At 68.8% G+C, this 57,671-nt stretch carries 41 protein-coding genes (2 of these 41 only partly in view); 12 read left to right on the plus strand and 29 right to left on the minus strand.

What is annotated here, in order from left to right; genetic code table 11:
* On the minus strand, nucleotides 1-1,254 hold the 5' portion of the coding sequence (locus OU994_RS18780; RefSeq protein ID WP_281607134.1) for an EAL domain-containing protein. Its footprint begins 1,248 nt before the window's first position; 1,254 of the gene's 2,502 nt are visible here — the first part of the coding sequence; the start codon lies at nucleotides 1,252-1,254; the stop codon falls past the left edge of the window.
* 147 nt (nucleotides 1,255-1,401) lie between these two features.
* On the opposite strand from OU994_RS18780, the gene OU994_RS18785 reads away from it, so the two are divergent.
* Nucleotides 1,402-1,989, plus strand: coding sequence for a hemerythrin domain-containing protein (locus OU994_RS18785; protein WP_281607135.1), 588 nt, complete (start codon nucleotides 1,402-1,404; stop codon nucleotides 1,987-1,989).
* A gap of 47 nt (nucleotides 1,990-2,036) precedes the next feature.
* On the opposite strand, the gene OU994_RS18790 is transcribed toward OU994_RS18785, so the two are convergent.
* Entirely contained in the window at nucleotides 2,037-3,425 is a 1,389-nt protein-coding gene (locus OU994_RS18790; RefSeq protein ID WP_281607136.1) for an MFS transporter, read from the minus strand.
* 101 nt (nucleotides 3,426-3,526) lie between these two features.
* A complete protein-coding gene (locus OU994_RS18795) occupies nucleotides 3,527-4,378 on the minus strand; it encodes a class I SAM-dependent methyltransferase (protein ID WP_281607137.1) in 852 nt (283 codons plus the stop codon).
* 157 nt (nucleotides 4,379-4,535) lie between these two features.
* On the opposite strand from OU994_RS18795, the gene OU994_RS18800 reads away from it, so the two are divergent.
* Nucleotides 4,536-5,630 carry an AraC family transcriptional regulator gene (locus OU994_RS18800; RefSeq protein WP_281607138.1) on the plus strand — a complete coding sequence of 365 codons (1,095 nt, stop codon included), beginning with the start codon at nucleotides 4,536-4,538 and terminating at the stop codon, nucleotides 5,628-5,630.
* Nucleotides 5,631-5,715: 85 nt separating this feature from the next.
* Nucleotides 5,716-7,083 carry an amino acid permease gene (locus OU994_RS18805; protein ID WP_281607139.1) on the plus strand — a complete coding sequence of 456 codons (1,368 nt, stop codon included), beginning with the start codon at nucleotides 5,716-5,718 and terminating at the stop codon, nucleotides 7,081-7,083.
* A 40-nt stretch (nucleotides 7,084-7,123) separates the two neighbouring features.
* On the opposite strand, the gene OU994_RS18810 is transcribed toward OU994_RS18805, so the two are convergent.
* The 3 genes from OU994_RS18810 to OU994_RS18820 form a co-directional block, all read right to left on the minus strand.
* Nucleotides 7,124-8,062, minus strand: a complete 939-nt coding sequence (locus OU994_RS18810) for a diguanylate cyclase domain-containing protein (RefSeq protein ID WP_281607140.1) — start codon at nucleotides 8,060-8,062, stop codon at nucleotides 7,124-7,126.
* Entirely contained in the window at nucleotides 8,059-12,228 is a 4,170-nt protein-coding gene (locus OU994_RS18815) for a PAS domain S-box protein (protein WP_281607141.1), read from the minus strand. The genes OU994_RS18810 and OU994_RS18815 overlap by 4 nt, the downstream gene beginning before the upstream one ends.
* A 234-nt stretch (nucleotides 12,229-12,462) precedes the next feature.
* Nucleotides 12,463-12,771, minus strand: coding sequence for a hypothetical protein (locus OU994_RS18820; protein WP_281611667.1), 309 nt, complete (start codon nucleotides 12,769-12,771; stop codon nucleotides 12,463-12,465).
* Between the two features lie 428 nt (nucleotides 12,772-13,199).
* Here OU994_RS18820 and OU994_RS18825 point away from each other — a divergent pair, with 428 nt between their 5' ends.
* A complete protein-coding gene (locus OU994_RS18825) occupies nucleotides 13,200-13,463 on the plus strand; it encodes a hypothetical protein (RefSeq protein WP_281607142.1) in 264 nt (87 codons plus the stop codon).
* 171 nt (nucleotides 13,464-13,634) lie between these two features.
* Nucleotides 13,635-15,635 carry a PAS domain S-box protein gene (locus OU994_RS18830; RefSeq protein ID WP_281607143.1) on the plus strand — a complete coding sequence of 667 codons (2,001 nt, stop codon included), beginning with the start codon at nucleotides 13,635-13,637 and terminating at the stop codon, nucleotides 15,633-15,635.
* 37 nt (nucleotides 15,636-15,672) lie between these two features.
* Here the strand turns inward: OU994_RS18830 and OU994_RS18835 are convergent, their stop codons facing one another.
* A complete protein-coding gene (locus OU994_RS18835) occupies nucleotides 15,673-16,440 on the minus strand; it encodes a Crp/Fnr family transcriptional regulator (protein ID WP_281611668.1) in 768 nt (255 codons plus the stop codon).
* 286 nt (nucleotides 16,441-16,726) lie between these two features.
* Here OU994_RS18835 and OU994_RS18840 point away from each other — a divergent pair, with 286 nt between their 5' ends.
* Together OU994_RS18840 and OU994_RS18845 are read left to right on the plus strand one after the other, a co-directional pair.
* Nucleotides 16,727-16,927 (plus strand): hypothetical protein, encoded by a 201-nt coding sequence (locus OU994_RS18840; RefSeq protein ID WP_131145630.1) that lies wholly within the window; start codon nucleotides 16,727-16,729, stop codon nucleotides 16,925-16,927.
* Nucleotides 16,928-17,412: 485 nt separating this feature from the next.
* The gene (locus OU994_RS18845) at nucleotides 17,413-18,810 is read left to right on the plus strand and encodes an amino acid permease (protein WP_281607144.1); all 1,398 of its coding nucleotides are present in this window, start codon (nucleotides 17,413-17,415) and stop codon (nucleotides 18,808-18,810) included.
* A 230-nt stretch (nucleotides 18,811-19,040) separates the two neighbouring features.
* Here OU994_RS18845 and OU994_RS18850 read toward each other — a convergent pair whose 3' ends face one another.
* From OU994_RS18850 to OU994_RS18860, 3 genes are all read right to left on the minus strand, one after another.
* A complete protein-coding gene (locus OU994_RS18850) occupies nucleotides 19,041-21,824 on the minus strand; it encodes a TonB-dependent receptor (RefSeq protein ID WP_281607145.1) in 2,784 nt (927 codons plus the stop codon).
* A gap of 323 nt (nucleotides 21,825-22,147) precedes the next feature.
* A complete protein-coding gene (locus tag OU994_RS18855) occupies nucleotides 22,148-23,080 on the minus strand; it encodes a DUF3616 domain-containing protein (RefSeq protein ID WP_281607146.1) in 933 nt (310 codons plus the stop codon).
* A 168-nt stretch (nucleotides 23,081-23,248) separates the two neighbouring features.
* Nucleotides 23,249-23,578 (minus strand): hypothetical protein, encoded by a 330-nt coding sequence (locus OU994_RS18860; protein WP_229420827.1) that lies wholly within the window; start codon nucleotides 23,576-23,578, stop codon nucleotides 23,249-23,251.
* Between the two features lie 384 nt (nucleotides 23,579-23,962).
* Here OU994_RS18860 and OU994_RS18865 point away from each other — a divergent pair, with 384 nt between their 5' ends.
* Nucleotides 23,963-24,151 (plus strand): hypothetical protein, encoded by a 189-nt coding sequence (locus OU994_RS18865; RefSeq protein ID WP_130189244.1) that lies wholly within the window; start codon nucleotides 23,963-23,965, stop codon nucleotides 24,149-24,151.
* A 350-nt stretch (nucleotides 24,152-24,501) separates the two neighbouring features.
* Here the strand turns inward: OU994_RS18865 and OU994_RS18870 are convergent, their stop codons facing one another.
* The 9 genes from OU994_RS18870 to OU994_RS18910 all read right to left on the minus strand — a co-directional run bounded on the left by OU994_RS18870 (nucleotide 24,502) and on the right by OU994_RS18910 (nucleotide 36,980).
* Nucleotides 24,502-25,452, minus strand: a complete 951-nt coding sequence (locus OU994_RS18870; protein ID WP_281607147.1) for a glycoside hydrolase family 43 protein — start codon at nucleotides 25,450-25,452, stop codon at nucleotides 24,502-24,504.
* A gap of 29 nt (nucleotides 25,453-25,481) precedes the next feature.
* Entirely contained in the window at nucleotides 25,482-28,379 is a 2,898-nt protein-coding gene (locus OU994_RS18875) for a TonB-dependent receptor (protein ID WP_281607148.1), read from the minus strand.
* A gap of 187 nt (nucleotides 28,380-28,566) precedes the next feature.
* Complete coding sequence (locus OU994_RS18880; RefSeq protein WP_281607149.1) at nucleotides 28,567-29,397, minus strand: carbohydrate ABC transporter permease; 831 nt, start codon at nucleotides 29,395-29,397, stop codon at nucleotides 28,567-28,569.
* 10 nt (nucleotides 29,398-29,407) lie between these two features.
* The gene (locus tag OU994_RS18885; RefSeq protein ID WP_281607150.1) at nucleotides 29,408-30,274 is read right to left on the minus strand and encodes a carbohydrate ABC transporter permease; all 867 of its coding nucleotides are present in this window, start codon (nucleotides 30,272-30,274) and stop codon (nucleotides 29,408-29,410) included.
* 24 nt (nucleotides 30,275-30,298) lie between these two features.
* On the minus strand, nucleotides 30,299-31,591 hold the full coding sequence (locus OU994_RS18890) for an extracellular solute-binding protein (protein WP_281607151.1): 1,293 nt from the start codon (nucleotides 31,589-31,591) through the stop codon (nucleotides 30,299-30,301).
* 72 nt (nucleotides 31,592-31,663) lie between these two features.
* The gene (locus OU994_RS18895; protein WP_281607152.1) at nucleotides 31,664-33,649 is read right to left on the minus strand and encodes a glycoside hydrolase family 2 protein; all 1,986 of its coding nucleotides are present in this window, start codon (nucleotides 33,647-33,649) and stop codon (nucleotides 31,664-31,666) included.
* 42 nt (nucleotides 33,650-33,691) lie between these two features.
* On the minus strand, nucleotides 33,692-35,548 hold the full coding sequence (locus OU994_RS18900; protein ID WP_281607153.1) for a family 43 glycosylhydrolase: 1,857 nt from the start codon (nucleotides 35,546-35,548) through the stop codon (nucleotides 33,692-33,694).
* A 249-nt stretch (nucleotides 35,549-35,797) separates the two neighbouring features.
* Complete coding sequence (locus OU994_RS18905; RefSeq protein ID WP_281607154.1) at nucleotides 35,798-36,565, minus strand: PEP-CTERM sorting domain-containing protein; 768 nt, start codon at nucleotides 36,563-36,565, stop codon at nucleotides 35,798-35,800.
* Between the two features lie 190 nt (nucleotides 36,566-36,755).
* Complete coding sequence (locus OU994_RS18910) at nucleotides 36,756-36,980, minus strand: hypothetical protein (protein WP_281607155.1); 225 nt, start codon at nucleotides 36,978-36,980, stop codon at nucleotides 36,756-36,758.
* A 394-nt stretch (nucleotides 36,981-37,374) separates the two neighbouring features.
* On the opposite strand from OU994_RS18910, the gene OU994_RS18915 reads away from it, so the two are divergent.
* On the plus strand, nucleotides 37,375-37,788 hold the full coding sequence (locus tag OU994_RS18915; protein WP_281607156.1) for a BLUF domain-containing protein: 414 nt from the start codon (nucleotides 37,375-37,377) through the stop codon (nucleotides 37,786-37,788).
* Nucleotides 37,789-37,918: 130 nt separating this feature from the next.
* Here the strand turns inward: OU994_RS18915 and OU994_RS18920 are convergent, their stop codons facing one another.
* The 10 genes from OU994_RS18920 to OU994_RS18965 all read right to left on the minus strand — a co-directional run bounded on the left by OU994_RS18920 (nucleotide 37,919) and on the right by OU994_RS18965 (nucleotide 54,113).
* On the minus strand, nucleotides 37,919-40,117 hold the full coding sequence (locus tag OU994_RS18920; protein ID WP_281607157.1) for an NADP-dependent malic enzyme: 2,199 nt from the start codon (nucleotides 40,115-40,117) through the stop codon (nucleotides 37,919-37,921).
* 126 nt (nucleotides 40,118-40,243) lie between these two features.
* Nucleotides 40,244-43,645: a DUF6250 domain-containing protein gene (locus tag OU994_RS18925; protein WP_281607158.1), complete on the minus strand. Its 3,402-nt coding sequence runs from the start codon at nucleotides 43,643-43,645 to the stop codon at nucleotides 40,244-40,246.
* A gap of 287 nt (nucleotides 43,646-43,932) precedes the next feature.
* Entirely contained in the window at nucleotides 43,933-46,512 is a 2,580-nt protein-coding gene (locus tag OU994_RS18930; protein WP_281607159.1) for a TonB-dependent receptor, read from the minus strand.
* Nucleotides 46,513-46,799: 287 nt separating this feature from the next.
* On the minus strand, nucleotides 46,800-48,488 hold the full coding sequence (locus tag OU994_RS18935) for an ABC transporter substrate-binding protein (RefSeq protein ID WP_281607160.1): 1,689 nt from the start codon (nucleotides 48,486-48,488) through the stop codon (nucleotides 46,800-46,802).
* 64 nt (nucleotides 48,489-48,552) lie between these two features.
* Nucleotides 48,553-49,482, minus strand: coding sequence for a DUF4880 domain-containing protein (locus OU994_RS18940; RefSeq protein ID WP_281607161.1), 930 nt, complete (start codon nucleotides 49,480-49,482; stop codon nucleotides 48,553-48,555).
* 7 nt (nucleotides 49,483-49,489) lie between these two features.
* Entirely contained in the window at nucleotides 49,490-50,011 is a 522-nt protein-coding gene (locus OU994_RS18945) for a sigma-70 family RNA polymerase sigma factor (RefSeq protein ID WP_281607162.1), read from the minus strand.
* Between the two features lie 294 nt (nucleotides 50,012-50,305).
* The gene (locus tag OU994_RS18950) at nucleotides 50,306-50,554 is read right to left on the minus strand and encodes a DUF378 domain-containing protein (RefSeq protein WP_131145589.1); all 249 of its coding nucleotides are present in this window, start codon (nucleotides 50,552-50,554) and stop codon (nucleotides 50,306-50,308) included.
* Between the two features lie 184 nt (nucleotides 50,555-50,738).
* The gene (locus tag OU994_RS18955; protein ID WP_165497637.1) at nucleotides 50,739-50,879 is read right to left on the minus strand and encodes a hypothetical protein; all 141 of its coding nucleotides are present in this window, start codon (nucleotides 50,877-50,879) and stop codon (nucleotides 50,739-50,741) included.
* A 150-nt stretch (nucleotides 50,880-51,029) separates the two neighbouring features.
* A complete protein-coding gene (locus tag OU994_RS18960; RefSeq protein WP_281607163.1) occupies nucleotides 51,030-53,231 on the minus strand; it encodes an ATP-binding protein in 2,202 nt (733 codons plus the stop codon).
* A 57-nt stretch (nucleotides 53,232-53,288) separates the two neighbouring features.
* Nucleotides 53,289-54,113 carry an AraC family transcriptional regulator gene (locus OU994_RS18965; protein WP_281607164.1) on the minus strand — a complete coding sequence of 275 codons (825 nt, stop codon included), beginning with the start codon at nucleotides 54,111-54,113 and terminating at the stop codon, nucleotides 53,289-53,291.
* Nucleotides 54,114-54,168: 55 nt separating this feature from the next.
* On the opposite strand from OU994_RS18965, the gene OU994_RS18970 reads away from it, so the two are divergent.
* The 3 genes from OU994_RS18970 to OU994_RS18980 form a co-directional block, all read left to right on the plus strand.
* Complete coding sequence (locus OU994_RS18970; protein WP_281607165.1) at nucleotides 54,169-54,615, plus strand: DUF3224 domain-containing protein; 447 nt, start codon at nucleotides 54,169-54,171, stop codon at nucleotides 54,613-54,615.
* Between the two features lie 114 nt (nucleotides 54,616-54,729).
* Nucleotides 54,730-57,441, plus strand: a complete 2,712-nt coding sequence (locus OU994_RS18975) for a sulfite reductase flavoprotein subunit alpha (RefSeq protein ID WP_281607166.1) — start codon at nucleotides 54,730-54,732, stop codon at nucleotides 57,439-57,441.
* Between the two features lie 186 nt (nucleotides 57,442-57,627).
* Nucleotides 57,628-57,671, plus strand: partial view of a sensor histidine kinase gene (locus OU994_RS18980; RefSeq protein ID WP_281607167.1) — the beginning only. The gene runs 1,027 nt beyond the window's last position; the window shows 44 of its 1,071 coding nt (coding positions 1-44); its start codon is at nucleotides 57,628-57,630; the stop codon falls past the right edge of the window.

Consider the following 57,671-nt stretch of genomic DNA (forward strand, 5'->3'; position numbering starts at 1 on the left):
GAACAGGGTGCGGTTCGGCAGCCCGGTCAGCGCATCGTGGGTGGACTGGTGCTCCAGCTCGTGCTGGTAAGTCTTGGACGCCGTGATGTCGTTGATGACGCCGACCCAGTGGGTGGTGGCGCCATGCATGTCGAGCACCGGCGCCACGTGCAGCTGGTTCCAGAACAGCGTGCCGTCCTTGCGGTAATTGCGCAGTTCGACCGTCACCTCGCGCCCCGCGCGCAGCGCCTCGCGCAGCGCCAGCATGCCTTCCTGCTCGCGGTCGTCGCCCTGCAGGAAGCGGCAATCCCGGCCGATCACCTCGGCGATGTCGTAGCCGGAAATGCGCGCGAACGCGGGGTTGGCGTAATCGATCACGTCATCGCTGCCGGCGCGGCGCGTGATCAGGATCGCGTTCACGCTGGCATCGATGGCGCGGCTTTGCAGGCGCAGCTTGGCGCCCGCCTCGCGGCTGGCCGTGATGTCCTCGATGGTGCCGAGCAGGCCGGCGATCTCGCCATGCCGGCCATGCAGCGGCAGCTTGTTGACCAGCTGCCAGCGCTGGCGGCCGTCGGCGGCCGTCAGCGTCTGCTCGCGGCCGCGCACCGGCCGGCCCGTCTCGATCACGGCGCGGTCTTCCGCTTCCTGGGCCGCGCCATGCCGGTCGGGCAAGTCGTGGTCGCGCTTGCCCACCACGCTGGCCGGGTCGTCCAGGCCCGGCCCGCGCGCGCACAGCCGGTTGCAGCCCACGTAGCGCAGGTCGAGGTCTTTCCAGAACACCTGCAGGGGCATGGTCTCGATCAGGCGCCGGTACAGCTGTTCGGACTTGTACAGCGCCCGCTCGGTGGCCACCTGCTGCGTCACGTCGAGCGCGAACACGAGGCGCGCGCGGCGCCCCTCGTAGATCAGCGCATGCGACGAGATGCGCACCAGGATCGGCCGGCCGTCGCGCTTCAGGTGCGTCCACACCCCCGACGACTGGGGCAGCGAATGCGGCGCGGCGGCCAGGTCGGCCGCCAGCCGCGCCTGCTCCGAAGGCGGCCGGATGTCGCGGATCGTCATGTGCAGGAAGTCCGTTTCGCCATAGCCGTAGTGACGGCAGGCCGCGGCGTTGACGCGCAGGAAGCGCAGCGTCACCAGGTCGTAGATCCACATCGGCTGCGGATGGTCCTGGAACAGGTCGTCGAAGCGCGTCAGCGGGCGCCTGGCGCGCCAGCCCCGCCCCTGCATCGGAAGCGTGCTGCGCGTTGAGGCACGGTGCTGGAATCTCATCATCGGCTCCCATGGGGTATTGCTCGAACTATAACCTGTAGCGTTCGCTTTGTGCGCAGTCCGCCGACATTCGGCTGAGGGCTATTCCTACGCTAGCCGCCGGCATCCTCGCCTAAGATGAGGTGTTGCCGGAACTTCAAGGAGAAGAAGATGTTTTCACTGAACAAGCTTAGCCCGACGATTACCGACATGATCCGCTTCGACCACTCGCACACCCTGGTGACCTTCCACCAGTACACGACGACGCAGAAGCCGAAAGTGAAGAAGGCGCTGGCAGAGACGATCTGCACCGCCCTGGAAATCCACGCCACGCTGGAAGAAGAGATCTTCTACCCGGTGATGCGCCAACTGGAAGGAACCGATCCCACCATGCTGAAGGCCGAGCCGGAACACAACGAGATGCGCCGCCTGATCACGCAGTTGCGCGCGACCCGGCCGACCGATGCCAAGCATGATGAACTGGTGCACGAACTGATGCGCGACGTGATGCACCACGTGGCCGACGAGGAAACCGTGCTGCTGCCGGATGCCGAGCGCAAGCTGAGCCGCGAGCGCCTCAGCGAGCTGGGCGCCGAAATGACCCGCCGCCGCATGCAGCTGGTGGCGCCGCAGGCCGGCAAGCTGGCCAAGGACCATGCCATCGGCTTCTCGGGCAGCACCGCCGCCGTGGTGCTGGGCGTGGCCGGCGCGGCCTTCGCCGCCTTGAAACTATTGCCCCGCAAGCCGACGCACGCCTGACCGGCGTTCGCCCGATCTGACCCCAGCCGGCGCCTGATCTCCGGCGTTCAGCGCGCGCCCACCACCTGCGCCCCGGCATCGGCCGGCAGGCGCAGGCTGTCGATCACGCCGGCCAATGCCAGGCCGCCCATCGCCACCAGCGCCAGGCGGAACACGGCCGGATCGGCCGCCGCCCAGCCGGCCAGTCCGCCCACCTCCAGCAGCAGCGCCGCCCCGGCGATCCCCAGCCCCGTCGTCACCTGCGCCACCACGGAAAACAGGGTCGACGCCCCGCTCATCTGCGCCGCCGGCACATTGGCGAACGCCAGCGTGTTCAGCGCGGTGAACTGCATCGAACGGAACATCCCGCAGAAAAACAGCACGCCGCCGATCACGGCCAGCGGCGTCTCCGGCCGCAGCAGCGCGCAAGCGGGAAAGCTGGCTGCCAGCAGCACGCCATTCCACACCAGCACCCGCCGCAGGCCGAAGCGGCGCATTGCCCAGCCCGTCGCCGGTTTCATCGCGAGGTTGCCGGCGAACAGCGCCAGCAGCAGCATGCCGGCCACGGGGCCGGACAGGCCGAACGACACCTGGAACATCAGCGGCAACAGGAACGGCGCGCTGCCGATGGCGATGCGCGCCAGCGAACCGCCGCGGACCGTGGCGGCGAAGGTGGCGATGCGCAACGGCCGCAAGTCGATCAGCGGCGCGCTGGCGCGGCCGAAGTGCCGCGCGCACCACCACAGCAGCAGGCAACCGGCCACCAGCGCCAGCCCGGCCCCGGTCCAGCGCCCCTGCGCCGGCAGCTCCGCGCCCACCATCAGCAGCGTGCAGGCCAGCGCGCTGGCTGCAAAGCCGGGCAGGTCGAACGGGCGCGGCTCCGTGCCGGCTCCGGGGATCACCACGAAAGCCGCGGCGAACAGCAGCACCCCGAGCGGAACATTGACGAGGAAGATCCATTGCCAGCCCCAATGCGCCGTGATGAAGCCGCCCAGTGCCGGGCCGATCACGGGCGCCGCCAGCCCGGGCCAGGTGATGGTGGCGATGGCCCGCACCAGCCCCGCCTTGGGCGTGGCGCGCAGCACCACCAGCCGGCCGACCGGCACCATCAGCGCGCCGCCCATGCCTTGCAGGATGCGTGCCGCGGTGAACGCGGCCAGTGAACCGGACAGCGCGCACAGCACGGAAGCGGCCGTGAACACGGCGATGGCGGCACCGAACACGCGGCGCGGCCCGTAGCGGTCGGCCAGCCAGCCGCTGGCGGGAATGCACGCGGCCAGCGCCACCAGGTAAGCGGACAGGCCCACCGACAGGCGGCCGGGCTGCGTGCCGAAGGTGTGCGCCATCTGCGGCAGCGACGTGGTGATCGCTGTCGCATCCAGGTTCTCCATGAAGAAGGCGGCAGCGACGAGCCAGGGAACGGCGCGGGCGCGTCGCTCGGCGATGCGGTCGGACATGCGGCTGGTCTGGACTGTGGCGGGAAAACATCACTATAGCCGAAGCCCGCCAGCCCAGGGGTCGCCGGCTCCCGCCGCCGCCGCGCACTACGGAAGATGGACTACGGCTTGACGATGATGGCTTCCAGATAGCCAGCCGGAGCGACCAGCGAGGCGCCGCCGGAGATGTCGGCTTCGCGCGCCAGCGCCTCCAGGTCGCATTTGAGACCGGCCTGCCCGCCGGCGTCCAGCGCGGCGAACGCCTTCAGCACGGGGCCATAGTAATCGCGGAATACCTGCATCATGTGCGCCGCCGAGCGGTAGCGGAAATTGAAATCGCGCCGCGTGCAGCGGATCTCCACATCGCCGAAGATCTCGCGCAGGTGGCTTTCGGTACCCCACAGCGGCGGCCCGGCCACGCCGGCCGGCGGCGGCACGTAGCCCCCCACCACCTTGAACATCCTGCCGATGAAGCCGTCGGGCGTCCAGCTGGCCACGCCGATGCGCCCGCCAGGGCGGGTCACGCGCAGCATCTCGGCCGCCGTGCGCCGATGGTCGGGCGCGAACATGGAACCGAAGGTGGACAGCACGCAATCGAATTCGCCATCGTCGAACGGCAGCGCTTCCACGTCGGCCACGCGGAACTCGACCTCGAGGCCTTCGGCCCACGCGCGGCCGCGGCCCTTGTCGAGCAGCGCCGGCACGTAGTCGGTGGACGTGACGCGGGCGAAGCGGCGCGCCGCCGCCAGCGTGGCGTTGCCGTTGCCGGCGGCAACGTCGAGCACGCGCTCGTCGGCGCGCACGTCGGCGGCCTCGGCCAGCAGCTCGCCGACGATCTGCAGCGTGGTGCCGACGATCGCGAAGTCGCCGCTGGCCCAGGTGGCCTGCTGGCGTGCCTTGATGGCGGTGAAATCGGGGGTGGGCGGTGGCGTCACGGCGTTGGCGGCGGCGGACAGGTCGGCCAGGTCGGTCATTCTGTGCTCCTTCAGTTTGTCATGGTGGATGCCGCGCGGGCGGTCCCCGCGCGGCCTTGCCATTATTGCCAGCCTGCGCTGCTTGACGCTTGTCCGGCCGTCGTTCATGCTTGACCAAACGTCCGCAATCCGACCATCACCGCGGGGAGGTGCGCCCATGGCCACCGGCTCCACCAGCTCCACCAGCTTCACCGGCCTCACCGGCTTGAACCGCTCTGCCAGCCCTGCCGGCAACACGAGCGCCACCGGCGCTTCCGACACGCTGTCCGATGTGCTGCGCACCGTGCGCCTGCGCGGCGCCGTGTTCTACGCCGTGAACGTGGGGCCGGAATGGGCGGTCGAGGCGCCCGCCTCGGCCGAGGTTGCCGCCATGGTGGTCCCCGGCGCCGGCCGCGTGATCGAATACCACGTGCTGATCGAGGGTACCGCCTGGGCTTCGCTGCCCGGCCAGCCGCCGGTGCGGCTGGCGCCGGGCGATGTCGTCATGTTCCCGCAGGGCGATGCCCACGTGATGGCCAGCGCGCCCGGCGTGCCGCCACTGCCGTTCTCGATGGACTGGATGCGCGCCACCCACGACCTGCCGAAACCGCTGCCATTGGCGATCCACGGCAATGACCTGGCATGGGGCGACGCGGCGCGCCGCACCGATGGCCGCAGCGACATCGTGTGCGGCTTCCTCGGTTGCGACCACGGCCCGTTCAACCCGCTGCTGGAAGCGCTGCCGCGGCTGCTGCACGTGCCGGCCGACGGCGACGGCGCGTGGCTGCGCCAGGCGATGCTGCAGGCGGCCTGCGGCGTGTGCGGTCCGGGCGGCGGCCCCGGCGGCGGCGCGCTGGCCGAGCGCATCAGCGAAACCATGTTCATCGACGCGGTGCGCCGCCACGCCAGCCGCCTGCCCGACCACGCCACCGGCTGGCTGGCCGGCCTGCGCGACCGGCAGGTGGGCCGCGCGCTGGCGCTGATCCATGCCGATCCCGGCCACCCGTGGAACGTGGCCCAGCTGGCCGGCGCGGCGGCGCTGTCGCGCTCGGCCTTCTGCGAGCGCTTCGCACGCCTGCTGGGCGTATCCCCGGCGCGCTACCTGGCACGCTGGCGCATGGAACTGGCCGCCACGCTGCTGCGCCAGGGACAGGCGCCGGTGGCCAGCATCGCCTTCCAGGTCGGCTACGAGTCCGAGGCCGCGTTCACGCGCGCCTTCGCGCGCCTGGTCGGCATGCCGCCATCCCGCTGGCGCGCCACGCCGCTCCAGTGAGCCGGGCAATACCGGCCCACCGGCTTTTCCGTTGCGTTGCCTGATGCTATAGAATCGTGCTCTTTGAACACGACCGGCGGGGACCATGGCAGCACACATCGATAACGGCGGAGGGCTGAAACGGGGGCTGAAAAGCCGCCACATCCAGCTCATCGCGCTGGGCGGGGCGATCGGCACCGGGCTGTTCCTCGGCATCGCGCAAACCATCCGCATGGCCGGCCCGTCGGTGCTGCTTGGCTATGCGATCGCCGGCGTGGTCGCCTTCCTGATCATGCGCCAGCTGGGCGAGATGGTGGTCGACGAACCCGTCGCCGGCTCGTTCAGCTTCTTCGCCGACAAATACTGCGGTCCGCTGGCGGGCTTCCTGTCGGGCTGGAACTACTGGGTGCTGTACGTGCTGGTCAGCATGGCCGAACTGTCGGCCGTGGGCATCTACGTACAGTACTGGTGGCCGGAAATCCCCACCTGGATATCGGCACTGGCGTTCTTCGTCGTCATCAACGCCATCAGCCTCACCAACGTAAAGGCGTTCGGCGAGATGGAATTCTGGTTCGCCATCATCAAGGTGCTGGCGATCGTGGGCATGATCGGCTTCGGCCTGTGGCTGCTGGCGTCCGGCGGCGCGGGGCCGGAAGCGAGCGTTTCCAACCTGTGGCGGCACGGCGGCTTCTTCCCCAACGGCGTGACCGGGCTGGTGATGGCGATCGCCGTCATCATGTTTTCGTTCGGCGGGCTGGAACTGGTGGGCATCACCGCCGCGGAGGCGGACGACCCGTCGCGCACCATCCCGAAGGCCACCAATCAGGCCATCTACCGCATCCTGATCTTCTACATCGGTGCGCTGGGCGTGCTGCTGTCGCTGTACCCGTGGCAAAAGGTGGTCGAAGGCGGATCGCCGTTCGTGCTGATCTTCCAGGCACTCGACGCCAAGGCCGTGGCGCATGCGCTGAACCTGGTCGTGCTGACGGCCGCCCTGTCGGTCTACAACAGCTGCGTGTACTGCAACAGCCGCATGCTGTACGGCCTGGCGATGCAGGGCAATGCGCCCCGCTCGCTGCTGAAGGTAAACAAGCGTGGCGTGCCGCTGGCCGCGCTGGGCGTGTCGGCCATCGCCACGGCCGTGTGCGTCAGCGTCAACTACTTCATGCCGGGCAAGGCCTTCGAGTTGCTGATGGGCCTGGTCGTGTCGGCGCTCATCATCAACTGGGGCATGATCAGCTGGATCCACCTGCGTTTCCGCGCCGCCAAGCGCGCCCAGGGGCTGAAGACGGGCTTCCCCAGCCCGCTGGTGCCGCTGGCCAACTGGCTGTGCCTGGCGTTCCTGGGCGGCGTGCTGGTGGTGATGTACCTGACGCCGGGCTTGCGCATGTCCGTCTACATGATCCCCGTCTGGCTGCTGGCGCTGTGCGTGGGGTACTGGAGCAAGCAGAGGAAGCAGGCGCTGGCGGCATAGCCGGCGCCTGCGCGTGCGAGGCGGCCGGATGCTTCGCGGGTCACCGCGCCGGCACGTCGGCGACGGACTCGTCGGCCAGCACGCTGCGGTTGCGGCCGGCCCGCTTGGCGCGGTACAGCGCCATGTCGGCGGCGTGCAGCATGCCTTGCACGGTATCGTTCTCGGCGGGAATCCGCGCACACAGCCCGATGCTGGCGGTAACGTGGGGCGCGGCCGAAGCGGCCGCGTGCGGGATGCCGAGCGCACCGATGCGCCGGCACAGCCAGTCGCCATAACGGGCCAGCGCGGCCGGCGTGGTATTCGGCAGCAGCACCACGAATTCCTCGCCGCCGTAGCGGGCGGCCAGTTCGCCGGGGCGGCGCGCACCATCCTGCAGCGTATCCGCCACTTCCCGCAGGCACGCGTCGCCACGCTGGTGCCCGTAGCGGTCATTGAACAGCTTGAAGTCATCGACATCGACCAGCACGAGCCCCAATGGCAGCTGGTGGCGCCGGTGCCGGGCGAACTCGGTGGCCACCTGGCGGTCGAAATAGCGGCGGTTGTACAGGCCCGTCAAGCCATCCTGGTTGGCCAGGTCGCCCAGCACCGCCAGCGCCGCCTGCAACCGCAGGTGGGTGCGCACGCGGGCCTGCACCACGGCCGCGTTCAGCGGTTTCGGGATGAAATCGACGGCGCCCGCGTCCAGGCAGGCGATTTCCGCTTCCGGCGATGACTGCGCCGTCACGAAGATCACCGCGCTGCTGCGCAGGTCCGGGTCGCGGCGGAGCTGTTCATTGACGGCGAAGCCATCCATCCCCTGCATCTCCACGTCCAGCAGGATCAGTTGCGGCCGCTGCAGGCGCGCCAGCTCGAGCCCGGCGGCCCCGCTGGTGGCGAACAGCACGCGGCCCTGCTCGCGCACCATGGCCGACAGCAAGCGGATGGTGTCGACGTTGTCATCGATGATGAGGATCGTGTTCTCCGGAAGCGCCGCCGTCATTGGTCCTCCTTCATGGCCGCGGGCAGCAGGGCCAGCACGCGGTCGAAGTCCAGCGCGGCCATCGCCGCCGCGATGGCCGCCAGGCCGTCGCTGTCGAGCTGTTCGGCCAGCGCGCCGCGCAGGGTTTCATACACGGTGGACGCATCCAGGTCGCGCTCGCGCAACAGCGTGATCCAGCGCCGCACGTCCTCCGGCGCGGGGGCCGGCACCTCGGCCTGCCGGTGGCCGGCCAGCCAGTCGCGGGCGGACGCCGTGGTGCCGCCCAGTTCGCGCCCGGCGCCCTCGAACAGCCGGGCCGCATCATCCTGCCGCCCTTCGCGCAACGCCGCTTCCAGCTCGACGGTGATGGCGGCGAAGGTGCGCGCACCCAGGCTGCCGACGGAGCCGCGCAGCGCATGGAGGATGCGCGCGGCGGCGCCGCCGTCGCCGTCCTCCCAGCATTCGCGCGCCCGCGCCAGCTCGGCGGGCGCCTCGCGCGCCATGCGGGCCACCAGCGCGACCAGCGACTGCATCTGCGCCGGATTGCGGGCCGACAGCGCGGCCAGGCGCTCGACATCGAAGCGCTGCGCCGGCGGCGTTTCCGCCGGCGCGGCGGGCCGGGCCTGCCGCAAGTGTTCCTGGATTCGGATCATCATCTGCTCCACGTCGATCGGTTTCGGAATGAAGTCGTTCATGCCTGCCGCCAGGCATTGTTCACGCTCGGCCGCGGTGACCCCGGCACTCATGGCCAGGATCGGCAATTGCAGGCCGAGCCGGGTGCGCAGGATGCGCGTCGCGGTGTAGCCATCCATCACCGGCATCTGCACATCCATCAGCACGATATCGAAATCGCAGCGGCTCTCGCCGCGCCGGGCCGCGAACAGGTCGACCGCCTGCTGGCCGTCGCCCACCGCCGTCACCAGCGCACCGGCCGGCTCCAGGATACCCTTGGCGACCAGCTGGTTGAGCGCATTATCCTCCACCAGCAGCACGCGCACGCCTGCCAGTTCGGTGGCACGCCCGGGCGCCGCCGGGGCGTCCGCCGGCAACACACGCGGGGCAGCCGGCACCACGCCGGCCAGCGCGGAACGCAGGCTTTGCGCGGTGACCGGGCGCACCAGCGGCACCGTATCGGGCACCGGGTTGCCCTGGGCCCCGCCGGTCAGCTGCATGAACGCCACCGCCCGGCCCGGCCAGCGCGCGGCCAGTTCGCGGCGCAGCTGCGCCACCACCGCCGCGTCGCCATCGACCAGCACGGCATCGACGGGCAGGTCGGCCGCGGCCACCGCCTGCGCGGCCGACTCGGCCCAGCCAGCCGTCCAGCCCAGCGTTTCGATGGCGCGCGCCAGGCTGGCGCGGCTGGCGCGGCGCGGTTCCACCACCAGCAGGCGCAGCGGCGCCGTCCCGCCGGGCTGTGCAGCGTCTTCCAGGCCCGGGTGGGTAGCCGGCGGCGGCGCGCAGGCCAGCGGCAGCGTCACCGAAAACTCGCTGCCCTCGCCCGCCACGCTGGACAGCTGGATACGCCCGCCCATCAATTCGGTCAGCTGGCGGGCGATCGTCAGGCCGAGCCCGGTGCCGCCGAAGCGGCGCGAAATGCCGGCGTCGGCCTGTTCGAACGGCGTGAACAGGCGCGCCTGCTGCTCCGGGTCGATGCCGATGCCGGTATCGCGCACGGCGAAGCGCACGGTCGCCGTATTGCCGTGCTGGGCCAGCCGGCTGGCGGTAAACACCACCTGCCCCTGCGCGGTGAACTTGAGGGCATTGCCGACCAGGTTCAGCAGCACCTGCTGCAGGCGCATCGCATCGCCGATGAACATGGCCGGCAAGTCCGGCTCCACGTCCACCACCAGTTCCAGCGGCTTCCCGCTGGCCCGCATGGCGGTGGCCGCCGCCTCGACGATCTCGCCCAGCGCGAACGGCAGCGCGGCGATGTCGACGCGGCCCGCCTCGATCTTGGAGAAATCGAGCACATCGTCGACCACGCCCACCAGCGTCTTGCCGCACGACTGGATCATGCCCACGTATTCGCGCTGCTGCGGCGCCAGCCCGGAATGCTCGAGCAGGTGCGCCAGCCCCAGCACCGCGTTCAGCGGCGTGCGGATTTCATGGCTGACATTGGCCACGAACTCGCTCTTGGCCCGGCTGGCCGCCTGCGCCAGGCGCTCGTTGCGGGCCTGGGCCAGCTCGGCCATCTTGCGGTCGGTAATGTCCATCGCCATCACATGGAAGCCCTGCACCGAGCCGTCGGCGCCGATGCTGGGGATGTAGTCGGCCATGAAATAGGTGGGCCAGCCGGGCACCTCGAACGCTGTTTCAAAATGCACCGCCTGCCCGGACAGCACGGTGCGCACGTGGCCGCGCAGGCTGTCGTACACCTGCGGGCCGACCAGGTCGCCGAGGCGCTTGCCGATCATGCGCGCCGGGTCCACGCCCAGCAGCGATTCGAAGCGGCGGTTGGCGAAGCGGTACACTTCGTCGCGGTCGAGATAGGCGATCAGGGCCGGGCTGTTGTCGGCAATGGTGCGCAGGAACTGTTCGCTGTCAGCCAGTTCCCGCTCGATGCGCCGGCGCTCGGAGATATCGTCCAGGAAGGCGCCGAACGAACGGCTGCCGCCGACCTCGATCAGCCCGATCGTCATCGCCACGGGGAACTCGCTGCCGTCGCGGCGCAGCGCCATCAATTCGATGCGCTTGCCCAGCACGCGGCTGTCGCCGCCGGCCAGGAAGCGCGCCAGGCCGGCCGTGTGGGCCGCGCGCATGGCCGGCGGCACCACCAGGTCGTGCAGCAGCAAGCCGCGCACTTCCTCGCGCGACCAGCCGAACAGCTGTTCGGCACGGGGATTCCAGTCGGTGACGCGGCCTGCGCTGTCCATGCCGATGAAGGCGTCGTGCGCGGTTTCCAGGATGGCGCGGATGCGCGCCTCGTTCTGGCGCACCGCTTCCAGCGACTGCGCCACGTCGCGGGTACGCTGCGCCACGCGTTCCTCCAGCTCGGCGTTCACCTCGGTCAGCTGGCGCTCCTTCTCCTTGAGCCGGGTCAGGCTGGTATTGACGGCGCCGGTCAGCGCCGCCAGTTCCTGGAAACTGCCGCGCGGCACCGCGATCGCGTGGCTGCTGCCCTCCTCGATCGCCACGGCCAGCGCGGCGGCGTTCTGCAGCGGGCGCGTGATGCGGCGCGAGACACGCCAGCCGATCAGCGAGGAGGCCAGCGCCACGGCCAGGCCGACCAGCGCGACCCGTGCCTGCAGGCTGCGCACTTCGGCATAGGCGGCGCGGGTGTCCTGCCGGGTCAGCACGATCCAGCCCAGGCCCGGGTAGCCGCCGTGGCCGCGCGTGACGGCGCCGCCCACCAGGTAGTCGCGGCCGTCGGCCCAGCGCTCCACCGCATATTGTTGCCGGCCGGCCCGCGCCGCCGCGAGCACCGCCGGCCCCACCACGGTGCCCGTCACCGCGCGCGGCCCGGCCAGCACCGTGCCGTCGCTGCCGACGATCAGTGTTTCACCGTCGCTGCCGCCAGCCGCGTCGATCTGCAGGCGCATCGCCTCGGCCCACCGCCAGTTCAGGTGCGCGCCCAGCACGCCCCGCGCACGCCCGTCGGGGCCGGAGACGGGAAAAGCCACGTCGACGAAGCGCGGCGGTCCGCCCTCTTCGCGCGGCAACAGCTTGGCCAGCAGTTTCGCGTCATGCACGTCGTGCACGTGGCGGCCCGCCAGCGCGCCGGAGAACCAGGGGCGTTTCGCCACGCCGGCGCCTTCCAGCAAGCCGCCGGTGGCGGCCAGCACCTTGCCGTCCAGGTCCGTCAATCCGATCCACGCGTACAGCGGATAGCTCTGCTGCAGGCTCTCGGCCACGCGGCGCCGTTCGGCGGCAGGCAGTCGCTCGTCCGAGAATTCGCGGCGCGCCGCCAGCATCCGCACTTCGCGGTAGCGTTCGTACATCGTGCTGTCGAGCTGCTGCGCGGCATAGCGTGCCCGCTCGGCCAGCGCGCCGGCGATCGACTGTTTCAGCGCATTGCTGGCGAGGTGGCCCAGCAGGACCACCAGCACGGAAGTCGACAGCAGCACGGACAGCGCCAGCCACAGGGCCAGCCAGCTGCCCAGGCGGCGGCGCGGGAACAGCCGCGCCAGGAGGGAACAATGGGTAGAAGATGGCGTGGACGGACGCACGCTCCCCGGGTGACGAGACATCGGAACTTCCTGATCGAATGATGCGGTAAAAACTCAGGAACCGGGGGCGGGGGTTCGCGGAAGGATCGCTCCCTTATGTTTGCGAAGGGAGCGAGGCGCAACCGTCAGTGTACTCCAGGAAAGGCGCGGGGCGGCACGGCACGGTTCCGGATCGCCGCGATTACCGGGACAGTGTTGCCATAAAGCATCACCCAGCCGCAGCGGCGGCGGCGCGCCGCGCGGCGATGCACCGGCTCAGGCGGCGCGCAGGCTCATGTCCGGCACGTCGTTCTGGGAAAACGCCACGCGGAACTTGCTGCGGCGGTCGCCCATCAGGATGCGCAGGTCGCCGATCGGGATGTCCGAGACTTCGTGCATGCGGATCAGCAGGGAAGCGCCGATCGCCAGGCGGAAATGGCGGATCTTGCTGATCACGGGCGGCGCCACGTCCAGCATGCGCGACAGGGCCGCGTCGTTCTTCAGGTCGAGCCGGTCGATCAGGTGATCGAGCAGCCGGTTCGGGTCGTACGTCAGCAGCACGTCCTCGTGCGCATCGGCACGCATGCCATTGTGGTTGTCCAGGTTGTTGGTTGCGCTGGCAGCGCTGCGAAGGGTCGTCATGATGTTCTCCAGATTTTGCGGTTCACAGCCCGGGTCGGGCCTGTCGGCCGGCACGAACACGATAGCCCCTGGGTGGGTGCGTCGATATCGTGACCGGTGGTCGTGAGATGCGCCAGGAGCGGCGTCCCCGCGGAGATGCGGAAGGGAACTCGGTCCGCGCGGCTGAGGTTGGGGGCGGCGGACGGTTACCATATTGCACGATAAATTCTTTAAAGGCAATCAACAAACGACACTGTAGTTTTTTCGCAATGTTCCAGCGCAGCGCGGCAAGGACCCGGCGCCCCGAACGCGACGACAGAAAATACATGAGCCAGCTTGACTTGCGGTTTGCAACAGCGGATGCTATCCGGGTGACAGCAGCGGAGATCGGCATGACTCTGGAGAGACGGGAAAGCGGACAGGGCAACCGTGGCGGCAAGCCCCATGACCGGCGCAGCAACCCTGCGCTGGCGGCGGTGGTCGACCAGGCGATCCGCTACGACGCCGAACGCGGTGCCGCGCTGGCCTGGGCCTACCTGGCACAGCATGGCCTGCCGCCGGAAACCATCCTGCGCGTGCTGGCCGCCCCGGCCACCGGCCAGCGCCCCCGCCGCGACGCATCCGGCACGCTGGACGGCGCCACCTTCCACGCCTGACGGGCGGGCCCCGCGCCCGCCGGCCGCACTTCGCCCTCCGCGCTTTGCCCTCCCCGCTTTGCCCTCCCCGCTTTGCCCTCCGCACTTCGCCCTCCGCACTTCGCCCTCCGCGCTTCGCCGCCCCCACTTTGCCGTCCTCACCTGCTCACGGCGCAGCCGCTACAATGCAGCATGACCGCGTCGCTTCCCCCATCCACTACGCCATCCACGCCCCCGGCCGGCACCCCGGCCCCGAAAGCCGCCCCGTCTTCCGATGAAGGGGGCCGCCTGGCGTTGCTGCATGCCCTGCAATTGCTCGACTCGGCGCCCGAACCCGTGTTCGACCGGGTCACGCGGGTAGCCAGCCGGCTGCTGGACACGCCTGTCACGCTGTTCTCGCTGATCGATCGCGACCGCCAGTGGTTCAAGTCCCGGGTCGGCCTCGACGTGCCGGAAACGCCCCGCAATGTCTCGTTCTGCACCCATGCCATCGAACAGCACGAACCGCTGGTGGTCAACGATGCGCTGGAAGATCCCCGCTTTGCCGGCAACCCGCTGGTGCGGGGCGGGATGAAGATCCGCTTCTATGCCGGGGTGCCGATCCGTTCGCTGAAAGGCCATGCCATCGGCACGCTGTGCGCGATCGACACGCGGCCGCGCCAGCTGGCCCCCGGCGAGCTGGCCGCCTTGCAGGACCTGGCCGGCATCGTCGCCGACGAGGTGCACCGGCGCGAACAGCTGGTGCTGGCGCGCGGGCAGCTGGAGGCCGTGGACGCGGCCATGCGCAGCACCGAAGCCCGGCTGCGCTCGATCTTCGAGCTGGCCAGCTTCGGCATCGCCCTGATCGATGCGACCAGCGGCAACTGGCTGACCGTCAATGCCGCGGCCTGCGCGATCCTCGGCTACACCGAAGAGCAGTTTCGCCGGCTCACGTTCCGCCAGATCACCCATCCCGACGACGTGCCCGGCGACATGGCGCTGGTGCGCGATCTGCTGGCCGGCAAGATCACCCAGTACGAGCGGCAGAAGCGCTACCTCCGCCACGACGGCAGCGCCGTCTGGGTGCACACCAACGTCAGCCTGAAGACCGACGACACGGGCCGGCCCGAGTACTTCATCGTGGCGGTCATCGATATCGATGCGCGCAAGGCCGCCGAGCACGAGCTGGCGCTACTGCACGCCCAGCTGGAAGCCCGGGTCGACGACCGCACCCGCGCGCTGGTCGAGGCCAACCGCCACCTGACCGAAGCGATCGGCCGCCAGCAGCAGGCCGAGGCGGCGCTGCGCGCCCACGAGGCGGAACTGTCGAACATCCTGGAGTTCGCCAACGATGCGTATATCGGCCTGGATGACAGCGGCCGCGTGATCGCCTGGAATCGCCAGGCCGAGCGCACCTTCGGCTGGACCGCCGCGGAAGCGGGCGGCAGGTCGCTGGAACAGCTGATCATTCCCGCCGAGCTGCGCGACCGCCACACGCAGGGGCTGGCGCGCTACAGCGCCACCGGCACCGGGCCGGTGGTCGGCAAGCGGCTCGAGTTGCCGGCCCGGCGCAAGGATGGCAGCACGCTGACGGTGGAAATCCGTATTCACGCCACGGAGATCGACGGGCGGCGCACGTTTTCCGCGTTCCTGCACGACATTTCGGACCGCAAGCAGGCCGAGGCGCAACGCGAGCACGACCTGCGCCACGATCCGCTGACGGGCTTGCTGAACCGCCGCGCGCTGGAAGAATTGCTGCCACAGGCGAAGGCCCGTTCGCAGCGGCACGGCATCGGCTTCGCCGTGCTGTTCATCGACCTCGATGGCTTCAAGGCCGTCAACGACCGGTTCGGCCACGATGCCGGCGACGCGCTGCTGTGCGAGGTGGGGCGCCGCCTGCGTGGTTCGGTGCGCCAGAACGACAACGTGGTGCGGCTGGCCGGCGACGAGTTCGTCGTGGTGCTCGAGGGGCAGCCCTACACGCTGGCCGAGGCGCGCACGGTGGCGGCGAAGCTCATTGCCGCGCTGGCGGAGCCGGTCGGGGTGGCCATGGGGGAATCGATGGAAACGGTGCAGGTGGGCGCCAGTATCGGCATCGCCATGCATGGCGCCGGCGACGCGGCGGAACCCGCCGAGCTGCTGCGCGAAGCGGACCGCCAGATGTACCTGGCGAAGGAAGCGGGCCGGGGCGGCATCCGCCCCGTTGAAGGGTAAGCCGGCAAGCGCGCCGGCATGGTGATCAGTGGCTGGGTCAGTGGCTGCCGTGCATGGCCTGCGCCGCGGTGGCGCGGGCGGCGAAGTAGCAGGCGCCGGCGCAGCGTTCCAGGCCGGAGCGGTCCAGCACCACCACCATGCCGCGGCGGCACTGGATCAGGCCGTCGGCGGCCAGCTTGCCGGCGGCGGCGGTGATGCTCTCGCGGCGCACGCCCAGCAGGTTGGCGATCATTTCCTGGGTGACTTTCAGTTCGCTGGATTGCGAGCGGTCCAGGCGCTCCAGCAGCCAGCGGCACAGCTTTTGTTCGATACTGCTGTGGCGGCTGCTCACGACGTTCTGCGCCAGTTGCGCGAACAGGCCGCTGGTGTAGCGCATCAGCTGCTGGGCCAGCATGCCGCCCTCGGCGAAGTGGGCGCGCAGCGCATCGGTGCGCAGGCGGTAGCCGTAGCCGGCGGCCTGCACCACCGCCGTGTTGCTGGCGCGTTCGCCCTTGTACATCGCCACGCCGGCCACGCCTTCGCGGCCCACCACGGCGATCTCGGTGGTGATGCCATCCTCGTTCACATATTGCAGCGACACGATGGCCGTGGTCGGGAAGTAGCTGTACTCGATCTTCTCGCCGAAATCGTACAGATGTTTACCGGCCGGCATCGCCACCAGTTCCAGGTCCGGGATCAGGCGTTCCAGTTCATCCATCGGCAGCGCACGCAGCAGTTCGTTCTGCTGCACCCCCGTCACGCTGATGCCCTGCGGCGCCAGCTTGCCGCGCGGCGCTTTCGGCGCGGTGGCGGCCAGGTTGATCATCGAGCCCGGGAGGGAGGAGGTATCGGTGTGCGCGGTCTTAAACATTGTCGTTGTCCTTGTCGATGTCTTCGGAGTTGAACCCGAGATCTGTTTCGTTGTCATTTCCTCCACTTTATGGTTGAGCCATGTTTTTGAGAGTCGGACTACTGTAGGACGCCGTGTAGTATTCGGACATCAGCCGGTGTAATCTCAGTCCTACGTGAACTGGCGCACATTCAAACGGGGCTGAAACCCGGAAAATGCAGTTCATCCGCTCCACGCCACTTACCGACTGATGAAAGCGCCCATGAACAGCATCTTCAAAGTTTCCTACGCCCTGCAACGCCAACAACGCGCGGTCGAACGCACGCTCTACGCGCGCTCGGCCGAGGAAAGCATGCTGGCATCGAAGTGGGTGGACGCGTGGCACCGGCTGGTGCAGGCGCGGCTGGACAAGATGGCAGAAAGCAGCCGCTATATCGACAGCCGCGGCCGTTTCCTGCATTGAGGCTTTCCTGACACGGTCCCCGGCAGCGCGCCGGGGATGCGATTCTTTCCCGTTACTTTCGCGTTACTTTCCCGTTACTTTCCCGTTACTTTCCCGTTACTTTCCCGTTACTTTCCCGTTACTTTCCCGTTACTTTCCCGTTACTTTCCCGTTACTCTTCCGTTACTTCCCCGCACTTTTCCCGTCACTTTCCCGTCACTTTCCCCGCATTTCTTTCCGCTTTACCCCCGCCCTTCCCCTGCTTCGCCCTGCCCGGCCGCCCTGCTCGATCGGCCTTTCTCCACTGCTTTTCCCCACTCCCCGACCCGGCTTTTCCGCCGCTCTTGTTGACGTATACGTTAACTGATTTTCATCATTGTCCCCGTGTGCTAGTATGCGGCGGCGAGCCCGCCCGGGCTTGCCGTTGTGCAAACAGCGACAGACCGCTGCGGGCCTACCCGGCAACGCGCGGCGCCGGAGACAATCTCAACAAAATTGGAGAAGCAGTGAGCATTTTCAGAACCAAAAATCTTGACGATATGGTCGCGGCCAGTCGTAAGCCCGGCGGGTTGAAGAAAGTCCTGGGCCCGTTCGACCTCGTCCTGATGGGCATCGGCGCCATTGTCGGCACCGGCATCTTCGTGCTGACCGGTACCGGCGCCCTGACGGCCGGACCCGCGCTCACGCTTTCCTTCGTCATCGCCGCCCTCGCCTGCGGCTTCGCCGCGCTGTGCTACGCGGAATTCGCCTCCACCGTGCCGGTCGCCGGCTCGATCTATACCTACAGCTACGCGACGCTGGGCGAACTGGTCGCCTGGATGATCGGCTGGGACCTGATGCTGGAATACGGCCTGGCCGCATCGGCTGTCGCGGTCGGCTGGTCCGGCTACCTGCAGTCGCTGCTGGCCAGTTACGGCTTCGGCCTGCCCACGGCGCTGACCGCGGCGCCGGGCGCCGTGCCGGGCGCGGCCACGTACTTCAACCTGCCGGCCTTCGTCATCATGATCGTGCTGGCCGGCATGCTGTCGCTGGGCATCCGCGAATCGGCCCGCATGAACAACATCATGGTGGCCATCAAGATCGGCGTCGTGCTGCTGTTCATCGCCGTCGGCGTGGGCCACGTAAAACCCGTCAACTGGCAGCCGTTCATGCCGTTCGGGCACACCGGCGTGCTGTCCGCCGCCGCCCTGGTGTTCTTCGCCTTCATCGGCTTCGATGCCGTCACGTCGGCAGCCGAGGAAGTCAAGCGTCCGGAGCGCGACCTGCCGATCGGCATCATCGGCTCGCTGGCCGTTTGCACCATCCTGTATGTGGTGGTCTCGGCCATCATGACCGGCATCGTGCCGTTCATGGAATTCAAGGGCGTCGACCATCCGGTCTCGCTGGCACTGAAGTACGCTGGCGAAAACTGGGTGGCCCGCTTCGTCGACCTGGGCGCCATCCTCGGCATGACCACCGTCATCCTGGTGATGTCGTACGGCCAGACGCGCATCATCTTCGCCATGTCGCGCGACGGCCTGCTGCCCAAGCGCCTGTCGTCGATCCACCCGAAGCATGGCACGCCGTGGCTGGCCACGTGGATCGTCGGCATCGTGTTCGGCCTGCTGGCCGCGCTGGTGCCGCTGAACGTGCTGGCCGAACTGATCAACATCGGCACGCTGGCCGCGTTCTCGCTGGTCTCGGTCGCCGTGATCATCCTGCGCAAGCAGCGCCCCGACCTGCACCGCGCGTTCCGCTGCCCCGGCGTGCCGGTGATCCCGATGCTGGCCGTGGCGTTCTGCGTCACGCTGATGGCCTACCTGTCGTGGCACACCTGGCTTGCCTTCGGCATCTGGCTGGTGATCGGCCTGGCCATCTACTTCGGCTACTCGCGCCACCATTCGGTGCTGGGCAAGCAGCAGTGAACGGGGAATGAAGAGGCAGTGATGTGAAAAGGGGCGCCGCATGGCGCCCCTTCTTTATTGCGCGACCGGTTCCGGACGCAAGTGCCATTAAGTTAAATCCACCCCAAGGGCAAATTCAGGGATCAGACCCGGAGGGTCTGACCCCTGCCCTTCGCTGTTGGGGTGAATGCATGCGCTTTCGACGTGCGGATGACGCTTAACCCGCCGGCACTAGTCTCGGACACCAGACTTCAGAACGCCACGCGCACGCCCACGTTGACGCGCCGTCCCACGTCTTCCAGCATCAGGAACTGGCTTTCGTTGCTGGCGTATTCATGCGCCTGCTGGTTCGACAGGTTGATCGCATCGGCATAGATGGCGATCGTGTCGGTGATGTTGTAGCGCAGGCTGGCGTCGGTCTGGCCATACGCGGCGCGGTTGCGCGGCTGGGCGCTGCCGCCGCCGCAGTTGATCGAGAAGTGGTTGCGCCAGTTGTAGCTGACCCGCGCCTGGAAGCTGCCGTTCTCGTAGAACACCGAACCGTTGTACGACTGCTTCGACAGGCCGGGGTAGCCGCACACCAGCGCCGCGGCATCGCCGTCACGCTCGGCGGAAGCATCCACGTAGGTGTAGTTGGCCGACACGCCGAAGCCGCGCAGCCACGGGATCGCCTCGTCGAACGCGAACTGGCCGGCGATCTCGGCACCCTTGATCTTGCCCTTCTGCCCGTTGCGCACGCGGCTGTCGTGCACCACCTCGTCGTACTGCGGGATGCGCATGTCGACCAGGCGCGTTTCCAGGAAATCCGATACCTTCTTGTAGAACACCGCCGCGCTGACATAGTTCGTCTTCGACAGGTACCATTCATACGACAGGTCGAGGTTCTTCGACTGCATCGGGTTCAGGTAGGGATTGCCGCCGCCGGTCTGCACGTCGCCGAAGCGCCCGCCGTACCAGTTGTCGACACCCATCTGCGACAGTGTCGGCCGGGTTTCCGTCTTCGACGCGGCCAGGCGCAGCAGCATGTCCTTCGTTACGTCGAACTTCACGTTGGCCGACGGCAGGTAGCTGTTGTAGCTGTTGTCCACGCTCTTGGCCACCCGCGGACCCCAGTTCAGGATGTACGTCGTGTCGTTGGTGCTCTTCACGGCGGAAATCAGCTCGCGGGAGAAGCCGGTCGAGCGGGACTTCACGTGCACCACGCGCAGGCCGGCGTTGGCGGACCAGCGCTCGCCTTCCCACTTGGTGTCGAGGAAGATGCTGGAGACTTTTTCCCTGACGCCCCATTGCGACGCCGGCGCGTCATAGTTGATGCCCATCGGGCCGTTCGGGTAGCGCGTCTTGTCGCCGTACAGGGCCGGGTCGTTCGACTGGCCCAGCAGCGAAGGCTGGTTCAGGTAAGCCATGTATTCGTTCGGATCGAAGCGCAGGAAGGCCTTCGGCACCTGACCGCCGCCGCCGAAGAAGTCATCCATCGGCGTGACCGTAAACAGCGACGACGGCAATGCCACATGGTAGCCGCTGAACGCATTCCACGAATCGGCCTCGAACTCGTGGCGCCCCACTTCGCGCTGCGAATACGACACGCCCGTATCGATGCCCTTGAACGTGCCTTCCTCGCGGTTCCACGACAGGTTCAGGCGCCCCTCGTGCAGCTTGTCGGAATTGGACACTTCGCCGTTCGACACGGCGTGGGCCCGCACCGCGGTGGGATCGGCGATGTTGTCGCCGAAGACCACGGTAGGCCGCGCGCCGAATGTCAGCACGTCGCCATTCCTGGGCAGCATGCCGGCCACCACCCACTGGTCCGGCGATTGCGATGTCGTGCGCGACGTGGAGACATCGCCTTCCAGCTTCCAGTCCGGCGACAGCTGCCACTTCGAGTTCAGGCCGAAGGCCTTGGTTTCCGACAGCCGGTCGCCGCCCTTGACGATCATGTCGTTCGAATTGCCTTCGGTGAGCGGACTTCCTTCACCCACCAGGCCCGGGTTGTTCGCGTAGAAATCCGACCCCGGTCGCTGGAACGACGTCACCTGGTCGTTGTCGTCGTACTGCACGCCGACCTGCACCGGGTTGTTCCAGTCGCTGAAGGCGATCACCTTGTTGCGCTGGTCGAGGCGCGAATACAGCGCATCGGCCGACAGTTTCCAGTCGCGCGACGGGTTGTACTGCACGGTCAGGTTGCCGACCGTACGCTTGCGGCTTTCGTCCTCGACCTGGAAGCCGAAGCTCTGCGGCATGTACAGCTTCCTCGTCGTCACGTCGGCCATCGTCAGGCCGCGCGAGTTCAGGTCGCCATTGATGATCGTCACGTCGCGGTAGTGCCAGTCGTCCGTCACTGCCTTGTTCTGCTTGGAGGCACGGTCCGTGTACGACACCGAAGCCGTCACGCCGAAGGTGCGCGCTTCGTTGGCGAACGTGTACATGCCGGCCAGGTTCGGCGTGTGCTCCTTCGAGTTGTCGTCGTAGGAGTGCGAGACGTTGATCACCGACGAATGCCCGGTCTTGCCGGACAGGGGGCGCGCCGTCTGCACGTCCACCGTCGAGCCGATGCCGCCTTCGGGCAGGAACGGCTGCGAGGTCTTGTACACCAGCACCTTGGAGATCAGGTCGGAGGACAGCAGGTCGAACGAGAATTCGCGGCCGCCCGTATCGCTGGTCAGCGTGCGGCCGTTGACCAGCACGTTGTTGAACTCCGGCCCCAGGCCGCGCACCGAGATATAGCGGCCCTCGCCGTTGTTGCGCTGGATTTGCACGCCGGTCACGCGCTGCAGCGATTCGGCGATGTTCGTGTCGGGGAACTTGCCGGCATCCTCGGCCGACACGGCATCGACCACGCCATCCTGCATCCGCTTGGTGTTCAGCGAGGAACTGAGGGAGGCGCGGATCCCGCTGACCACGACCGTGGCGGCGTTTTCCGCCGGTGCCGTGGCGCTGGTGCTGCCGGCGGCATCCTGCGCGAACGCGGCCATGGGAACCAGCAGTTCGGCGATCAGTGCCGCCAGGACGGTCTTGCGCATGCGATGGTTTTGCATTGTTTTGGGTCTCCTGTTGTTCGTTATATGCGCCGGCCGGATCGAGCCGGTTGCGGGTAACGTTGCCATATACGCCTGTAGCGCATGTGGCAACGTTACCATGGCCGATGGTACATGGCGTGGTTGCGCTGCCAACTATGACTTTTTACACAAGAGGTATGCCGTTTCGAGATAGCTGGGAAAAGCCGTGGAAACAAGCGTGCATGCGCCCTTGCGAAGGGCGGGGCCGTGCCGGCGAAGAATGGTAGGCGCGCCGAATACGTTACAAAAAAACAACAGCCGCGCCACCGCCGAGGCGGCGGAGGGAGGCATGGCGGCCGGAATCAGGCGTCCCGGAAGGTGTCGCTGAAGGTGTCCCAGACTTCACGCGGCACCGACAGGCGGCGGAAGGTGCGCTCTTCCACCGGCAAGTCCTTGCACTTGCGGCCGCCCGGCTGTGCCTTGCCGTCGTCGGACAGCACGTGCAGCGTGCCTTGCGCGTCGAAGAACAGCGATTCCGGATGCAGGCCGGCCAGCCCCGGCACATCGATCTCCACCGGCTGATCGCCCGCGCGGCCGGACCAGCGGTACAGCGCATAGTCGTCGCCGGCCGCCGGGGGGCCGGCGGCGATGTAATAGGCGTCGTCGAGCCATTCGACGGCGCGGATACCGTGGCCCCGCAGGTCCAGCATGATCGGCGCCCCCAGCGTGGCGCGGCCACCCTCGAGCAGCGGCGCCGGGTCGGCCAGCGGCACGATCAGCGCGTACCCATGCGGCACGGGGTTGCGGAAACCGACCAGCAGGCCGCCGCCCGGCGTGGCCGCCAGGCCCTCGATGCACAGGCCGCCCGGGTCCTTGGGCGCCTTGCGCGCCGCCTTCTCCAGGTCCAGGTGGGCCAGCAGCGGATGCTCCACCAGGTCGTCCAGCAGCTTCCGGTAGGGTTTGCCCTCGGGCTTCCCTTGCGGGTCGGTGGCGAACAGCTGGCGCCGCGTGGCGCTGGACCTGCCCTTCCTGTCGCAGCCGTGCGAGGTGATCCACCAGACCCTGCCCGCCAGTTCGGCCGCCCCCTCGATATCGGCCTCGCCGCCGTCCGGGGTGTCGAGCAGCCCGGTGAGGTCGCATTCGCGCACCGGCGGGCCGGCATCGTAGCGATAGACGTGCAGCACGTTCGATTCGTCGTCCGCCGCGATGAATTCATCGTCGCCCAGCGGCACCGCCGCGGACGCATCGCAGATGCGGTAGTGGATGAAGTGGGTGTGGCTTGCCGGCTTTGTCATCGCGTTTTTCTCCATTCGTTTGCGTTCAGGTGCCAGGCCCGTGTGCGGTGCTTGCAAACGGAACATGGCCGGTCGGGCACAGTATGCCCGCCAGCCATGCGATACGGCAGCGAATTACGACAACGCGGCGGGAAAGCCGCTGGAAAACGCGCTGAAAAGCAGCCGGGATTACTGTTCGGCGGGCGCGGCACCCGGCTTGAAGTGCGTCGGGCTGATGCGGAACTTGCGGCGGCGGTCGCCCATCAGGTAACGCAGGTCGCGGATCGACAGCTCGCTCACTTCATGCATGCGGATCAGCAGCGAAGCGCCCACCGGCAGCTTCAGGTGGCGGATCTTGCTGATCACGGGCGGCGCTACTTCGAGCGCGCGGGCCAGCGCCGCATCGTTCTTCAGGTGCATGATGTCGATCAGGCCATCGAGCAGGCGGTTCGGGTTGTAGGTCAGCGCTTCCTCTTCGGACATCACGTGGGACAGCACTTGCGGTGAATCGGGTTTCATCAGGGGCTCCAGAACGGATCAACGGCGTGCCTGGTCGGTCGTGGACGGCGCGCCTTCGTCGCACACTTGCGACAGGCAATTGGGACAATGGTTGTGCTCGGGGCTTCGGAACAACTTCCATCTTGCATCATTTTTTGCCTGCGAGCAATGTCCTGGACGGTTTTTTACGCCCGGGTGTCGCATTCGTGCGATGCCGGCTTTCCTGCCGGGTGGCAGGCCGTGAAAGGGGAACCCGCGGGTGAGCGCCATGGCGCCGTGAGCGGTAACGCCTCGCTCGACAGCTTGCTTTACGTGAACTGGCGCACGGTACGGCCGTGCTCGGCGCATTACGATCGAACCATTCCATTACGTCATGCAACAAGTCACTACCGAAGGAGAGACACGATGTACAAAGTCCGCCGCGCTTACTCCCGCACCGATATCGAAACCGAACTGATCATCAACCGTGCCCTGCTGCTGCAGCAGTCCACGGGCCTGAAGGATGCGCACATGTTCCTGACCCGCAAGCGCATCAAGCCTTCGGTCATCAAGCGCGTGCTGGCCATGCCGGGGGAACGGCGCGATTTTTCGTAATTGCAAGTGCGGCGTCGGCTGCCGGGTTTCAGTTTCATTGCCCTGTCCGATACGGATGCCGCGTAGTTAAGCGTCGTCGCAGATTGAAGGCGCATGCGTTCGCCCCAACAGCGAGAGGCTGGGGTCAGGGAGGAATACTGGCTTGCAGGCCAGTATCGCTACGTCGGCAAGGAGCGATGCTCCTTGAAACCCCGACTGCGCCCCCGGCGGGGTGAAGCAGGGGCTTCGCGAAGCATGCTTCGCGCCTGCGGAACGGTGCTGGCATGCAGGCCAGCACTCCATCCTGACCCCGGGGTTCGCCCTTGGGTTTGACTCGGTATCAGCCGCCAGCAACCCGACCCGAACTCATCTCACAACGGCGCCGCCTGCGCCGAATCGCTCGGCCCCGCCGTCACGGGCCGCCCGTCTTCCCAGCGCAGCCGGTCGATGCACATGCGCCGCCCGGCGCGGTCGGGGCCCCAGGCGTGATACACGATCCACGTTTCGTTCCCGCCCGGTGACGTCACGAACGAGTTGTGTCCCGGCCCGATCAGCCGGCCGGGCAAGGTACTCATCAGCAAAGCCCGCCCGCCCTCGTCCGGCCGCCGGTAAGGGCCGAGCGGATGGTCCGCCACCACCCAGCTGACGCCGTAGTTTTCCTTTTCCCAAGCGCCGCCACTGTAGAAACAGTAATACCGGCCATCGTGCTTCAGCACGGCCGCGCCCTCCACCGTGTGCCAGTCGTAAACGTTGCCGTACATCGTGCGCTGCTTCAGGAACAGGTGCCAGTCCTCGTGCGGCCGGTGCACCATGCGCGGCTTGCCTTCCAGCGTACGCATGTCGAGCATCCGGTCCACCACGATGCCGGTGCCGACCCGGTGGTCGTCCTCCAGTTCCAGGAAATCGACGCAGTAGTACAGGTACCACTGGCCATCGTCGTCCTTGAACGGGTGGGCGTCGATCGAGAATGGCTGATCGGGCACCAGCACCACGCCCGCGTCGACGAAGGGCCCGGCCGGATCGGCGCTGGTGGCCACGCGCAGCTGGTGGTCGCGCCCCTCGATGCCCTGCGCCGAGTAGTACATGTAGAACGTGCCGTCGTGCCAGGCCACCTCGGGCGCCCAGAAATCGTGGCCGCCCGGCGGCACCAGCGCATGGCCGAGCGGTTCCCAGTTCACCAGGTCCGGCGAGCGCAGCACGGGGAATGCGCGCCCGTCCGCGCTGCCCGGCGCGGTGCCGTAGGCATAGTAGAAGCCTCCGTGCCGCAGCACGAACGGGTCGGCGAAGGTGGCCGGATAAACCGGGTTGACGTACTCGGACATGCGGGTTCCCTCGTGTCTTTCAGCGTGCCTCACAGCTTGAAGCGCAGGCCCACGCCATAGGTGGTGGGCGTGTAGCGGATGTCGCGCGGGCGCACCGGATCGCCCACGTAGCTCTCGTACTTCTCCTTCGTCAGGTTGATCGCGTCGAACTGCACCGAGACGTTCTTCGTCAGCTCGTACGACAGCGACAGGTCGACATAGGTCGATGCCTTGACGACGCGGTCCTGCAGGAAGCGCGGCTCGGCGATCTGCTCAACGTAGTCGCCACGGCGCGTGGCGGCGAGGCGCCCGGTCAGGCCGTGGCCTTCGTAGAGCAGCGCCAGGTTGTGGCTCTTCTTGGCGACGTCGATCAGGCGGCCCTTCGTCAGCACGTCGGAATTGACGTCCAGCCGCGTTTCATTGTCGGCATCGATCCACGTGAAGTTGTACTGGGCGCCGAAGCCGCTCCAGAAGCCCGGCAGGAAATCGAAGAACTTCTGCGTGCCGAACTCGAAGCCCTTCAGCGTGCCCTGGCCGGAGTTCTGCGGCCGCGTTACGCGGTAGCGCTGGCCGTCGATGATCTCGTCCTGCGTGTAGTCCTGCAGGTAGCCGGTGAAGTCGCGGTGGAACAGCGCCAGCTGCGCGTAGCCATTGCCCTGGAAATAGTATTCCAGCGTCGCATCGAGGTTGGTCGACTTGGTCGGCGCCAGCGCGGCATTGCCGGCGCTGCCCGTGCCCGGCGCGTTGACGGTGGGCGGAATCAGCGACAGGGCCGGATTCAGGCGCAGGAAGTCCGGCCTCGTCAGCGTCTTGCCCACCGAGAAGTGCGACTGCAGGTCTTCACGCCAGCCGACCAGCGCGGAAAGGTTGGGCAGGTAGTTGTTTTCCGACGTCGACAGGTCGATCGGCGTGATCACGTTGCCGACCCGGCTGGTGCCTTCCAGCTTGCGCTTGACATGGACGACGCGCACGCCGGCATCGCCGCTCACATCGAGGCCGCCGAGGGTGGTCTGCCAGCGCGCGGAGAGGTAGGCCGCGGTGGTGCGTTCGCGCTGCTCGAACTGGCGGTTGGGGGCGTCCGGCACGAGGCCGGCCGGGAAGCCATACGCGGCGCGCACCGGGTCGGTCTGGTCGAGCAGGAAGTCGCGCGACGGCACGTAGTACTGGCCACCCAGCCGGTCCACGCCGGGGCTCAGGGTCTCGAAGCCGGGCCCGAACACGTCGCCGGGACTCCTGGGCGTGGCGCGCTTGTCGATGTCGCGCGCCGCCTCGGCGGAGTGATAGCTGGTGGAGCGCGACGACAGGCGCAGGCCCACGTTGACCGCGCGCAGGAAGCCCTCGCTCAACTTGTAAGTGGCATCGGTGCGCCACTGCGTCTGCTTGCCGAGCGACTCTTCCCAGTTCTGCACGAGGCCGCGCAGCACGAATTCGTTGGGATCGCGCAGCGGCGTGGCGCTGGTGGGCGTCGTCACCGAAGCATAGCCGCCGTGGCCATCCGCGCCATACGTGTAGACACCCACGGTGGCGTTCGGGATCTGCTGGTCGACGATGACGCGGTCCTGGATGAATTTCGAGTGGGTGAAGGCCAGGCCCGTCGTGACATCCCATGGGCCGTCGCGGAAGCGCAGGGTCGAGTTCAGGTAATGCGTGTTGGTGCGCTCCTGGACGCCCCACGCGCTGGTGGCCATGTACGGATCCCAGTCATATGGCGTGGGGCCGTACTGCGCCGGCGGCGCGTTGGCCGACAGGATCGGGCAGATCTGGCCTTGCGGCGTATCGCAACCTTGGTCACCCAGTTCCACGCTGTTCAGGCGCGGCGCCCAGCCGACGATGCCGAGGATGTAGTCGACCTGGCTGCGCGCGCGGTAGCCGGTGCCCAGGTACTGGGTGGTGAAGTCCAGCTTGGGATTGATCTTCCACTGGAATGCGCCGTGTCCGGAAAAGCGCTCGCGGTCGCCGCCGTTGTAGATGCCGCCGACCTGCGGCAGGTTGCCGAGCGTGTCGCCGGCCTTCAGGGGCGCCAGCGGCTGGTCGTCGTTCAGGCGCACCGCGGTGCCGTCGGGGCTGACGGAGAAGATGCGGTCCGGGCGGTCCACCCACTGCACCGGGTAGCCCCAGTGTTCCTTGTTGTAGGCGGCGTCGAACAGGAAACCCATCTCGCCGACATCGGTCTTCCAGCGGTTGCTGTACAACACGCCGCCCCCCGGGCTGTTGCGCGTTTCCGCGGCTTCGCTGCCATTGATCTTCTGGCGGCGGTTTTCCAGGTAGCCGGTGACCGTCTGGCCCTTGTAGTCGAATGGCGCGCGCAGGCGGATGTTGACGGCGCCGGCAATGCCGCCTTCCGGCTGGTTCGCCGTGGCGGACTTGTACACGTCCATGCCCGCGATCGACTGCACCGGCAAGTCCTGGTACGACAGCCGGCGGCCGCGTCCCGTGAAGATGTCGTTGCCGTCCAGCGAGGTGACCACGTCCGGCAGGCCGCGGATCGTCACGGTCGACGTCTCGCCCCGGTCGCGGCCCACCTGCACGCCGGCGATGCGCTGCAGCGCATCGCCGGCCGCGCGGTCCGGGAACTTGCCGATATCGTCGGCATTGATCGAATCGACGACCTGCGTCGCATCGCGCTTGATCTGCTCGGCCGAACGGATGCTGCGGCGGATGCCGGTCACTTCGACGGTGGCAATCGGGCCGCCCTGCACGGCGGCACCGGCGCCCGTATCCTGCGCGGGGGCCGACTGGCCGGAAGTATCCTGCGCGGCGACCGGCTGGCCGGACGCATCCTGGGCCGGCTGGGGCGCGGGCAGCGGCACTGCCTGGGCGTTGGTCTGCTGATTGTTTTGCTGGTTGCCCTGTGCGCCGGCCTGCTGCGCGGCCACCGATCCCGCCGCCAGCACGCACATGGCGGCGGCAACGGCGCGGCGCATCCGGCTCATTTTCATCTGGCTCATGTTCATCCGGCACGTGTCTATCCGGATCTGGTCCATCCGGCGAAACTCACTCAAGGAATTCATCGCTGTCTCCGGTCTGTGATGTGGCCAGGCTGATGGGGCTCCGCCTGGGGAAGCTTCCCGATCATAGACACAGACTTAATTCGATGCCAACGCGCTTCGCCGTTCGGTTGCGCCGATGCGACGCTTATCCCTTCAGGCCCGTGGCGGCCAGCAGGCCCTGCGTGACACGGCGCTGGAACACGATGTACGCCAGCGCCACGGGGAAGGCGCCGAGCAGCGCGGCGGCCATCAGCTGGGCGTAGCGCACGCCGAACGCGTCGTAGGTCTGCGTCAGCCCGAGGGGAATCGTCATCATGTCGCTGGACGTGACGATGATGAACGGCCACAGGAAGTTGTTCCACGCGGCGATGAACGTGACGATCGCCATGGCCCACACGATATTGCCGGACATCGGCAGGTACACGCTCCACAGCACGCGCAGCGGCGAGGCGCCGTCGAGCAGCGCTGCATCGCGAAAGTCGTGCGGCACCGCGTCGAAGAACTGGCGGAACACATAGATCACCATCGGCGACACCACCTGCGGCAGCACGATCCCGGCATAGGTATTGATCATCCCCAGGCCGTTCATGGTGCGGAACAGCGGCACCAGGAGAGCCTCGAACGGCAGCAGCAGCGCCAGCATCGACAGCAGGAACAGGGCGTTGCGGCCGCGGAAGCGCAGCTGCGAGAAGGCGAAGGCGGCCATCAGGCTGATCGCCATCGTCACCACCGTCACGGCCAGCGCCACCAGCGCGCTGTTGAACAGCCAGCGCGGCACATTGCCGGCGCCCAGCGTCCTGGTGAACGCTTCCACGGTCCAGCGCTGCGGCAGCAGGTGCAGCGTCGGCAGGATGGTCTCGTATTCCGGCCGCAGCGACGTCGACAGCGCCCACAGCAGCGGCGCCACCCACAGCATCGCCAGGCCCAGCGCGGAGGCGATGGCGATCACGGTCCAGTGCAGCGGCGTCGTCTTCATGCAAGCCCCGTCATTTTCGTTTCTTCAGCAGCAGCGCCTGCAGCAGGCCCAGCGCCACCACGATGAACATGAAGGCCATCGCCACCGCCGCCGCGTAGCCCGCGTCGCTTTGCGTGAAGGCCGTTTCATACATGTAGTGCAGCGTTACGCGGGTGGTATTGAACGGCCCGCCCGTGGTCATGATGTAGGTCTGGCCGAACACCTTCAGCGAGGCGATCAGCTGCAGCACCAGCGCGGTGATCGTCACCGGCATCAGGGCGGGCCAGGTGATGTGGCGGAACACGGCGAAGCCGCGCGCGCCATCCAGCGCGGCCGCTTCGTACTGCTCGCGCGGGATGTTGCGCAGGCCGGCGATGAACATCAGCATGTTGAAGCCCACCGTCCACCAGATGGTGGCGATGGCCACCACCGGCATGGCCCAGCGCACGTCGGAAAACCAGGCGCGATGCATGCCGAGCAGGTGGTTCACGATGCCCGACGACGGCTGCAGCATCCAGTCCGCGATCAGCGTCATCACGGAGATGGGCAGCACGTACGGCAGGAAGAAGGCGCCCTGCAGCCAGGCGCTCGCGCCGGCGTGGCGCGCCGCGAAATGGTCGACCAGCAGCGCCATCACCAGGCCCAGCGCGGTCAGCGGAATCACCGTCAGCAGCGAAAAATAAAAGGTATTGCCCAGCGACGACCAGAACGAGGGATCCTGGATGAGCGTGGCGTAGTTGGCTAGGCCGACGAACTCGCTGGTGCGCGTCAGGCTGCTCTCGGTCAGCGACAGGTACAGCGTTTGCAGCGCGGGCAGCAGGAAGAACAGGATGAACGCCGCCATGAACGGCAACAGCAGCAGCGTGGCGGACAGCGTTTCGGCGCGGCGACCCCTCATCGGCATGTTTCCTTTCGCTGGTGGCTAGTAGCGCGGCGGGCGTTTCTTCAGCAGCCGCTGCGCCTCGCTTTCGAAACGCCGCAGCGCATCGGCCGGTGTCAGCTGGCCGGCCAGCGGCGCCGGCAGGAATTTCGACGCGATCGCTTCCAGCGGCCCCGCCGCGCCCATGTACCAGCCGGGCGGATCGTAGACGACGCTGGCCGCGGCGGCCGCGTATTCCGCATTCGGCATCAGTTCGCGCGCCGCCGCCGATTCGGCCACGGGGCGGTAGGCCGGGATGTGCCCGCCCTCGGCCCAGCCGAACGAATGCGTGCTGACATAGGCGATGAAGCGCAGGACGGCGCGGGTCTTCTCGGGCGTCATCGGCCGGCCCTCGTTGGCGGGGATCGCGAAGCCATGCGAATCGGCCCACGCGCTGGCATTGCCATACAGTTGCGGCAACGGCACGATGCCATAGCGGAAGCGGATGGTGCCGGCCTTCGTGCCGCGCACCAGTTCCGGCACTTCCCACACGCCATTGATCATGAAGCCGGCATTCCCGGCCATGAACTGGCTGGTCGATGCCGGATAATCCTGCCCCGCCGTGGCGTAGCCGGCCTGGAACCAGTGCGCGATCGCGGCCAGCGTGGTCTCGCCAGCGGCGCCGTAGGCGAACTGCCCGTTCGCCACCACCGGCAGGCCCTGCTGGGCCAGCAGCGACAGCCACAGGCGCCAGATCGCATAGGTGCTTTGCGCCGCTTCCATCGCCAGCCCCGCCTTGCCGGTCTTTTCCTTCACGGCGCGCAAGGCCTCGGTCATGGCGGGCATGCCGGTGATGGTCTTCAGCCTGCCGCTGGCGTCCAGCAAGCCGGCCTGGCCGGCCAGGTCCTTGTTGTAGTACAGGACCAGCGGGTGCATGTCCAGCGGCACGGCATAAGCGCGCCCCGCGTACTGCGAACGGGCCCACTGGCGCGGCAGGAAGTCGGCACCGCGCAGGCCGGCCGCCGCCAGTTCGGCATCGGTGACGGGGCGCAGCACGCCGCCGCCGGCCAGGTTCGGCAGGCGCGACAGGTGGATCGTCGCCAGGTCCGGGCCGGCGCCCGCCACGGTCGCGGTGATCAGCTTGGTATAGAACGGTTCGCCCCACTTCAGCGTGGTGCTTTCCACCCGCACCTCGCCCTGCGAGGCGTTGAAGCCATCGACCAGCGCGCGCAGCCGCGCACCGTCGCCGCCGGACACCAGCGTCCACATCTGCACCACCTGCACGTCGGCGCTTGCCGCGGGGCCGCACAGGAGCAGCAGTGCCAGCGCCGCGGTGGCCCATCGGCCAGCTCGCATGCCGTGTCTCCCCCTCGTTTCGCTCGAGGTCTGGTTGTTGTCGCGGCTATCGTAACCGCGCGGATACTGCCTTCACGCCGCCTCGCTGGGCAGGCGGAAGCCCGGCTCCGGTGCCGCCATGCCGGGCTGGTCTTCCGGCCCGGCCGACGCATGGGTGGTCTCCGGCGTGGCCGGCACCGCCGCCGCCTGGCCGCCCATCGGGGCCGGCTCGGGCGCCCGCTTGCGACGCCACAGTTCGCTGTGGCCCAGCGGGTCCGTGTACCAGTCGTGCAGCCGCGCATCCGGGCCGCGCGTGGCTTCGGCCAGCGCCGCGATCGGCGCCTTCGGCACGCGCTGTTCCGTCAGCAGGCCATTCTTTTCATGGAAGGTATCGGTCAGCTGGGTATAGCAGAAGCCGGACAGCGGCCGGCAGCGGTGGATCGCCGCCATCAGGTTGCGGTAGCGTTCCAGCAATTCCTCGCCATCGCGCGCCACCGAGTAGCCCCAGCCTTTCGGATCGGCGTCGTCCATGCAGGCGATGCCGCCGAACTCGGACAGGAACAGCGGCTTGCCGATGCCGTCGAAGCCGTCGATCACCAGCCGGCGCCGCGCCGGGCGCACGTGCTCGAACGTGTACTTGAGGCCTTCGCGGGTGCCGTAGCGGGCCACGAGTTCTTCCGGGTCGGCATGGTAGTCGTGGATGTTGACGAAGTCGCCGCACGGCATTTCCCAGCCATCGTTGCCGACCACCGGGCGGGTACCGTCCAGCGCCCGCGTCATGTGGTACATGGCGCGGACGAAGTCGACCTGCCGGTGGTCGTGCATCAGTTCCGGCACGCCCCACGATTCGTTGGTGGGCACCCAGGCCACGATGCACGGATGGGAAATGTCGCGTTCGACCAGCTCCTTCCATTCCTCCATCACGCCATGCACGGTCTCGCTGGAGAAACCGTAGGCGGACGGCATCTCGGCCCACACGCACAGGCCCATCACGTCGCACCAGTACAGCCAGCGGGGGTCTTCCGATTTCTGGTGCTTGCGCACGCCGTTGAAACCGAGCCGCTTGATCAGCACCACGTCCTGGCGCAGCTGCTCGGCCGACGCGACCATCAGGCTTTCCGGCCAGTAGCCCTGGTCCAGCACCATGCGCAGGTAATACGGCCGGCTGTTGAGGAGGAAGCGGTCGCCGTCCACGGAGACCGTGCGCAGCGCCGTGTAGCTGATCACGTGGTCCAGCACCAGGCCGTCCGCCGCGTGCAGCGTGATCTCGGCGTCGATCAGCTGCGGACTTTCCGGGCTCCACATCCAGTGCGCGCGGGCGTCGTCGATACCGGGGTCGGGCAGCTGGAACAGCCGCGACAGGCGGGTGCCCGTCAACATGCAGCGGTCCGAGACCAGCACCTTGTCGCCCAGCCGCAGTACCACGTTGACGGTGTGGCCCGGGCCGGGATGCGCCACATCCGCGTCGAGGCGGATCTGCCACGTGAACACGTCCGCCGTCCAGCGCACCTTCGACACATGCGAGTGCGCCACCTTCTCCATCCACACGGTGCGCCAGATGCCGGTGGTGCGCGGATACCAGATCGAATGGGGCTCCAGCTCCCAGTCCATCTTGCCGCGCACCTTGTGCATGTCCAGCGGGTCGTCCTCGGCCTGGACGACGATCTCCATGCTGCGCCCGTCGAGGTAGCGCGTGACGTCGATCGAGAACGGTCCGTGGCCGCCCTTGTGCTGGACAGCGAAGTGGCCGTTGATCCACACGCGCGCACGGTGGTTGACGGCGCCGAAGTGCAGCTTCAGCCGCTCGTCGGGGGACGGCAGCAGGTTGTCGTCCAGCCCCACCACCCGCCGGTACCAGACGCGCCGGCGGAAGCCGCGGTCGTGCACGCCGCTGGCCGCCGCTTCAGGCGGGAACGGCACGATGATCGTGCGGTCGAACGGCACGTCGGCCGGTTCGTAGTGCACGGCATCGTCGTCCAGCATCGCCTGCCACGGTCCGTCCAGGTTCAGCCATTGGGTGCGCCGCAATTGCGGCCGGGGGTGGTCCACGATCTCATTCTCCTTCAGCGGGGCTCTCATCACGTTTGTCCTTATGATAAGTCGTTTATGTCCTGCACAGCGTCACGGTTGAGTTGCCGTGGCGCGCGCCACCGCTGCACCGGCCGCTGAGTGGGGCGGATACAACGCGCTGACGGCCAGCGGCCCGAAGGTCACGGCCCGGCCGCCGGCGCCCATCGCCACCAGGCCGATGCGCACGCCCGGGCCGAGGCGGTGCGTCCACGTGCCGCCGCCGACCCAGTCGCGGCCATCCTGGCTGGACCAGGCGGTCCACCGTTCCAGCGCGTTGGCGCCCGTGCCTTCGCGCCGCAAATCCAGCCGCAGCCAAGTCCAGGCCCCCTGCGCGGAAGGCGTGCCGGCCACCGTATTGCCGTAGCGGGGGTGGTGCGCCGGCACCGGTTTCTGCTCCTTGCCGAATTCCACCTGGTGCAGCCCGGCGTTGGCCAGCACCGACAGCTTCACGTAGTTGTCGTCATCCTTCAGCGCCACGATGCCGGCCTGCACGTGGGGCGTGCAGCACTCGTCCGGCGCATCGAGGCGGACGCGCGTCTCGATGCGCAGGTCGCCTGGCGGAAGCGCCCGCGCCAGCAGCGGCGCCGTGTTGGTGTCCACGTACAGGTCGCCCGCCTGGGTGTGCCCGGCCAGGCCTTCGGGCGTGGCGCGCCAGCTGCCGGGCTGGCGTATCCAGCGCCACGGCGCGGCCGGCGCCTCTGTGAAATCCTCCCGCCACAGCAGGCGCAGGTCGGCACCGGTGCCGCCGAACGCCGGGGCCGGGCGCGCCACGCCCGCACTGGTGGCCGGTGCCGGCAAGTCCCGGTCCGACGGCCCCCTGCCCTCGGCGACCACCGGCCAGCCGCCCGCCCAGTCGATCCGGTCGAGCAGCGCGGGACGCCGCGTCAGGCCGGGCGCGAACAGCGGATCGCCGGCATCGACGGCATGGTAGATCGTCCACCACCGCCCGGCCCCATCCTGCAGCACGGAGTTGTGGCCGGCGCCGATCCAGCGGTTGCCGCTCTGCGCCAGGACGGGCGTGCCGCCGGCGCGGGGTGCCGCCATGTCGTTGCCGTGCCGGTCGAGGAATGGGCCGAGCGGGCTGGTGGCGCGGCCGACATGCAGCGAGTACCCCGTCAGCGGCCCGGCGCAGCAGTCGGTGGCCGACGCGAACAGGTAATACCAGCCATCGTGGCGCACCACCTCGGCGCCTTCGTAGCGGCCGGACGTGCCGACACGGCGCGCCCCGCCCTCCACCGACAGGCCGTCCGCCGCCAGGCGCTGGACGAACAGGCCACCGCCATAGCTGCCGTAGTACAGCCAGCGCGTGCCCGTGTCGTCGACCACCACGTCGGGGTCGAAGGTCCAGTCGAACTTGCAGCCGGGCGCCGCGCGGCGCGGCCCGACCACCGGCTTGCCGCTGGCCTGCCATGGCCCGGTGGGCGACGCGCTGCTGGCGACGCCGATCGAACTGTCGCTGTCGCAGCCCGCCTCGGGGCTGTGCGCGTCGTCCGTATCGGTGATCGTGTAGTACAGCCAGTAGCGGCCGGCATAGTATTGCGGCTCGGGTGCCCACAGCCACGAGCGCGGCGTGGCCGGCGCCGGCCGGTCGGTGAACGAATCGGCCACCCAGGTCCAGTGCACCAGGTCCGTCGAGCGGTACACGGGAAGCAGGCGGAAGCGGTAACCGTCCCCTTCCCTTTTAGTGCGGCTGACCGGGTCGGTCGTGCAGTACATGTACCAGGTGGGTTGCGCCGCCTGCGGATCGCGCAGCGCCGGCGGATCTGCGCAGTTCTGCGCAAGCGCGCCGCCGGCCAGCCTGACCGGCAGCGGATTGCGATAAGTGGCGCCTGCTTGCGCCGGGCCCTGGGCGTACGCCGCGGCCGCGGCCTGGAGCACCGCCGCCAGGAGAAACAGGCATGACCGCACTGGCTGCTCCTTTTTGCGAAAAGGCGGACGTTAGCATGGCTGGCGGTGGTGCGGTGCACGGGTGGCGGCACGCCGCGGCGGTGCGAAACCGTTCGCCCTGTCGGCCCGGGCGGTGGATCCGCCGATTCAGGCGAAGTCGATTGCTTTGCTCCGGCTTTCGGTTAGTTGCAAATTTTGAGGCGAAAGAAGGCGCAGTGTGCGCCTTCCGGAATGTTCCCGCCGACCGGCAATGGCCGATCGTGGGACGGCTTACGAAGCCCGACCGCCGCGGCGACGGGTTCCGAGCAGGAGACCTGCAAGGCCCAGGCCCATCATCGCGTACGTCGAGGGCTCCGGAACCGGGGACACCGCTCCCAGGTCCTGGAACTTGACGTTGTCGACCAGATAGTTGGAGTCGTAGCCGAAGTCGTTCGTCGCATCGCCCCACGTGATGCCCCCCGACAGCGTGCCGAAGACCGGATCCGTCAACGTCCTGCTGAGGACCGCGCTGGCCGTGCCGGACGCGATGTCGGCAAACGAGGCATCGATATACAGGTCCAGCTTGCCGCCGTTGTAGCGGAACGCATAGTCATGGAAGATGTTGGTATCGAGCGTGTGCGAAGCGCCCTGCAGGTCGCCCCACACGACGACATCGTTGCCGATCATGAAGGTATTCGCCCTGGAAGCGGGCGTCAGCAGCACGTTGAACGGGTTGAATGTCAGCGCCGCGTCCATCGAGTTGTAGCTCGACGACACGACCAGCAGCCGGATCGAAGCAATGTAGTCGGTGGCGCCGGTAGCGTGCTGGAAGTACTGGAACTGGCTGGTGCGATTCGTGTCGTTGGCCGTCATGAACTGCGTGATGCCCTCACTCGGGAGTTGCGTGCCACCGCCGCCCGCGGACCATCCCTGCGCGGCCGGGCTGCCGTTGCCGTCGTAGAGCGTTTCGATGGGGCCGGCGGCTGACGCAGCGGTCGTCATGCCGATCGACAGGGCCAGGGCGGTAATGAGCGAGCGCGGGAAATCCATGGTATCCATAGGTGAGTTGGTGAATTGGTCTTATTGCAATAAGATAATCAATCTTACAAGCAGGATACATCCGAGTCAAGCGACGACCAGTCGGGCTATCCGGCCCGCCCAGCTTCCCGCATGTCGCCGCGCTCCGCGAACAAGCGAAAAAAGGGCCACCGGTACGCTGGTGCCCTTTCCGTCCTCGGTCGTGACAACGTCAGATGCAGGGGTCCTCGACGAGCTTCCCGTCCACCAGGTGCCTCGGACAACCGCCCGGCATCGGCAGCGCCGGCGCGCACACGCCGGGCCTCGCGCCCGGCCGTACCGATGGCCCTTCCACGGGAACGCAGTCGCCCTGGCATTCACGGTCGTCGGCGCAGGCCTTGCCCCGGTCGCTGGTCTTCACGGCGCAGAAATGGAACGGCCCCAACGGGTACAGCATCCACTCGCCTCCCCTGGCGGCGCATTGTTCCCTGGTTTTCGGCGGTTCTGGCTTGACAGGTTTGACCGGCGCGCCGGACGAACCGGTGGCCACGAATGAAGCAACGAATACAGTAATACAACCCCGTAGTAGACGCACATTGCGCATGGCCCGCTCTCCGATCGATATCCGACTTGCATGGAAGAACGTGGCCCGCACCCGGCGCGAACGCAGCCGCGGTCGTGGCAAACCACGAGCCCGGATGGCGGACGTTTCCGCAGGTCCGGCCTGTACAACAAGACTACCGTATCAGGGCGCGATGGCGCCCTGAAGGTTAGCGAACGCCCGAACGAGACGAAGGCCAGTTAGACTAGGCCAGGAAAACCAGCTTTCCAACCCACCACTCTGCCCCGTCATGTCACTCCATCAACTCGTATACCTGAGTCAATCCACCGGCAAACCGGAAAAGGAAGCACTGGCCGCTCTCTGGGCGCAGGCCAAGGCCAATAACGCACGCATCGATGTCACCGGAAGCCTGTTCTACAACGGCGGCTGGTTCATGCAGGTGCTGGAAGGGCCCGCCCCGACGCTGGCAACGCTGTATGACAAGATCAGCAAGGATCCGCGCCACCACGACTTGCGCCTCCTGTACAACGAGCCGGCGGCCTTCCGCACCTTCGTGCGCTGGACCATGAACATGACCAACCTGGAGGAGCGGCAGGCCGACAAGTACCAGGAACTCGTCGACATCATCGAGGCGGCGAAGACGGGCCGCAAGATCTACGGCGTGTCGCCAGCGGTGACGTTGCTGAACACCTTCAAGGCGTGATGCCATGACGAAGCCGGGAAGCACGTCCGCATAGCGGACGACACGCTCCCGTCTGCCGGCCCCGGGCTGAGCCCGCATGCGAAAAGGGCCGCCGGCATGCCGGCGACCCTCACTTACCCGGAGATGCCGATCAACGCACGGCGCCGGCGACCGCCACCGCCGTCATGTTGACGATGCGCCGCACCGTGGCGCCCGGGCCGAGCACGTGCACCGGCTTTGCGGCGCCCAGCAGCACGGGGCCGACGGTGACGCCCTTGCCACCCGTGACCTTCAGCAGGTTGAAGGCGATGTTGGCGGCATCCAGCGATGGCATCACCAGCACGTTGGCTTCGCCCGTGAAACCAGGGATCACGCCACCGGCCAGCGCGACGTCGCCCTGCACTTCGCCGATCACCGGCAGGTCCGGGGACGCGTGGGCCAGCAGCGCTCGGGCATCGCGCATCTTGCGGGCCGACGGGCGCTCGGAAGAACCGGCGGTGGAGTGCGACAGCAGCGCGACCTTCGGCTCCAGGCCGAAATGGCGCACCTGCTCGGCGGCCAGGCGCGCGATCGCGGCCAGTTCCTGCGCGGTCGGATCGTCGTTGACGTGGGTGTCGGTGACGAACAGCGTGTGCTTTTCCAGCACCAGCGCATTCATCGTCGCCATCACTTCGGCGCCCGGCGCCAGGCCGATGGTGTTGCGCACCTGCTCCAGGTGGGTGTCGATGCTGCCGCGCAGGCCGCAGATCACGGCATCGGCTTCGCCGGACTTCAGCAGCGCCAGCGCGTGGTCGGTCGCATCCGCGCCGCCCGGTTCGGCCAGCGTGTAGTCGGTGCCGCGCTTCAGGCGCAGGCCGGCGGCGGCGATGGCCGCTTCCACCTTGGCGCCCTCGCCCACCAGCACCGGCTTGGCCAGGCCTTCGTCGACCACGGTCTGCACGGCGCGCAGCACGCGCTCTTCGTCACCCTCGGCATACACCACGCGCTTCTGCGCGGCCTTGGCGGCCGTGAACAGCGGCTTCATCACCAGGCCGGTGTGGTACACCTGCTGTTCCAGCTGCGCGCGGTAGGCGGCCAGGTCGGCGATCGGCGCGGTGGCCACGCCCGATTCGGCGGCGGCCTTCGCCACCGCCGGCGCGATCGCGGCGATCAGGCGCTGGTCGAACGGTTTCGGGATGATGTAGTCGGGGCCGAAGGCCAGCGTCTGGCCGGCATAGGCGGCGGCCACCGTTTCGGACACTTCGGCCTCGGCCAGCGCGGCGATCGCCACCACGCACGCCTGCTTCATTTCCTCGGTGATCCGGGTGGCGCCGCAATCGAGCGCGCCGCGGAAGATGTACGGGAAGCACAGCACGTTGTTGACCTGGTTCGGGTAATCCGAACGGCCGGTGGCGATGATGCAGTCCGGCCGCGCGGCCAGCGCCACCTCGGGGCGGATTTCCGGTTCCGGATTGGCCAGCGCGAGGATGACGGGGCGCTCGGCCATCGTCTTGACCATCTCGCCGGTCAGCACGCCGGCCGTCGAGCAGCCCAGGAACACGTCGGCGCCGCGCACGATGTCGGCCAGCGTGCGTGCATCGGTAGCCTGCGCATAGCGCGCCTTGTTCGCTTCCATATTGGCTTCGCGGCCCTGCCAGATCACGCCGCGCGAGTCGGTCACGTAGACGTTTTCGCGGCGCACGCCCAGGCCCACCATCATGTCCAGGCAGGCGATCGCCGCGGCGCCGGCGCCGGAGGCGACCAGCTTGATGTCGCCGATGCGCTTGTTGGCGACCTTCAGCGCGTTCAGCAGCGCGGCGCTGGAAATGATCGCCGTGCCGTGCTGGTCGTCGTGGAAGACGGGGATGTTCATCCGCTCGCGCAGCTTCTTCTCGATGTAGAAGCATTCGGGCGCCTTGATGTCTTCCAGGTTGATGCCGCCCACGGTGGGTTCCAGCATGGCGATGGCTTCCACCAGTTTGTCGGGGTCGTTCTCGGCCAGCTCGATGTCGAACACGTCGACACCGGCGAACTGCTTGAACAGGCACCCTTTGCCTTCCATGACCGGCTTCGAGGCCAGCGGGCCGATATTGCCCAGGCCAAGCACCGCGGTACCGTTCGAGATCACGGCCACGAGGTTGGCGCGCGACGTGTATTCGGCGGCGGCAGCCGGGTTGGCGGCGATTTCCTCGCAGGCGTAGGCCACGCCCGGCGAGTAGGCCAGCGACAGGTCGCGCTGGTTCGACAGCGGCTTGGTCGGCACCACTTCGATCTTGCCGCGGGTGGGGAAGCGATGGTACTCCAGCGCGTCCGCGCGCAGTTGCTGCTCGCGGCGGACGTCCTGGTTGTCGTCATTACGTTCGATGGTCATGCTTTCTCCTTCAGGCCGCCCATGACGCCGCCCTGCGGCGACGGGGCGCAATGGTGAATAATTCTGGTTACGCGTGTCATCGGCTGATCCGATATCAAAGTGACACGACGTGCGTAACCGTCAATATTACCCTGAAGTGGCGGCCCGCGTGCGGGACCCTTTTGGCACGATCGTTCGCTTGGACAGGGGGTCGGCCAAACGAAACACGGCGAAATCGGTGATGCGCTGCCGCGACAGCGTGGTGCGGAAGCCGAACAGGCCGGCGCCAACCCGCTGGCGCGACGCGAAATACTGCACGCCGTCGACATACAGCCGGGTACCGCTGCCATCGACGACGATGCGAATCCGGTAAGGGTGATTCCCCTTCAGCAGGTAAGGACTGTCGGTATATTCCTGCAGCAATCGCCGCTCGCCGCTGCCGTCGTAGCGGCGGAACCGCGTGGTGGCGTTGTGGTTGCCGCCGATGCCGGCGTAGAACATCGGCACCCTGTCGTAGGCGGCCAGCTTGCCGGACAGCGGCCGCGCCATGCGGGCCTGCCAGAACATGTTCATGTCCGACACCCGGTCGCCCGGCCGGCCTTCGTCCAGCACCGTGCAGGTGTACGCAATCTCGTAGTGACCATCGAGCGGCTGCGTGAGCCACACGGTGAGCCCGCCACGGGTGTCGAGCAGCAGCGCGCCATCGCGTACGGTGACGACCTCGCGCGGATCGCCCTGCTCCGCTTCCACGCGCCAGCGCCGCGCATCGAAGGTGCGGAAATCATCCCGCACCAGCAGCGTGCCCGCAGGCGCCGCCCGGGCATCGAGCGCCAGCAGGCCGAGCGCGCCCAGGCCCCACTGCGCCGCGCCATTGGTGGAGATGCGCGGCGCCTCGCCGATATCGTCCAGCACCGCGGGCCGGCTCACCCGCCGCACCGCGAAATCCGCCTCGCGCAGCCCCGCCTTGCCCGCGTCGAACAGGCGCCAGGCTTCCCGCATCAGCGCCTCCCGCTCCGTCATGCCGGACGCCTGCACCGCCGCGTAGCCCAGCAGCCGCGCATGGCCCTGCGACAGGTTCAGCGGGCCGAGCGCCTGCCCCAGCTCCGCCTTCTGCGCCTCGGGCGTGGCGTTGTACAGCCGGCAGTACTGCAGCCAGGCGGCGCGGAACGCCGGCTCCGGCAGGGTACGCAGCAGTTCGGCGCAGATTTCCGTCAACCCGAACACGGCGGACAGGTGCGAGACGGCGATCTTGTCCGAGGCGGCGATGCGGAAGGCGCCCGTGTCCAGGTCCATCACGGCACTGCCGGTGAAGAAGCCTTTCGGCTGCGCGGCGATGGTGCGCATGCTGGCCAGCAGCTTGTCGCGCCAGGCCTTGTCGCCGGTGCGCTCCCAGGCCGTGAACCAGGCGCCGGCGATGGCGCCCCAGTCCGTGCCGAAACCCACGCTCGCTTCGTTGGCGCCGCCGGCCGGCTGCTGGCCGATCTTGCGGCCCGGCGCGATATCGCGCAGGCGGCGCACCGCGTCCTGCTGTTCGACCAGCAGGTCGCCGATGCGCTCGTCCGCCGTCAGGTAATACATGAAGCGCCGGTTGATCGCGGTGGCAATGCGCAGCTGCTTGGCGCTGTCGCCCCAATGCTGCACGCCGTGCCGTGTGCCCAGGGGACTGAAAGGACCGATATGGTGGACGTCCACTTCGCCCGTGTGGCGCGTCATCGCCTCGGCCAGCCGGAACGCGTCGGCCCGTCCCGAATGGAGGAAGTAGTGCCACAGCCAGATGTCGGTGGACAGTTCCGAGTTGTCCCAGGCGAAGCCGCCCACGTCGTAGCGCCACTGGTGGCGGCGCGCATCGTAGGTATGCATCACGTCGCCGTAGTCCCAGAAGCCGTACCAGCGGCGCTGTTCGACCTGGCCTCGGTAGTAATCGAACAGCTGCGCCAGCCGAGTCTCCAGCGCCTTCGCACGTGCGCCTCCCCGGCCTGCTGGCGCTCCCGCTGGTGCCCCCGCTGGTGCCCAGTATTCGCTGAACACGCCGGCCGCATGCAGGCGCCCGGGCGCCGCCATCAGCCGGGGCGGCCGCGCGATGCGCTGGCCGATGGCCGCCAGCCCGGCGGCCGTCGGCGTGGCCGGCAGCAGCTGAAGTTCCAGTTCGCTGGTGCGGGCGATGCCGTAGGGGGTAGCGAAGCCCGGCTCGTAGTCCTCGTACGTGATGTCCAGCGCCGCGCGCTGTTTGGCATGCGTGTCCTGGCCCATGCCGTCGTGGAAGAAGCGCAGCTGCATGGCCGGTGCCTCGGGCGCCCACAGCCACAGCGTGACAGCGGCGGCGCCGCCGGCCGCGCCGGCGATGTCGATCTGGCCGGGATGGCTTTGCCAGAAATTGCGCACGCCGAACGCCACGCCGCCCTTCACGCCGCCCAGGTAGGCGGTGCCGCCGGCGCGCGTGCCGCCGCCGGCCGGAATCCAGCCATGGCCCTTCGCGGTGCGCTTGGCGATGGTGAAACCGTCCGCGTTCGGTTGCAGCAGCCGGTAGTCGCCGAACGCGGGCACGTACCGCAGGCCATCGCGCACCGCCTTGGGCAGCTGTTCCACCGGCGGCAGCGACAGGCCGGCCACCTGCAGGGCGGCGTTGTCGTCGCCGACGTCGCGTCGCAAGCCCGTCAGGCCGCGCACGCTTTCGGCGAACACGCCCCCGGCGGCCGACGTGAAGCGCACGTGGCGGTCGTGCGGCGCGCCGTCCAGCACGGTGCCGAAGCGCAGGCCGATGCCGCGTACCGCCAGCCGCGCCGGATCGACGTCGACGACGAAGGTGTGCAGCACGCGGATCGCCTCGCTGCCGCGGTGGAATTCGAGCCGCAGCGTGAACGGCAGCAGGCCGGGGCCATCCCCGGCGCGGTGCGTGCCAGTCAGTTTCAGTACCGTGCGCACCGGGCCATCCTGCTCGATCTCCGCCTGCGCGACCTCGCCCTGCCAGCGCCGGCGCCGCCGCGCGCCATCTTCGCCATCTTCGCCATCTTCGCCATTGTCCACGCCATCGGTCAGCAGCACCAGTTCGCCCCCGCGCAGCAGCGTGTGGCCGGCCAGCGCCACTTCGGCCAGCACCTGGCCACCCTTGCCCGGCACCCGGGCACGCAGCTTGCCGGTATCGACGACGATGCCGTCGCCTTCGCGGCGCGCCATGCCGGCTTCGGCCGGCACCGCGGGCCCGGGCTGCAAGCCGTAACTGGCCGCCGGCTCACCCGCGCCGATCGCATGGGCACTCCACTTGATGGAACCATCCGGCCACCAGGCCAGCGGCCATGATTGCAATGGTGGCGCAGCGCCGCCGGCGGCGCGCATTGTGAAGCCGCTGCCGCGCGGCACCTGGCCCTGCGGCCACGGCACGCCGAAGGTGGCGCCGGTGAAGCTGGCGGGCGGCGCGCCATCCAGCCAGCCCAGCGCGGTCGTTTCAGCCGGCGCGATCGCCGTATCGGCGGCGGCGCGTGCCGGCGACATCGCCAGGGTCGGCGCTCCGGCCAGCAGCGCGGTGAGTTTCAGCAGGTTACGGCGGTCCATCGGTCTCCTTTTCTCCAGCAATGTTCTTGAATGTCGAATCCGCGCATTGGAAAAGCCCACCCCAAGTGCAAATGCCGGGGTCAGGAAGGAATGCTGGCATGCATGCCAGCATCGTTCCGCAGGCGCGAAGCATGCTTCGTGAAACCCCTGCTCCACCCCGCCGGGGCAGAGCAGGGGTTTCGAGGAGCGCTGCTCCTGGCCTGCGTCGCGGTACCGGCATGCATGCCGGTACTCCTCCCTGACCCCAGCCCTTCGCCGTTGGGGTAAATGCATGCGCTCGCAACGTATCAATACCGGTACGCCAGCGACACGCCCAGTGTACGGCGTTCGCCCAGCCAGCCGGCCACCGAACCATACTCGCCGTTCACGAGACGCTTGTAGTACGTCTTGTCGAAGGCATTGTTCAGCCAGACCGACGCGCTCCATTCCCCCTCGCCCAGCTTGCCCTCGGTGCCGGCGGCGAACGAGGCCAGGCCATAGCCGGGCACGCGGGTGAACTGCGACGTATCGACGGTGCCGAACATCCAGCTCCGGTAAGCGTAACGGGCCGAGACGAACGAGCGCAAGCCGCTATCGCCGGTCCAGCCATAGCGCACGCTGGCGTTGGCGGTCAGCTTGGGCGCGTTGAACACGCGCGAGCCGGTCAGGTTGCACGACGGCGGCGGGTTCGGCGCCAGCGTGACTTCCGGCGGGCAGCGCGCGTTGTCGTAGTGCGTGTAGTAGGTATCGTTCCACACCGCCGCCGCGTCGACGCGCCAGTGGCGGTCGGGTGCCCAGCGCGCGCTGGCCTCGGCGCCACGCGAGATGAAGGTGCCGGCATTGAGCAGGTACACCTGCCCGTCGTCCGGGTTGTAGCCCTGGGTCTGGAAGTCGCCGACCTCGGTGAGGAACAGGTTGCCCTTCAGGGCCAGCCGGTCGCCGGCCAGGCTGGCCTTCACGCCGATTTCGCCGCTTCTCGTCTTCTCCGGCTTGATGAACAGCGAATCCAGGCCGGCCTGGCGCGCCGCGCCGGCGGATATGTTCAGGCCGCCGGACTTCTCGCCGTACGACGCGGCCGCGTAGGCGCTCCAGCCCGGCGCTGTGCGCCAGGTGGCGGTCAGCGTGCCCGAAGGCAGCGTGTGGTTTTCTTCCAGGTAGCCGGAATTGAACGGCACCCGGTTATAGCGGACGAAGCTGCCGCCCTTCTTTTGCACGTTGGCGCGCACGCCGGCCGTGATGTCGACCGAGTCCCCCACATGCAGCGTGCCCTGCGCGAACGGCGACAGCATGCGGTCGCGCAGCAGGCCGAGGCGGATGATGTCGAGGTTGCGGAACGCCGCGCTGTCCAGCCAGAGCGCCGGAACGGAGGTGTCGGCGTAGCGCGTGTGCGCCAGCGTCTCGGCGTGCTGGCCCAGGTAGGTCAGGCCCAGTGCATACACCAGGCTGCGGCCGCCGGGCGAGTCGAGCCGCAGTTCCTGCGACCACGTCTTGTCGCGCACCTCCGTGCCGGTGTTCGCATAGACCCGCACCGACAGGCCGTCGGCCATCGTCGGCTGCGAATGGAAGTAGCGCAGCGACGTGACGGAACGCAGCTGCCAGCCGCCGCCGAACTGCCACTCGGCCAGCGCCGCGACGCCGCCCTGCACCACGTGGATGCGGTTTTCATCGTCCAGGTCCACGTTCGGGCCGAACACCACGTTGTGGCCCGCCGCGGCCGAGTGGGCCAGGTAGCCATCGCGGCCGTTGACCGCATGCGTGGCCACCAGCACGGAGGTCGGCTCGCTGTTGCCGTTGCTGTAGTCGGTGGACAGGCGCAGCGTGAACCGCTCGCCGCCGCGGTACAGCAGCTGGCCGCGCAGGCCGTTCGACGAGCCGCCATTGAGCCGGTTGCCGGTGCGCAGGTTGGTCACCGCGCCGTCGCCAGCGCTGCGCACGGCATTGAGCCGGCCAGCCCAGTTCTCCGACAGCGGGCCGGACACGACGCCGCGCACGCGCTGGTAGCCATGCTGCCCCGCCGATAGCGTGATCTCCGCCTCGGGCACGAAGGTCGGCGATTTTGTCGTGATGTTGACGATGCCGCCCGTGGCATTGGCGCCGAACATGGTGCCCTGGGCGCCGCTCAGCACTTCGGCCTGGGCGATATCGCCAAGGCTCGACAGCATGCCGGGCCGGGCCAGGTAGACGCCGTCCACGTAGACGGCCACGCTGCTTGGCATGCCGATGTTCGCGTCGCCGCTGGCTTGCCCGCCGCCGTCGCCGACGCCGCGGATCGTGATCTGCATGTCGGACGGGTCGGTGCTCTGGATATTCAGGCCCGGCACCAGTTGCTGCAACTCCTCCATCGTGGTGACATTCTGCTCGTCGAGTTCGTCGCCGCCGATGCGGTAGGACGAGGTGGGCGTGCGTTGCGGATCTTCGCCGGTGGCGTCGCCTCGGCCCTGGCGCGCGCCGCTGACGGTGACGGTGGCCATGGCGGCCGGCTGTGCCGCCGCCGCGGCGACGATGGCCGGTGCGGCGGGCGCCGACACCTTCAGGAACTGCGGCGCGGCCGGCGCTTCCGGCTTCTGGACGGCGCGGCGGCGGATCGTCAGGGCCCCGCCGCCGCCGGAGGCCAGCTCGAAGCCGCTGCCGTCGAGCGCGCGGGCGATGGCTTCGGCGGCGTTGTAGCGGCCGACCACGGGGGCCGAACGGGCGCTGCCCAGCAGGCGTGGGTCATAGGCCAGCGCCACGCCGGTGTCGGCGGCGATGGCCAGCAAGGTCTGTTCGAGCGGCGCCGCCGGCAGGCGGTAATCCTGGCGGTCGGCGTATGCCTGGGCATGGGCGCAGGCGGGATTGAACAAGGCGGGCAGCGTGGCCAGCACAGCCAGGGTCAGGGAATGCTTGTGCAAGGGATACCTCATGAATGTCGTTGGTACACCCCTTGTGCAGCGAGATGCGGAAAGCGTCAGCGGAATCCGAAAATAATTTAGCGGGGGCGACGACGCTAATGCTGTTCAGATGACCCCACCCCAAGTGCAAATGCCGGGGTCAGACCCGGCGGGTCTGACCCCAGCCCTTCGCTGTTGGGGTGAATGCATGCGCTTTCGATGAGCCGGCGACCTTTAACTGAACGGCATTGCGGTGGCGACGCCAGCGTTTTTCGCGCCGGCGATATAGCCGGCATCGCCTCCCGCCATCAACGCTCTTTTGCCACCTCCTCCGCCGGCGCCAGCCACGCCCCCGTCAGGATCGGCGTATTGTGCGTGGTGTCGAACAGCACGCCCTTCAGCTGCCGCGAGTAGGCGACCAGGTGATGGCTTTCATGCAGCGGCACGACCGGCACCAGTTCCGTCAGCAGCTTTTGCGCCTGGCGATACAGCGCATCGCGTTCGTTCGCATCGGGGGACCGGCGGGCGCGCAGCAGCAGGTCGTCCAGTTCCGGATCGGCGATGCGGCCGGTATCCTGCCCGAAGGTGTTCTGCCGGGCGGTCTGGCTGCTGTGATACAGCAGGAACAGGACATCCGGTGTCGCCGCCGACCACCAGCCGCCGGTCAGCGCATCGTAGGCGCCCGCGCGCACGGCGGCGGGCAGGTCGGCCCCGGCGACAGGTTTCAGGCGCAGCTCGATGCCCACCGCCTTCAGGCCGGACTGGATGGCCAGCACCGATGCAGGCGGCGTTCTTTCGTCCCCGGTCGTCAGCAGCTCCGCGCTCAGGCGCCGGCCACCCTTGCTGCGGATGCCATCCCGGTCCCGTTCCGTCCAGCCGGCCTGGTCGAGCAACGCCGCGGCACCCGCCGGGTCGTAGGCCAGCACGTGCCGGTACGTGTCCACATACCCGGGCGTGTTGGTGCCGAGGTAATCGGCTTTCGCGATGAATTCTCCCGCGCTGAGCTCGCGCGTCACGCGCTCGCGGTCGATGGCGATCGCCGCGGCGCGGCGGATGCGGACATCGTCGAACGGGAAGCGTGCGGTGTTGAATGCCAGGCTGCGCATCGGGCTCCCCGGCCGCACCCTGTTGGAAAACACGAGACCCGGATCGGCCCGCAAGCGGCGCCCATCCGTCAGCGGCGCCTCGAAGGTCAGCTGGTGCCGGCCCTGCTGCAGGCTGGCGGTGCGGGCCGCGTCGTCGGGTACGGCTTCGATGACGATGCCGTCCAGGTAGGCGGGCCCCGCATGGCGGAGATAGTCGGGCGCCCACGCGTAGTCGGCTCGCCTTGCCAGCACGGCCCGCTTGCCCGGCGCGTACTCCGCTACCACGAACGGCCCGGTGCCCACCGGGCGTTCGCCGATGCTGGCCGGATCGCCGCTGATCTGGCGTGGCGAGATGAAGCCCAGCCACGTCTGGGCAAGGAACGACAGGAACGCCGGGTACGGCGCGTCGAGCCTTGCCTCGAAGGTGTACGTATCGACTGCGACCCCTTCCACGTACGGCGACAGATAGGCGGCCGCGATGCGCGATTGCGTGCCGAGTTTCTTGATCCGCTCGAAGTTGATCCGCACCGCTTCCGCATCGAAACGCGTGCCGTCGCTGAACGTGACGTCCTCGCGCAGCCGGAAGGTGACCACGCGGCCATCGGGCGATACCGTCCACGACTTCGCCAGCCAGGGCGTCGCGGCGCCCGCGCTGTCCAGATAGACCAGACTGTCGAAGACCAGCCGGCTTTGCCACAGCAGGTTGCCCGCGTGAAGCTTGTGGATGTCGAAGGAACCGGCTTCGTACGATGCGCTGGTCACCAGCACGCCGCCGGGGCGACCGGGGGCTTGCTGGATATAGTCGCTGGCCGGGTAGGTCGGGACTGCCGGGCCGGCCTGCGCGACGGCCGCGCCGGCTGCCCCGAAAGCCAGGATTAAGGCGGCCAGGAGACGGGTGGTGCGAGGGCGCATGCAGGTTCCTTTGGTTGGATGGTTGTGCAACGGGACGGCGAAGACGCGCGCGAGGCTGGTCGCATCATTCGATGATCGCCAGGAGTCCATAACGGTTCACGCGCACCGGCAGCGCGCCGGCGATCTGCCGCAGCGCGCCGTCCAGGTCGGCCAGGCGGAACACGCCGCTGATGACGTGGCCGGCCGCCACGCCGGACACGCGCAGGATGCCGCGGTGGTAGCGGCCGAACGCTTCGGCCAGGTCGGGCAGCGGCAGGCGGTCGGCCACCAGCATGCCGCGCGTCCAGCCGGCGGCGGCGTTGAACGACAGCGGCGACGACCGTGCCCCTGCGCCATCGAACGTCAACGTGTCGCCGGACGCCAGCTCGACGGCCCTGGCGCCGGGCAGCCGCAGCACGGCGCTGCCGCCGCGCACGGCGACGATGCCGCGCCGCCCCAGGCGACCCGCGCACAGCTCGGCGCCGTCGCACTCGATGTCGGCGCCGGCCACCGTCACGGTAAGTGCGCGCCGCGCCCGCACGAGCAGTTGCCCCTGGCGCAGGTGCAAGCGCATCGGGCCGTGGCCAGTGCCGAGGTCGATCCGCGACGCGGCATCGAAGCGCAGCGCCGAGCCGTCCGCCAGCGTGGCCGCGCCGTGTTCGCCGACGCCGCTGCGCCACGTGGCGTCGTAACCCAGTTCATGCGCCAGCTTCCAGCCGCCGGCCCCGGAAATGGCCAGCACCGCCGTACCGAACGCGGCGCGCAGCGCGCGGCGGCGCTCTTCCACGGGATGGCGCAGTGCGCGCGCCACCGCGATACCGTCGCCGCTGCCACTGCGCCCACCCATCAGGCCGAGCCGCCGCTGCAGCGATGCCCAGGCCGCCGCATGCTCCGGCGCGCCGTCATGCCACTTGCGGAACGCCCGCAGCGCGCGCTCGTCCGTCGCCGGGTCGCGCAGCCTTGCTTCCCACTCGATGGCTGCCCGCTCGGCCCCGCTGCGTTGATCGACACTCATGCCGCGCTCACGCCGCAGGCCAGCAGGCCGCCAGCGCCTGCGCCACGTACTTGCGCACCATGCTGGTCGAAACGCCGAGGCGCGCGGCGATCTCCGCATAGCCCAGTTCCTCGAACTGGCTGAGGATGAACGCTTCGCGCGCCTTCGCCGACAGCGTGGCCAGCGCCGCATCGATGCGCACGATTTCCTCGACCGTCATGCAGACTTCCTCGGCCGATGCGCCATGGCCTTCCGGGCGCTGCGCCAGCTCGGCCAGCCAGGCCCGCTCCAGGTCGCGGCGGCGCCAGAATTCATAGGTGAGGCGGCGCGCGATCGTCGTCAGCAGCGCGCGCGGCTGCCTGACACGGCCCACTTCGTCGAGCGCGGCCAGCTCGGTGAAGGTGGAGGCGGCCAGGTCTTCCGCATCGTTGCGGGAACCCACCAGCCGGTGTACGGTGGCCGTCAGCCAGCCGTAGCTGCGCCTGAATTCACTGCTGAGCCATTCGTTGCGCAGCGCCAGGGGATTGCTGTGTCGGGGTGCGGCGTTCATGTTTCGTCCATCGGGAATTGCGCGGCAAGGTGCGGCGGGCAGCGGCACCGGGCGGCGGAGACCGGCCCCGGCGCGGTGCATGGCCGCGCCGCCAATATAGATGGACCGACAACGGAACAGAAGGAACCATTCCAACTATGCTTGCTTGGAATTCGCCGTTACGGCAGAGCCGGGGAAATCGGACGGGAGGGGAAACAGCTCAGGCGGAAAAGCCGGGAGTGGCGCCCAAACAAAAACCGGGGTGGCGACAAGTCGCGGCCCCGGCGCTCTACTGGACGGTGCGATCGGGAACGTTCAGTGATTCGGCAGCTTCTTCGCCGCCAGGTAGATCCCGTACAGCGCGGACAGGCCCACCAGCGCATACACGATGCGCGAGGCGGTGGTCTGTTCACCGAAGATCGCGGCGACCAGGTCGAACTGGAACAGGCCGACCAGCCCCCAGTTCAAGCCGCCCACGATCAGCAGCACCATCGCGATCCAGTCCACGGCATTCATGGCCTTGTGCGCGACCACGTCGGCCGAGCCGGTATTCATCGTTGCCATCAGCTACTCCTCGATACAGGTTGCGAGGACCCGCACCACGCGAGCCGAGGCCATTGTAGGCCGGCGGTCCGGCTATCGCAGTCGGAGCGCGATCCAGTCCGGCGTAGGATCACGCCTAGATTCGAGGGGGAAACAAGGCCGGCAGCGAAACAAGGCCGGCAGCGAACAAGGCCGGATCACCGGCTCAGCGGGGGTTGCGGCGGCGTTCGCCATGCCGGTGGAATTGCGGCGCGCACAGCACCCGCAAGGCGATCTCGCGGGGCACGCCGGCGCGCTGCATGAACTCCAGCGCCGGGTGGATGCCGTCCGCCTCGACAATTTTCAATGCATCTTCCACGCACGCTGCCGTCGTTGCGTCAGCGCGCGACCTCGTCGTGCCCCGTTCCGCCATGATGCCGATCCTGTTGAAGAAACCATAAATGCTACACCAAGCGAGGGTGGCATGGCGCGCACGTTCTTGTCTTTATTTCAAGCATCATGCGGCCAGCGCGCGCCGCAAGTCCTCCAGCGATGCCGGTTTCGTCAGGTGCAGGTCGAAGCCCGCCGCCGCGGCACGCGCCACGTCGCCCTTGCGGCCATAGCCGGTCAGCGCCACCAGCCGCAGGGCGCGCCCGTCCGCCGCCGCGCGCAAGGCCATCGCCAGCGCATAGCCATCCATGTCCGGCAACCCGATGTCGAGCAGCGCGGCGTCCACCGGCCCGTCGCCATACGCAGCCAGCGCCTCGTGCGCGGTATGGGCGACCTGCACATCGAGCCCGATATGGCGCAGCATCAGCGCACTGGACCGCGCGGCATCCTCGTTGTCGTCGACCAGCAGCACGCGCAGCCCCTGCGGCACCGGCACGTGCGGCGCCTCGACGGGAGCCAGGCCCGGTTGCGCCAGCGGCAGCAGCACCTCGAACGTGCTGCCCAGCCCGGGGCCGGGGCTGTGCGCCGCCACCTGGCCGCCGTGCAGCTCGACGATCTTGCGCACGATGGCCAGGCCGAGCCCCAGGCCGCCGGTACGTCGCGCCAGTTGCTGGGGCGCCTGGTAGAACGGCTCGAAGACGCGCGCCAGCAGGTCCGGCGCCATGCCGGCGCCGCGGTCGCTGACGGCCAGCCGTGCCATCGGCCGGCCTTCCACGGTCACCTGCTCCAGCGTGATGGCCGCGTCGCCGCCGCCGAAACGGCCGGCGTTCGACAGCAGGTTGCCCAGCACCTGGGCCAACCGGCTGTCGTCGCCGGCCACCCACAGCGACGGCGGCGCCTGCAGCGTCACGCGCAGGCCGGTGGCGGCGGCGGCGGCCGCCTGTCGCGCGATATCGGCCAGGTCGACCGGCCGCAAGTCCAGTTCCAGCTTGCCCGAGGCGATGCGCGACACGTCCAGCAGGTCGTCCACCAGCCGCTTCAGGTGCGCCACCTGGCGCCGCAGCACGGCGCGTTCGCGCTGCGCGCCCACGTCGCCGCGCAAGTCCATCAAGTCCAGCGACGCCACGATCGGGCTGAGCGGATTGCGCAGTTCGTGCCCCAGCACCGCCAGGAATTCATCCTTGGCGCGGCCGGCCTCGCGCGCCTCGGCCAGCGCCGCTTCCTGCGACGCCACGGCCCGCTCGAGGGAGGCCAGCAGGTCCGAACGTTCCCGTTCGTGCCGGTCGCGCGCGTCCGCAGCGGCGGCTAGCGCCTGCCCCATCTGTCCGATCTCGCGCACCCGTGACGGCTCCACCGCCACCGGCGCGCCGGCACCGAGCGCGGCGGCGCCCTGCACCAGGCTGTCGATGCGGCGCACGATGCGGCGCGACAGCAGCGACGCCAGCCCGATGCAGGTGGCCAGCGTCAGCGCCAGGCCCGCCGCGTACACGACGGCACCACGCAGCACGGGCGAACGCAGCGACGCGGTCGGCGGGCTGACGACCACCGTCCAGCCCAAGCGCGGTGAGGTGGTGAACGCCGTGCGCACGGGGACGTCCTCGATGGTGCGCGAATCGCCGGTGCCCTCCCGCGCGGAACGCATCAGGCGCTGCAGCCCGGGGCTGGCCAGGCCGCCCAGGTAGCGCTCGTGTTCGCGCGAACGGGCCACGCGGCGGCCGTCGCGGTCCATCACGGCGATCACCCAGTCGTCCGGCGCGCGCTGGCGCCGGATCACGTTGACGATACGGTCCGGCGCGATGACGGCGGACAGCACGAACCGGCCGCGGGGCAGGTTGACGGGCAGCCGCACGGGGAAGGCGACCCGGCCGCCGGCGCCGCGCATCACGCCACCGGCCACGGGTGCATCGCCGGCGGCCGCGCGGGCCAGGCTGGCAGGGTCGGCCACGGATGCCGGCGCCGCGCCGAACGGCGCCATGGTGCGGAACACCGGGCGCCCCGCCGCATCGGCCAGGATCACGCCGAGCCACTGGGCTTGCGCCGCGGCGTGCTGCGTGGCCAGTTCATGGAAGGCACGCAGGTCCCCGGTGCGCACGGCCGGGGAGTTGGCAATGCCGCCCAGCACCGCGGCGGCGCCGTCATGCTCGGCGTCGACGGCCGACGACAGCGCCCGCGCCAGTTCGAGCATCGAACGGTCCTGCTCGCGCTGCTGCACGTCGGCGGCCGCCATCAGGCCCCAGGTGCCGAGCAGCGCCAGCGGCAGGAAGCCGATCGCCGTCAGCAGTAACAGCAGATGGCGCAGGCTGAGGGTAATGCCGCGGCGATCGTGCATGGGTCGGGCCCGGCCAAGGAAAAGGCCGATTATAACGGGCGAATACCGGCCGCACCGTCACGCGCCCGCCATTTGTCCCTTCCAATACGCCAGTGGCGAGCGGCCCACCAGCGAGGTAAACGCACGGGTCAGGTGGGCCTGGTCGAAGAAGCCCAGTCGCTGCGCCAGGCCGGCGAGATCCGGGCAGGCGGGTCCTGCCAGCAGCGCCGCGGCCTCCTGCAACCGGTAGCGCTGCACCACCCATTTCGGCGGCACGCCGACCTGGTCGCGGAACAGCCGCTGCAGCCCCCGCTCGGGCAGGCCGACGGCGGCCGCCAGCATGGCCACGGACCCCGGCCCGTGCTGCGCCGCGGCCGCGTCGAGGGCCTGCTGCGCCAGCGCCGCGCGCGGATCCGGCCGGGCCACCGCGGCGGCCGGCGCCAGCAAGGCATGGACCGCGCCGATCACGCCGGCATCGTCGGCCGCGCCCAGCACCTGGTGTTCGGCGGCGGCGCCATCGATGCCTGACAGCTCCGCCAGCGGCACGATACGGCCGGTGAGCGACGCGGCGGCGCCGGTCCACCACGGGCGCTGGCCGCCGGCGCGGAATCGCACGCCCACGGCCCGCCCGCTGCCCGCCAGCACCTTGTCGAACGGTCCGCGCACGATACCGTGCAGCGCGCTGGCCCCGCTCTCGAACACGAGGTGCGCGTGCGGATACGGCAGCACGCGCTGTACCTGGGCCGGCGCGCCGCCCAGGTCCCATTCGACCACCCACAGGTACTCGACGAACGGCGCCAGGGCGGGCGGCGGCGGGTGGCGCCGCAGGGCGAAGCGGCGCGCCATCGCCCGCGGGTCGAGGATGCCCTTCGGGGTATCGTCTCCGCTGTCGTTTTTTTCCAATCCGCCTCCATCCGCGCTTGCTAAAGTGGCGCCATTATCAACCAGGGAGAACCCCATGCATACCATTGCCGCCCTCGCGCTCGCCGCCGGCCAGGCCGCCAGCCCGGCCGAGGTGAAAGGAACCTTCGACGTGACGATCACGCCCGTGCCGGAAGTGCGCACCGCGCCGGACGATACACGGGGGCGCATGCGGTTCACGAAGACCTTCCAGGGCGCGCTGTCCGGCACCAGCGAGGGCGAGATGCTGACGGCGGGCGCGCCGGCCAGCGGTTCGGCCGGCTATGTGGCGCTGGAACGCTTCACGGGCACCCTCGGCGGGCGCCGCGGCAGCTTCGTGATGCAGCACTCCGGCACCATGCACGGCGGGCGCCAGGACCTGTCGATCGCGATCGCGCCCGGATCGGGCACCGGCGAACTGGCCGGCATCGCGGGCAGCGCCACCATCGACATCGCCGGCAAGCAGCATTTCTATACGCTGCGCTACACCCTGCCGGCGCCTTGACCGGGAGGGTGCCGCGCAGCGCATGACAGTGGAAATCAGGGGCGGGCAGCGGCAGCGTGGCGCCGAAATCGCCCTCAACGGGAATGATTCTCATTACTCGCGATTGCGCCTATAATGCCAGTCACCCGAACCTCCGCCGCCACCGCCGCGCCCCGCGCCTGCCGGTGCGGCGTGTCAAGCGCCCATCATGAAACGCGATTCCCTGCCCGCCAGCGCCCCCCTGCCAGCCCGACCGCTTCCCAACCCATCGCTTCGCGCCGCTGGGCCCTGCCGACCTGGAAGCAGGCCTGGTTCCAGCTGCACTGGTTCGTCGGCATCACGGCCGGCACGGTGCTGGTCGTGATCGGCCTGAGCGGCGCCCTGCTGGTGTTCAAGGAAGAAATGCTGGACCTGGCCAACCCGGGCGTGCGCCACGTGCCCGCGCAGAACGCGCCGGCCCTGTCTCCCCAGCAGGTGGCCGAGGCGGTCCGTGCCGCCCACCCGGAGCGGCGCGTCGCCTCGGTGATCGTGTATTCGGCACCGGGCACCGCGGCCCGCGTCGGCCTGGCGGCGCTGCCGGGGCAGCCGCGCGGCGAATCGGTGTACGTGCATCCCTACACGGGCGCGTTGCAGCCGCACCTGGCCGGCGAGGCAGCATTCGAATGGATCGAATTCCTGCACCGCTGGCTGCTGCTGGAGCGCGAGACCGGCAAGCCGGTCACGGGCACGCTGGCGCTGTGCCTGTTCGGCCTGGCGCTGTCCGGCCTGTACCTGCGCTGGCCCCGCAATGCGCGCAACTGGCGCACCTGGCTGACGTTCGACACGCGCCTGAAAGGCCGCTCGTTCCTGTGGGCGCTGCACGCGGTGGCCGGGACCTGGGCGCTGGTCGCCTACCTGGTCTTCACGCTGACGGGCGCCTACTGGGCATTCGACGTGGTGCGCAGCACGGTCGATGGCTGGGCCGGCGTGAAGCGCCCGCCGCGCGAGGCGCCCGCCAAGGCGTCGTCCAGGATGCCGGGCGGGCAGCGCGCCAGGGCCTTGCCGGTCGACCTGGCGCCGGCCTGGAACACCTTCGTCGCCACCGCGCCGGGCTGGCAGATGGCCTTCCTGCGCTTCACCGGCAAGCCCGACGACCCGATCCAGGTAGCCTGGCTGGCCGCCGACGCGCCCCATCCCCGCGCGCGCGGCGCCATGACGATCGCGCCGGACGGCACGCTGGTGAAACATGAACCGTATGCGGCGAAGTCCGCCGGCGCCCGCGCCCTGACCACGCTCTATCCGCTCCACATCGGCACCTACTTCGGCCTGCCCGGCCAGATCGCCATGATGCTGGCCAGCCTGGCCCTGCCCGGTTTCGCCGTGACGGGCTGGATGCTGTACCTGAAGCGCCGCCGCCAGGCACGCGCGGCGCGCACCGAGCGAGCCCGCCTGCAGGCGATCGACGGGGCGGCCGGCCCGCTGGCCATGGCGGCCGTCGCGCCGGTGCTGGTCGCCTACGCCAGCCAGACGGGCCAGGCCGAAAGTCTCGCGCTGCGCACCGCGGCGGCATTGCGCTCCTCCGGTACGCCCGCCGACGTGCGCGCCGTGGCCACGCTGGCGCCGCGCGACCTGGCCGGCTACGGCGAAGCGCTGTTCGTCGCCAGCAGCTATGGCGAAGGCGAGCCGCCCGATGGCGCGCGCCGCTTCGCCCGCCTGCTGGCCGAACGGGACGACCGCCTGCCGGGCTTGCGCTACGCCGTGCTGGCCCTGGGCGACAGCGCCTACGCGCGCTTCTGCGGCTTCGGCCGCGCGCTGGATGAACGCCTGGCGGCGCTGGGCGCCACGCGCCTGTTCGCGCCGGTCGAAGTGGACAATGGCGACGAAGCGGCCGTGGCGCGCTGGTCGGCGGCGCTGGCCTGCCTGGGCGCCGCGCCGCTGGCCGAAGTGTCCGCCGGCGCAGGCGCGCCATGGCAGACCTGGACCCTGGCGGAACGCACGTTGCTGAACCCCGGCAGCCTGGGCGCCCCGCTGCATGAAGTGCGGCTCGAGTCGGACGGGGACGCCGCGGCGGCCGGCTGGCTGCCCGGCGCCCTGCTCGAGATCGAGGCGCGCCATGCCGGCACGGTGGTGCAGGCGTGGCTGGCGCAGTCCGGGCTGGATGGCCGGGCCGTCGTCGGCGAGCACACGCTGGCCGGCTTGCTGGCCACCAGCGAACTGCCCGATGCGGACCACCGCTTCGCTTCGGCCGGGGCGTGCGCCGCGGTGCTGAAGCCGCTGGCACCGCGCCGCTATTCGATCGCCTCGCTGCCCGCCGATGGCGCGGTGGAATTGCTGGTACGGCAGGTGCGCCATGAACAGGGCCTGGGGCTTGCGTCGGGCTGGCTGACGGCCCATGCGGCGCCGGGTACCGCGGTGCGCGCACGGCTGCTGGCCAATCCCGGCTTCGCCCCGGTCGACGCCGACGTGCCCTGCATCTACATCGGCAACGGCTCCGGGCTGGCCGGGCTGCGCGGCCACCTGCGCGCCCGCGTGGCCGCCGGCCGCCAGCGCAACTGGCTGGTGTTCGGCGAACGCCAGCGTGCTTTCGACAGCCTGTGCGCGCGCGAAGTGCAGGGCTGGGCCGCCACCGGCTTCCTGCCCGAACTCGACCTGGTCTTTTCACGCGATGGCGAAGGCTACGTGCAGGACCGCCTCCGAGCCCGCGCCGGCCTGCTGCGCGCCTGGATCGGCGATGGCGCGGTGCTGTTCATCTGCGGCAGCCTGCAGGGCATGGCTGGCGGCGTCGATGCGGCGCTGGCCGAACTGCTGGGCCGCGACACGGTGGAACTTCTGGCGGCCGAAGGACGGATCCGGCGCGACGTGTACTAGGCCTGTCCTCGACTGGCCCGGCTTTATCGTGGTTCCATCCGCGTTTTGACCTGGCTTGATCCCGTCACTACCCCTATCCCGCCATGCCGGCCTCCCTCTTTGGTGGGAGGCCGCCAGCCGGAATGGCCGGCCTGGCGACCACCCGTCATATACTGCCGGCAACCAACAACCAGTGATTGCCTTGCCATGCCCGGTACCCTGCGCTCCGCCCTGCTGAAGGCGGCCATCGT

It is taken from the genome of Pseudoduganella sp. SL102, from assembly GCF_027856995.1.
In the GTDB taxonomy this organism is placed as follows: Bacteria; Pseudomonadota; Gammaproteobacteria; order Burkholderiales; family Burkholderiaceae_D; genus Rugamonas; species Rugamonas albidiflava.

Coding starts and splice junctions, on each gene's coding strand:
- OU994_RS18785 (WP_281607135.1), top strand. CDS start 1,402: ATGTTTTCACTGAACAAGCTTAGCCCGACGATTACCGACATGATCCGC.
- OU994_RS18790 (WP_281607136.1), bottom strand. CDS start 3,425: ATGTCCGACCGCATCGCCGAGCGACGCGCCCGCGCCGTTCCCTGGCTC.
- OU994_RS18795 (WP_281607137.1), bottom strand. CDS start 4,378: ATGACCGACCTGGCCGACCTGTCCGCCGCCGCCAACGCCGTGACGCCA.
- OU994_RS18800 (WP_281607138.1), top strand. CDS start 4,536: ATGGCCACCGGCTCCACCAGCTCCACCAGCTTCACCGGCCTCACCGGC.
- OU994_RS18805 (WP_281607139.1), top strand. CDS start 5,716: ATGGCAGCACACATCGATAACGGCGGAGGGCTGAAACGGGGGCTGAAA.
- OU994_RS18810 (WP_281607140.1), bottom strand. CDS start 8,062: ATGACGGCGGCGCTTCCGGAGAACACGATCCTCATCATCGATGACAAC.
- OU994_RS18815 (WP_281607141.1), bottom strand. CDS start 12,228: ATGTCTCGTCACCCGGGGAGCGTGCGTCCGTCCACGCCATCTTCTACC.
- OU994_RS18820 (WP_281611667.1), bottom strand. CDS start 12,771: ATGCGTGCCGATGCGCACGAGGACGTGCTGCTGACGTACGACCCGAAC.
- OU994_RS18825 (WP_281607142.1), top strand. CDS start 13,200: ATGACTCTGGAGAGACGGGAAAGCGGACAGGGCAACCGTGGCGGCAAG.
- OU994_RS18830 (WP_281607143.1), top strand. CDS start 13,635: ATGACCGCGTCGCTTCCCCCATCCACTACGCCATCCACGCCCCCGGCC.
- OU994_RS18835 (WP_281611668.1), bottom strand. CDS start 16,440: ATGATCAACCTGGCCGCCACCGCGCCGAAAGCGCCGCGCGGCAAGCTG.
- OU994_RS18840 (WP_131145630.1), top strand. CDS start 16,727: ATGAACAGCATCTTCAAAGTTTCCTACGCCCTGCAACGCCAACAACGC.
- OU994_RS18850 (WP_281607145.1), bottom strand. CDS start 21,824: ATGCAAAACCATCGCATGCGCAAGACCGTCCTGGCGGCACTGATCGCC.
- OU994_RS18855 (WP_281607146.1), bottom strand. CDS start 23,080: ATGACAAAGCCGGCAAGCCACACCCACTTCATCCACTACCGCATCTGC.
- OU994_RS18860 (WP_229420827.1), bottom strand. CDS start 23,578: ATGAAACCCGATTCACCGCAAGTGCTGTCCCACGTGATGTCCGAAGAG.
- OU994_RS18865 (WP_130189244.1), top strand. CDS start 23,963: ATGTACAAAGTCCGCCGCGCTTACTCCCGCACCGATATCGAAACCGAA.
- OU994_RS18870 (WP_281607147.1), bottom strand. CDS start 25,452: ATGTCCGAGTACGTCAACCCGGTTTATCCGGCCACCTTCGCCGACCCG.
- OU994_RS18875 (WP_281607148.1), bottom strand. CDS start 28,379: ATGAGCCAGATGAAAATGAGCCGGATGCGCCGCGCCGTTGCCGCCGCC.
- OU994_RS18880 (WP_281607149.1), bottom strand. CDS start 29,397: ATGAAGACGACGCCGCTGCACTGGACCGTGATCGCCATCGCCTCCGCG.
- OU994_RS18885 (WP_281607150.1), bottom strand. CDS start 30,274: ATGAGGGGTCGCCGCGCCGAAACGCTGTCCGCCACGCTGCTGCTGTTG.
- OU994_RS18890 (WP_281607151.1), bottom strand. CDS start 31,591: ATGCGAGCTGGCCGATGGGCCACCGCGGCGCTGGCACTGCTGCTCCTG.
- OU994_RS18895 (WP_281607152.1), bottom strand. CDS start 33,649: ATGAGAGCCCCGCTGAAGGAGAATGAGATCGTGGACCACCCCCGGCCG.
- OU994_RS18905 (WP_281607154.1), bottom strand. CDS start 36,565: ATGGATACCATGGATTTCCCGCGCTCGCTCATTACCGCCCTGGCCCTG.
- OU994_RS18910 (WP_281607155.1), bottom strand. CDS start 36,980: ATGCTGTACCCGTTGGGGCCGTTCCATTTCTGCGCCGTGAAGACCAGC.
- OU994_RS18915 (WP_281607156.1), top strand. CDS start 37,375: ATGTCACTCCATCAACTCGTATACCTGAGTCAATCCACCGGCAAACCG.
- OU994_RS18920 (WP_281607157.1), bottom strand. CDS start 40,117: ATGACCATCGAACGTAATGACGACAACCAGGACGTCCGCCGCGAGCAG.
- OU994_RS18925 (WP_281607158.1), bottom strand. CDS start 43,645: ATGGACCGCCGTAACCTGCTGAAACTCACCGCGCTGCTGGCCGGAGCG.
- OU994_RS18935 (WP_281607160.1), bottom strand. CDS start 48,488: ATGCGCCCTCGCACCACCCGTCTCCTGGCCGCCTTAATCCTGGCTTTC.
- OU994_RS18940 (WP_281607161.1), bottom strand. CDS start 49,482: ATGAGTGTCGATCAACGCAGCGGGGCCGAGCGGGCAGCCATCGAGTGG.
- OU994_RS18945 (WP_281607162.1), bottom strand. CDS start 50,011: ATGAACGCCGCACCCCGACACAGCAATCCCCTGGCGCTGCGCAACGAA.
- OU994_RS18950 (WP_131145589.1), bottom strand. CDS start 50,554: ATGGCAACGATGAATACCGGCTCGGCCGACGTGGTCGCGCACAAGGCC.
- OU994_RS18960 (WP_281607163.1), bottom strand. CDS start 53,231: ATGCACGATCGCCGCGGCATTACCCTCAGCCTGCGCCATCTGCTGTTA.
- OU994_RS18970 (WP_281607165.1), top strand. CDS start 54,169: ATGCATACCATTGCCGCCCTCGCGCTCGCCGCCGGCCAGGCCGCCAGC.
- OU994_RS18975 (WP_281607166.1), top strand. CDS start 54,730: ATGCCAGTCACCCGAACCTCCGCCGCCACCGCCGCGCCCCGCGCCTGC.